General features: G+C 72.7%; 53 protein-coding genes and 2 rRNA genes (1 of these 55 only partly in view). 14 read left to right on the top strand and 41 right to left on the bottom strand.

Annotated elements, in window-relative coordinates; genetic code table 11:
- Positions 1-421: the end of a cytochrome c oxidase subunit I gene (gene ctaD / locus AB0F56_RS05240; protein ID WP_362005086.1), read on the top strand. 1,283 nt of this gene lie to the left of the window's left edge; 421 of the gene's 1,704 nt are visible here — the last part of the coding sequence; the start codon falls outside the window, past its left edge; its stop codon occupies positions 419-421.
- On the opposite strand, the gene AB0F56_RS05235 is transcribed toward ctaD, so the two are convergent.
- The 4 genes from AB0F56_RS05235 to AB0F56_RS05220 form a co-directional block, all read right to left on the bottom strand.
- Positions 369-1,346 (bottom strand): YafY family protein, encoded by a 978-nt coding sequence (locus AB0F56_RS05235; protein WP_362004156.1) that lies wholly within the window; start codon positions 1,344-1,346, stop codon positions 369-371. The genes ctaD and AB0F56_RS05235 overlap by 53 nt on opposite strands.
- A 73-nt stretch (positions 1,347-1,419) precedes the next feature.
- The gene (locus AB0F56_RS05230; protein ID WP_362004154.1) at positions 1,420-2,691 is read right to left on the bottom strand and encodes a glycosyltransferase family 4 protein; all 1,272 of its coding nucleotides are present in this window, start codon (positions 2,689-2,691) and stop codon (positions 1,420-1,422) included.
- Positions 2,692-2,742: 51 nt separating this feature from the next.
- Complete coding sequence (locus AB0F56_RS05225; protein WP_362004153.1) at positions 2,743-4,032, bottom strand: ABC transporter substrate-binding protein; 1,290 nt, start codon at positions 4,030-4,032, stop codon at positions 2,743-2,745.
- On the bottom strand, positions 4,010-4,525 hold the full coding sequence (locus AB0F56_RS05220; RefSeq protein WP_362004150.1) for a hypothetical protein: 516 nt from the start codon (positions 4,523-4,525) through the stop codon (positions 4,010-4,012). Before AB0F56_RS05220 ends, AB0F56_RS05225 begins: the two co-directional genes overlap by 23 nt.
- Positions 4,526-4,657: 132 nt before the next feature.
- On the opposite strand from AB0F56_RS05220, the gene AB0F56_RS05215 reads away from it, so the two are divergent.
- From AB0F56_RS05215 to AB0F56_RS05205, 3 genes are read left to right on the top strand one after another with little or no spacing between them, the layout of a single operon-like run.
- Positions 4,658-5,083, top strand: a complete 426-nt coding sequence (locus AB0F56_RS05215) for a hypothetical protein (protein ID WP_362004147.1) — start codon at positions 4,658-4,660, stop codon at positions 5,081-5,083.
- Positions 5,071-7,629 (top strand): ATP-binding cassette domain-containing protein, encoded by a 2,559-nt coding sequence (locus AB0F56_RS05210; RefSeq protein ID WP_362004145.1) that lies wholly within the window; start codon positions 5,071-5,073, stop codon positions 7,627-7,629. The genes AB0F56_RS05215 and AB0F56_RS05210 overlap by 13 nt, the downstream gene beginning before the upstream one ends.
- A complete protein-coding gene (locus tag AB0F56_RS05205; RefSeq protein WP_362004142.1) occupies positions 7,626-8,285 on the top strand; it encodes an ATP-binding cassette domain-containing protein in 660 nt (219 codons plus the stop codon). The genes AB0F56_RS05210 and AB0F56_RS05205 overlap by 4 nt, the downstream gene beginning before the upstream one ends.
- 16 nt (positions 8,286-8,301) lie before the next feature.
- Here AB0F56_RS05205 and AB0F56_RS05200 read toward each other — a convergent pair whose 3' ends face one another.
- Positions 8,302-8,880 (bottom strand): transglycosylase family protein, encoded by a 579-nt coding sequence (locus AB0F56_RS05200; protein ID WP_362004139.1) that lies wholly within the window; start codon positions 8,878-8,880, stop codon positions 8,302-8,304.
- A 194-nt stretch (positions 8,881-9,074) separates the two neighbouring features.
- Between AB0F56_RS05200 and AB0F56_RS05195 the strand changes: the two genes are divergently transcribed.
- Both AB0F56_RS05195 and AB0F56_RS05190 read left to right on the top strand, forming a co-directional pair.
- Positions 9,075-9,857 (top strand): hypothetical protein, encoded by a 783-nt coding sequence (locus AB0F56_RS05195; protein ID WP_362004138.1) that lies wholly within the window; start codon positions 9,075-9,077, stop codon positions 9,855-9,857.
- A 188-nt stretch (positions 9,858-10,045) separates the two neighbouring features.
- Complete coding sequence (locus AB0F56_RS05190; protein WP_362004136.1) at positions 10,046-10,324, top strand: hypothetical protein; 279 nt, start codon at positions 10,046-10,048, stop codon at positions 10,322-10,324.
- 91 nt (positions 10,325-10,415) lie between these two features.
- Here the strand turns inward: AB0F56_RS05190 and der are convergent, their stop codons facing one another.
- From der to AB0F56_RS05160, 6 genes are all read right to left on the bottom strand, one after another.
- Positions 10,416-11,864, bottom strand: coding sequence for a ribosome biogenesis GTPase Der (gene der, locus AB0F56_RS05185; protein ID WP_362004133.1), 1,449 nt, complete (start codon positions 11,862-11,864; stop codon positions 10,416-10,418).
- Between the two features lie 79 nt (positions 11,865-11,943).
- Positions 11,944-12,588 carry a lysophospholipid acyltransferase family protein gene (locus AB0F56_RS05180; protein WP_362004132.1) on the bottom strand — a complete coding sequence of 215 codons (645 nt, stop codon included), beginning with the start codon at positions 12,586-12,588 and terminating at the stop codon, positions 11,944-11,946.
- Positions 12,585-13,271: a (d)CMP kinase gene (gene cmk / locus AB0F56_RS05175; RefSeq protein WP_362004130.1), complete on the bottom strand. Its 687-nt coding sequence runs from the start codon at positions 13,269-13,271 to the stop codon at positions 12,585-12,587. Before cmk ends, AB0F56_RS05180 begins: the two co-directional genes overlap by 4 nt.
- 103 nt (positions 13,272-13,374) lie before the next feature.
- Complete coding sequence (locus AB0F56_RS05170; protein WP_362004128.1) at positions 13,375-14,463, bottom strand: prephenate dehydrogenase; 1,089 nt, start codon at positions 14,461-14,463, stop codon at positions 13,375-13,377.
- The gene (gene aroH / locus AB0F56_RS05165) at positions 14,460-14,822 is read right to left on the bottom strand and encodes a chorismate mutase (protein ID WP_362004126.1); all 363 of its coding nucleotides are present in this window, start codon (positions 14,820-14,822) and stop codon (positions 14,460-14,462) included. Before aroH ends, AB0F56_RS05170 begins: the two co-directional genes overlap by 4 nt.
- A 129-nt stretch (positions 14,823-14,951) precedes the next feature.
- Positions 14,952-15,377, bottom strand: coding sequence for a YidB family protein (locus tag AB0F56_RS05160; RefSeq protein ID WP_362004123.1), 426 nt, complete (start codon positions 15,375-15,377; stop codon positions 14,952-14,954).
- 108 nt (positions 15,378-15,485) lie between these two features.
- On the opposite strand from AB0F56_RS05160, the gene AB0F56_RS05155 reads away from it, so the two are divergent.
- Genes AB0F56_RS05155 through AB0F56_RS05145 form a run of 3 tightly spaced genes read left to right on the top strand, consistent with a single transcriptional unit; the run spans position 15,486 to position 17,082 of the window.
- A complete protein-coding gene (locus tag AB0F56_RS05155; protein ID WP_362004121.1) occupies positions 15,486-15,821 on the top strand; it encodes a DUF952 domain-containing protein in 336 nt (111 codons plus the stop codon).
- 45 nt (positions 15,822-15,866) lie between these two features.
- The gene (locus tag AB0F56_RS05150) at positions 15,867-16,358 is read left to right on the top strand and encodes a Rieske 2Fe-2S domain-containing protein (protein ID WP_362004120.1); all 492 of its coding nucleotides are present in this window, start codon (positions 15,867-15,869) and stop codon (positions 16,356-16,358) included.
- 10 nt (positions 16,359-16,368) lie between these two features.
- Positions 16,369-17,082: a nucleotidyltransferase domain-containing protein gene (locus tag AB0F56_RS05145; protein WP_362004117.1), complete on the top strand. Its 714-nt coding sequence runs from the start codon at positions 16,369-16,371 to the stop codon at positions 17,080-17,082.
- On the opposite strand, the gene AB0F56_RS05140 is transcribed toward AB0F56_RS05145, so the two are convergent.
- The 14 genes from AB0F56_RS05140 to AB0F56_RS05075 all read right to left on the bottom strand — a co-directional run bounded on the left by AB0F56_RS05140 (position 17,038) and on the right by AB0F56_RS05075 (position 32,380).
- On the bottom strand, positions 17,038-17,841 hold the full coding sequence (locus tag AB0F56_RS05140; RefSeq protein WP_362004114.1) for a nucleotidyltransferase domain-containing protein: 804 nt from the start codon (positions 17,839-17,841) through the stop codon (positions 17,038-17,040). The two genes, AB0F56_RS05145 and AB0F56_RS05140, sit on opposite strands and share 45 nt — an antisense overlap.
- Before the next feature lie 23 nt (positions 17,842-17,864).
- Positions 17,865-18,890, bottom strand: a complete 1,026-nt coding sequence (locus tag AB0F56_RS05135) for an ADP-ribosylglycohydrolase family protein (protein WP_362005083.1) — start codon at positions 18,888-18,890, stop codon at positions 17,865-17,867.
- 8 nt (positions 18,891-18,898) lie between these two features.
- Positions 18,899-19,654 (bottom strand): NUDIX domain-containing protein, encoded by a 756-nt coding sequence (locus AB0F56_RS05130; protein WP_362004111.1) that lies wholly within the window; start codon positions 19,652-19,654, stop codon positions 18,899-18,901.
- On the bottom strand, positions 19,651-20,730 hold the full coding sequence (locus tag AB0F56_RS05125) for an AAA family ATPase (RefSeq protein WP_362004109.1): 1,080 nt from the start codon (positions 20,728-20,730) through the stop codon (positions 19,651-19,653). The genes AB0F56_RS05130 and AB0F56_RS05125 overlap by 4 nt, the downstream gene beginning before the upstream one ends.
- Positions 20,727-21,377 carry a nicotinamide riboside transporter PnuC gene (pnuC, locus tag AB0F56_RS05120; protein WP_362004107.1) on the bottom strand — a complete coding sequence of 217 codons (651 nt, stop codon included), beginning with the start codon at positions 21,375-21,377 and terminating at the stop codon, positions 20,727-20,729. The genes AB0F56_RS05125 and pnuC overlap by 4 nt, the downstream gene beginning before the upstream one ends.
- Positions 21,378-21,490: 113 nt before the next feature.
- Positions 21,491-22,675 (bottom strand): pseudouridine synthase, encoded by a 1,185-nt coding sequence (locus tag AB0F56_RS05115; RefSeq protein WP_362004105.1) that lies wholly within the window; start codon positions 22,673-22,675, stop codon positions 21,491-21,493.
- Positions 22,675-23,295, bottom strand: coding sequence for an SMC-Scp complex subunit ScpB (gene scpB / locus AB0F56_RS05110; protein ID WP_362004102.1), 621 nt, complete (start codon positions 23,293-23,295; stop codon positions 22,675-22,677). Before scpB ends, AB0F56_RS05115 begins: the two co-directional genes overlap by 1 nt.
- The gene (locus tag AB0F56_RS05105) at positions 23,292-24,518 is read right to left on the bottom strand and encodes a segregation/condensation protein A (protein ID WP_362004100.1); all 1,227 of its coding nucleotides are present in this window, start codon (positions 24,516-24,518) and stop codon (positions 23,292-23,294) included. The genes scpB and AB0F56_RS05105 overlap by 4 nt, the downstream gene beginning before the upstream one ends.
- Before the next feature lie 46 nt (positions 24,519-24,564).
- Positions 24,565-25,113 carry a hypothetical protein gene (locus AB0F56_RS05100; protein ID WP_362005081.1) on the bottom strand — a complete coding sequence of 183 codons (549 nt, stop codon included), beginning with the start codon at positions 25,111-25,113 and terminating at the stop codon, positions 24,565-24,567.
- A complete protein-coding gene (locus AB0F56_RS05095; RefSeq protein WP_329125763.1) occupies positions 25,110-26,135 on the bottom strand; it encodes a ParA family protein in 1,026 nt (341 codons plus the stop codon). The genes AB0F56_RS05100 and AB0F56_RS05095 overlap by 4 nt, the downstream gene beginning before the upstream one ends.
- Positions 26,136-26,570: 435 nt before the next feature.
- Positions 26,571-27,686 (bottom strand): alanine dehydrogenase, encoded by a 1,116-nt coding sequence (gene ald, locus AB0F56_RS05090; RefSeq protein ID WP_362004097.1) that lies wholly within the window; start codon positions 27,684-27,686, stop codon positions 26,571-26,573.
- A 147-nt stretch (positions 27,687-27,833) separates the two neighbouring features.
- Entirely contained in the window at positions 27,834-29,822 is a 1,989-nt protein-coding gene (locus AB0F56_RS05085) for a tetratricopeptide repeat protein (RefSeq protein WP_362004094.1), read from the bottom strand.
- A gap of 194 nt (positions 29,823-30,016) precedes the next feature.
- Positions 30,017-30,643 carry an NUDIX hydrolase gene (locus AB0F56_RS05080; protein WP_362004092.1) on the bottom strand — a complete coding sequence of 209 codons (627 nt, stop codon included), beginning with the start codon at positions 30,641-30,643 and terminating at the stop codon, positions 30,017-30,019.
- Positions 30,644-30,730: 87 nt separating this feature from the next.
- Complete coding sequence (locus AB0F56_RS05075; RefSeq protein ID WP_361769618.1) at positions 30,731-32,380, bottom strand: CTP synthase; 1,650 nt, start codon at positions 32,378-32,380, stop codon at positions 30,731-30,733.
- Between the two features lie 415 nt (positions 32,381-32,795).
- On the opposite strand from AB0F56_RS05075, the gene AB0F56_RS05070 reads away from it, so the two are divergent.
- Positions 32,796-34,598: a glycoside hydrolase family 15 protein gene (locus tag AB0F56_RS05070; protein WP_362004089.1), complete on the top strand. Its 1,803-nt coding sequence runs from the start codon at positions 32,796-32,798 to the stop codon at positions 34,596-34,598.
- A 72-nt stretch (positions 34,599-34,670) separates the two neighbouring features.
- Positions 34,671-36,059, top strand: coding sequence for an FAD-binding oxidoreductase (locus AB0F56_RS05065; RefSeq protein WP_362004086.1), 1,389 nt, complete (start codon positions 34,671-34,673; stop codon positions 36,057-36,059).
- 1 nt (position 36,060) lies between these two features.
- Here the strand turns inward: AB0F56_RS05065 and AB0F56_RS05060 are convergent, their stop codons facing one another.
- Entirely contained in the window at positions 36,061-37,686 is a 1,626-nt protein-coding gene (locus AB0F56_RS05060; RefSeq protein WP_362004083.1) for an NAD(P)/FAD-dependent oxidoreductase, read from the bottom strand.
- A 33-nt stretch (positions 37,687-37,719) separates the two neighbouring features.
- The gene (locus tag AB0F56_RS05055; protein ID WP_362004080.1) at positions 37,720-39,237 is read right to left on the bottom strand and encodes an APC family permease; all 1,518 of its coding nucleotides are present in this window, start codon (positions 39,235-39,237) and stop codon (positions 37,720-37,722) included.
- Positions 39,238-39,396: 159 nt separating this feature from the next.
- Here AB0F56_RS05055 and AB0F56_RS05050 point away from each other — a divergent pair, with 159 nt between their 5' ends.
- Positions 39,397-41,019, top strand: a complete 1,623-nt coding sequence (locus tag AB0F56_RS05050; protein WP_362004077.1) for a PucR family transcriptional regulator — start codon at positions 39,397-39,399, stop codon at positions 41,017-41,019.
- Between the two features lie 276 nt (positions 41,020-41,295).
- Here AB0F56_RS05050 and AB0F56_RS05045 read toward each other — a convergent pair whose 3' ends face one another.
- The 6 genes from AB0F56_RS05045 to AB0F56_RS05020 form a co-directional block, all read right to left on the bottom strand.
- Complete coding sequence (locus AB0F56_RS05045) at positions 41,296-42,387, bottom strand: glycosyltransferase family 4 protein (protein ID WP_362004075.1); 1,092 nt, start codon at positions 42,385-42,387, stop codon at positions 41,296-41,298.
- A 101-nt stretch (positions 42,388-42,488) separates the two neighbouring features.
- Positions 42,489-43,223, bottom strand: a complete 735-nt coding sequence (locus AB0F56_RS05040; protein WP_362004072.1) for a hypothetical protein — start codon at positions 43,221-43,223, stop codon at positions 42,489-42,491.
- 60 nt (positions 43,224-43,283) lie between these two features.
- On the bottom strand, positions 43,284-45,002 hold the full coding sequence (recN, locus tag AB0F56_RS05035) for a DNA repair protein RecN (RefSeq protein ID WP_362005078.1): 1,719 nt from the start codon (positions 45,000-45,002) through the stop codon (positions 43,284-43,286).
- A 204-nt stretch (positions 45,003-45,206) separates the two neighbouring features.
- On the bottom strand, positions 45,207-46,136 hold the full coding sequence (locus AB0F56_RS05030) for an NAD kinase (protein WP_362004070.1): 930 nt from the start codon (positions 46,134-46,136) through the stop codon (positions 45,207-45,209).
- The gene (locus AB0F56_RS05025) at positions 46,133-46,948 is read right to left on the bottom strand and encodes a TlyA family RNA methyltransferase (RefSeq protein ID WP_362004066.1); all 816 of its coding nucleotides are present in this window, start codon (positions 46,946-46,948) and stop codon (positions 46,133-46,135) included. Before AB0F56_RS05025 ends, AB0F56_RS05030 begins: the two co-directional genes overlap by 4 nt.
- A 37-nt stretch (positions 46,949-46,985) precedes the next feature.
- Positions 46,986-47,306: a hypothetical protein gene (locus AB0F56_RS05020; RefSeq protein ID WP_362004064.1), complete on the bottom strand. Its 321-nt coding sequence runs from the start codon at positions 47,304-47,306 to the stop codon at positions 46,986-46,988.
- A gap of 43 nt (positions 47,307-47,349) precedes the next feature.
- Between AB0F56_RS05020 and AB0F56_RS05015 the strand changes: the two genes are divergently transcribed.
- Entirely contained in the window at positions 47,350-47,697 is a 348-nt protein-coding gene (locus AB0F56_RS05015) for an SCP2 sterol-binding domain-containing protein (protein WP_362004061.1), read from the top strand.
- Here AB0F56_RS05015 and AB0F56_RS05010 read toward each other — a convergent pair.
- The 4 genes from AB0F56_RS05010 to AB0F56_RS04995 form a co-directional block, all read right to left on the bottom strand.
- Positions 47,686-48,522 (bottom strand): ABC transporter ATP-binding protein, encoded by an 837-nt coding sequence (locus AB0F56_RS05010; RefSeq protein ID WP_362004059.1) that lies wholly within the window; start codon positions 48,520-48,522, stop codon positions 47,686-47,688. The genes AB0F56_RS05015 and AB0F56_RS05010 overlap by 12 nt on opposite strands.
- 62 nt (positions 48,523-48,584) lie before the next feature.
- Positions 48,585-49,613, bottom strand: a complete 1,029-nt coding sequence (locus AB0F56_RS05005) for an iron chelate uptake ABC transporter family permease subunit (RefSeq protein ID WP_362004056.1) — start codon at positions 49,611-49,613, stop codon at positions 48,585-48,587.
- A complete protein-coding gene (locus tag AB0F56_RS05000; protein WP_362005075.1) occupies positions 49,610-50,569 on the bottom strand; it encodes an iron chelate uptake ABC transporter family permease subunit in 960 nt (319 codons plus the stop codon). The genes AB0F56_RS05005 and AB0F56_RS05000 overlap by 4 nt, the downstream gene beginning before the upstream one ends.
- A gap of 213 nt (positions 50,570-50,782) precedes the next feature.
- Entirely contained in the window at positions 50,783-51,859 is a 1,077-nt protein-coding gene (locus AB0F56_RS04995; protein WP_362005072.1) for an HAD hydrolase-like protein, read from the bottom strand.
- An 82-nt stretch (positions 51,860-51,941) separates the two neighbouring features.
- Here AB0F56_RS04995 and AB0F56_RS04990 point away from each other — a divergent pair, with 82 nt between their 5' ends.
- Positions 51,942-53,216: a DUF1015 domain-containing protein gene (locus AB0F56_RS04990; RefSeq protein WP_362004054.1), complete on the top strand. Its 1,275-nt coding sequence runs from the start codon at positions 51,942-51,944 to the stop codon at positions 53,214-53,216.
- A gap of 52 nt (positions 53,217-53,268) precedes the next feature.
- Here AB0F56_RS04990 and AB0F56_RS04985 read toward each other — a convergent pair whose 3' ends face one another.
- The 4 genes from AB0F56_RS04985 to AB0F56_RS04970 all read right to left on the bottom strand — a co-directional run.
- Positions 53,269-54,066: a hypothetical protein gene (locus AB0F56_RS04985; protein WP_362005070.1), complete on the bottom strand. Its 798-nt coding sequence runs from the start codon at positions 54,064-54,066 to the stop codon at positions 53,269-53,271.
- Complete coding sequence (locus tag AB0F56_RS04980) at positions 54,003-55,004, bottom strand: hypothetical protein (protein WP_362005122.1); 1,002 nt, start codon at positions 55,002-55,004, stop codon at positions 54,003-54,005. The genes AB0F56_RS04985 and AB0F56_RS04980 overlap by 64 nt, the downstream gene beginning before the upstream one ends.
- A gap of 394 nt (positions 55,005-55,398) precedes the next feature.
- Positions 55,399-55,515 (bottom strand): 5S ribosomal RNA (rrf, locus tag AB0F56_RS04975).
- 110 nt (positions 55,516-55,625) lie between these two features.
- Positions 55,626-55,719, bottom strand: a 23S ribosomal RNA gene (locus tag AB0F56_RS04970); the annotation flags it as partial.

Genomic DNA, 55,719 nt, shown 5'->3' with positions numbered 1-55,719 from the left:
CTGGACCCTCTTCGTCGGCTTCCACCTCACGTTCCTGGTGCAGCACTGGCTCGGCGCAGAGGGCATGCCCCGGCGGTACGCCGACTATCTGGACGCCGACGGGTTCACCGCGCTCAACACGGTCTCGTCCATCGGCGCGTTCCTGCTCGGCGCCTCCACGCTGCCGTTCCTCTACAACGTCTGGCGCACCGCCCGCTACGCGCCGCTGGTCGAGGTGGACGACCCGTGGGGGTTCGGCCGCTCGCTGGAGTGGGCGACGTCCTGCCCGCCGCCCCGCCACAACTTCGACGCGGTCCCGCGGATCCGCTCCGAGGCACCGGCCTTCGACCTGCACCACCCGGAGTTCGCGACCTACGAACGGATGCGGATCACCGCTCCGAGCGCTCCGACCGGTCCACGGCCCGAGAAAGCCGGTCCCTGAGCAACCGGACCCGGTCGTCGAGCTCGCGCGGCGCGACCACCTCGAACTCGACGCCCAGCATCAGCACATGGACGACCATGCCCGCCAGGCTGCCCGCGCCCGCGCGCAGCAGACAGGCGCCGTCCCCGTCCGGCTCCAGGACGCCGTCCATCGGGCCGACGGCCGCGGCCGCCTCGGCGAGCGGGACGTGCAGCCTGATGATCGCCTCGGCCGCGTAGGCCGCCCCCGAGATGCCCTTCGCGACATAGCCCGCCAGGTCCTCGGCGGGCGGTTCGCGGGGCGGGAAGCGGGGGCCGTGCGGCGGCTTCGGCTCGATCCGGTCGGCCCGGAACGTACGCCAGTCGGCCCGGTCCACGTCCCAGGCGACCAGGTACCAGCGGCGTTCGGTGCAGACCAGGCGGTGCGGCTCGACCGTGCGGCGGGTGGTCGAGCCGCCGTGGTCGCGGTACGCGAAGCGGAGCCGCTCGCTGTCCCGGCAGGCGTTCGCGAGCTCGGTCAGGACGGCCGGGTCGACCTGGCTCACCGGAGTGCGCAGCATCGGCACGGTGAAGGCGTTGAGGGTGCTCACCCGGCGCCGCAGCCGGCCCGGCAGCACCTGCTCCAGCTTGGCCAGGGCGCGTACGGAGGCCTCGCCGATGCCCTCGACGCCCTGCCCGGCGGCCGTCCGCAGCCCGACCGCGACGGCGACGGCCTCGTCGTCGTCGAGCAGCAGCGGCGGCAGTTCCGCACCGGCGCCCAGCTGGTAACCGCCGCCCGTGCCGGGGCTGGCGTTGACCGGGTAGCCGAGTTCGCGCAGCCGGTCGACGTCCCGGCGCACGGTACGGGTGGTCACCCCGAGCCGGTCGGCGAGATCGGCGCCGGACCACTCGCGGTGGGCCTGCAGCAGCGAGAGCAGGCGGAGCAGCCGTGCGGAGGTCTCCAACATGGGGCCGAGTCTGCCAGCCGTCGCGGACGGATCCGGTCCTCAATGGCTCCCCGGATTCCGGGCGAACGACTCCTCAGCGGAAGCGGCGGACGAGCACCCCGACCCGGCGCTTCAGCTCGTACACGGCGTCGACCAGGGAGCCGACCGCGCGGTGCCGGGTCTCGCTCAGCCGGCCGTGGGCGCGGCCGCTCGTGCCCCGGGCGACGAGTTCGGTCCAGATCTCCTCGTGGCGGGCCGCGATCCGGACCGGGTCGAACCGTTCCGAGGCGGTGAGGGCCGCCTTCGCGGTCCTGGCGCGCAGTTCGTCGTCCTCGATGAGTTCGAGCAGGGCCCCGGCCACGGCGGAGACGTCGTCCACGGGCACGAGACGGCCGTCGACGCCGTCCTCGATGATCTCGCGGGGGCCGTACGGGCAGTCGGTGGAGACGACCGGAAGCCCGCACCGCATCGCCTCGACGAGGGTCATGCCGAAGGACTCGCGCCGCGAGGTGACGGCCGCGAGGGAGCCCTTGGCCCACTCCGGCTCCATCGGGTTGGCCGTGCCCATGAGGAAGACGTTCTCCCCGAGGCCGAGCTTCTCGATCTGCCGGGTCAGCGCGGGCCTCGTGTTGCCGCCCTGGTCGCCCTCGCCGTAGATGCGGAGCTTCCAGTCCGGGCGGGCCGCGGCCACCTCGGCGAAGGCCTCGACCAGCACGTCGTACCGCTTGACCGGGGTCAGCCGGCCCGCCGCGACGACGACCTTCGAGGCGGGGTCGGCGGGCGGAAGGCCGGGCGCGGGCACGCTGTTGGGCACCGCGTCGATCCGTACGCCCGGCAGCCGCAGCCGGGTCCGGTACGAGCGGGCGTCGGCCTCGGTGACCGTGGTGACGGCGTCAAGGACCGCGTACCGGTGGGCGATCTCGCGCCGCAGCCGGTAGGTGTGGCCGTCCAGGATCAGGTGCTCCTGGCCGACCAGGACCGGGCCGCGCCGGGTCTGCCGGGCGAGGTGGACGTTGAGGCCGGGCCGGGTGGAGACGACCACGTCGGCCTCGACGGACGCCAGGTGCGCGCCGATCCGGGCGTCGGTGAGCGCGCTGTACTGCTTCCAGCGGCCGTCGCCGCGCGGGAAGATCCGGGCGGGCCGGGAGAGGTCCGGGTGCTTCTGGTCGGCGCTGTCCTTGCGCAGGTCCACGAGGTGACGCAGGGTCACACCGGAGGGGAGGCCGAGGACGGGCTCGTCGCGGTGCCGGAAGACCGAGACGATCTCGACCTCGTGCCGTGCGGCGAGCACCTCGGCGAGGGTGAACGTCGTCCGGATGGTGCCGCCGATGTGGTAGGCGTTGTGGAGCAGGAACGAGATGCGCATCGGGTCGCCGATTCCCCCGTCGGTGTGGTCGGTAGGGGGCGACTTTACTCTTCACGGCCGGTAGCCGATCTGGGGGACGGTGGCGCAGTCGCTGTTCATGTCGCCCTGCGAGACCCAGCCGCGTCCGTCCTGCCAGCGGGCCACGGAGAGACAGGTCTCCCGGGTCTTCGGCGGCTCGGGGAGCTTCTCGAAGCGGACGGGCAGCAGGAGCCCGCGCGCGGTGTACGGCTCGGCCCGGTTGACGTACTCCTCGACACAGGCGCGGGTGAGCCGGTCGCCGCAGGAGAGCGCCGCGTCCGTGAACCACATGGCGGCCGCCCAGCCCTCCAACTGCCACTGCGACAGCGGCCGGTCGCCCATCGCCGCCCGGAACTCGCGGACCGCCGGGTGCCCGGTGTCCGCGTAGTTGCGACTGGATCCGGTGACGAAGAGTGAGGCCCGGCAGGAGGGGGAGTCGGCGTAGTCGCGCGGCACGGTCGAGGACCAGTTCTGCACGTTGGTCACCTTGGCGGTGACCTTGACGCCCAGCGCCTCCATCGCCTCGCAGAGCTGGGCGTTGCCGTGCGTGTCCAGGGCGTCGAAGACGAGGTCGGCGCCCTGCGCCCGCAGATCGGCCGCGACCGCGCGGAAGTTGGGCAGGGCGAAGTCGACCTGCTCGTCGACGACCCGGTACCCCTCGGCGCGCAGCCCGTCGGAGATCAGCCGGGCGTACGCTGTCGACGCGGCCTGGTTGTAGGCGACGACGGCCGCGGTACGGGCGGAGTGCTCGCGCTTGAACCAGCGGTAGACCTCGGTCCCGCCGTAGAGGACGCCGTTCCAGCCGGGCGCCTCTCCGGTGCGCGGGGCGAGGCTGCCGTAGATCCCGTACAGATGCGGATAGGTCTCGTACGCGGCGGTGAGCGGCTGGCCCCCGATGTCGGGGACACCGGCCTTGGAGACGAGCGGGGCGCCGGCGTAGTCGAGCGCGGTGGTGGCGACGAGGGCGAACACCTTGCGTTCGTCGACGAGCCGGTGCACGCACTCGTTGTTGCCGACGCCGCTGCCGCCGTCGTCGCAGGCGACGACCTCGACCCGGCGTCCGTTCAGGCCGCCCCTGGCGTTGAGCGCGTCGAACCAGGCGCGGGCGCCGTCGCGCGGTCCGGTGAAGGCGTCGCCGCCGACGGGGCTGGTGGCGCTGGTGATGATGCCGACGCGGAGCGGCTCACCGCCGGAGGGGGAAGTGGCGGTGGGCCGCGTCTCGAACGCGTCCTCCGGGAGCCGGCTGCCGCACGCCGTGGTCAGGGCGAGCAGCGCGGCGAGGAGCAGCGCCCCGCCGGCCTCAACAACCCGGAACGCTCGCACCGCTGAGCTGCGCCAGGCCGCAGAGGGTCTTCGCGGACACCTTCCAGGTGTCGTCCTGGAGGACCGACGTGCCCTTCGCGTTCGGCACGGCCGTGGACCCGGCGACCAGCAGGTCGTACGTCACGTTCGCGTCGTTCGGCGAGGTGAACTCGACGCCCTTGACCTTGGCCGTGGCCTGCGACGCGGCGTCGTTGGTGAGCAGGGCCTCCAGGGCGGGCCCCAGCTGGTCGCCGTTCTCGAGCAGCTTCGCCCGCTCCGCGGCCGGGGTGTTCGGGTCGAAGAAGGCCGTCCAGTTCTTGGTGATCTCGGCCTTGGCGGCGACGGGGTCGGACGGACGGTCGCTCGCGACCGAGCGCGTTCCCGTGGCGATCGGGTCGCCGGCGACGTCGTCGTCACCGCAGCCCGCGAGGACGGGGGCCAGCACGAGGGCCGAGGCGGCGGCCAGAGCCGCGAAGGACGTACGCGAGTGTCGACCGCGTCGCTTGAGAACCATCTGGCTCACCACCGGGTGTCCGTCGGGGCCGGGCGGCCTGATGATTCCAGGGTGGGCCGATTCCCGACATAGCGCAAGGAAGAGAATATTCAGCATGAAATGGGTGAAGGGGCCCGAGCCGAGGGAGGTCCCGTGCCGACATCCCGCGTTCTGCTGTGGGGCGGCGTCGCGGCGGTCGCCGGGGGCGCGGTGCTCTGCGTCCTGGGCTGGTACGGGATCTCCGGCGAGCGCTTCGCGGAGCGCCAGCTGCCCTACCTCGCCTCGTGCACGGTGCCGGGGGCGGCCCTGATCGTGGCGGGCGCGGTGTGGGTGGCCGGGGCGCTTCTCGTGGCGGGTTCGGCGGGCGGCGACCGGGCTCCGACGCCGGCGACACTTCTGGGCGAGCCCGAGGCCGAGACCGATCCCCCGCCCTCCTCCACCGCACCCCCGGTCCGGGTGCCGGGCGGAACCCTCGCACACCGCCCCGACTGCCCGTTGGTGGCGGGCCGGGCGGACGCCGAACCGGCCGGGGAGGCGGAGCTCGACCCCTGTCCGGTGTGTGAGCCGTGGCCTCGCTGACGTACGACCTCACCCTCGCCGGACTCGCGGTCGGCAGCGCCGCCGCGCTCACCGGCATCGGTCTGATCGTCACCTACCGGGCGACCGGGGTGCTCAACCTGGCGCACGGCGCGATCGCCATGGTCTGCGCGTACGTCCTGCGGCAGTTGGTGGTCGAGTGGGGCTGGCCGCTCCCGCCGGCCGCGCTGGTGACACTCCTTGTGGTCGCGCCCGGGATCGGCCTTGTCCTGGACCGGGCGGTGTTCCGCCCGCTCGCGCTGCTCGGCTCGAACCCGGCGCAGACCCTGGTCGCCTCCATCGGGGTCTTCGTGCTGCTGGTGGGCGGCGCGGCGCTGTTGTGGGGCACGGGAGCGCGGGCGGACGCGCCGGTGCTCCTCGGCGACGACCCGTGGACACAGCTCGCGGCGGTGGTGCTGCTTGCGGTGGCGGTGGGCGCGGTGACCCGGTGGACCCGGTTCGGGCGGGAGCTGCGGGCGGTCGTGGACAACCGGCCGCTGGCGATGCTCGGCGGGATCGACGCGGACCGGGTCGCGGCGGGCGGCTGGGCGTTCGGCGCGTTCACGGCGGGGCTCACGGGGGTGCTGCTGGCCCCGTACGTACGGCTCGACCCGTACGGGATGCCGCTCCTGGTCGTCGAGGTGATCGCGGTCGCGGTGGTGGCCCGGATGCGCAGCCTGCCGGTCGCCATCGTGACGGCCCTCGCGCTGGGCGTGGCCCAGGCGCAGATGACCCGCCTCCACCCGGAGGGCTGGGCGGGACCGCTGGTCCAGGCGGTGGGGACGAACCTGTTCGTGGTGGCGCTGCTCGTGGCCGCCCTGGTCGTACCGGGGGTGGGCGGGCGGGGCAGGGACGCGCTACCGCCGCCCTCGGTCGCGCCCAGGACCCCTACGGGTGTGGGGGTCACGGTCGGGGTGCTCTTCCTGCTCCCGCTGGGCTTCGCCGGGACGGACCTGCACACGGCGATCCAGGTGCCCGCGCTCGCGATCGTGCTGCTCTCGCTGGTGGTGGTGACGGGCCGGGGCGGGCAGATCGCGCTGGGCCAGGCGGCGTACGCGGGCCTGGGCGCCCTGTTCACGGCGCTGCTCGCGGCCGGCGGCCTGCCGGAGCTCCTGGCCCTGGCGCTCGCGGTGCTCCTGGTCGCCCCGCTGGGCCTGGTGACGGGGTGGCCGGCGATCCGGCGGCACGGGCTCGCCCTGGCGCTCGTGACGCTGGCGGTCGGGGTGGCGGTGAGCCGGTTCGTGTTCGTCCAGCCGTACGCGACGGCGGGCCTGGACCTCGGCCGTCCGGCGGGCTTCGCGGACGACCGCCGCTACTACGCCCTGGAGCTCGTGGTCCTGGCCGGCTGCCTGGTCCTGGTCGCGGCCCTGCGCCGGGGCCGCACGGGCCGCGCGCTCGCCGCCCTCCGCGACCACGAGGCGGGCGCGGAGGCGTCCGGGGTACGGGTGAGCCGGCTCAAGCTCCTGGCCTTCGTCCTGGGCGCCGCCCTCGCGGCCCTGGGCGGCGGCCTCCTGGGCATGGGCCTGCGCGCCTTCGACCCGGAGGCCTACGACCCGGTCCGCGGCCTCCTCTGGTTCGCCGCGATCGTCGTCCTGGGCGCCGACAGCCTCCTCTCCCCCCTGGCGGCCGCGGCCCTCCTGGTGGGCCTGGACGCAGGCACGAGAGGCGGCGTGGCGGCGGCCACGATCGGCATCCTGGCAGCCCTGACAGGCAGAATCCCCCCACTGACGTCCTGGCTCCCGAAATCGGGGCGACCCCCCGCACCCGCCGACGGCGAACGACCACCCACAGGAAGACCTGCAGACGAATCCCCTCCTCGCACGGGTGGTGCGGGTGGGAACCCCAGCCCGGCCGAAGGCCGGGCGCACCCCCACCGGCGCGCCCCCGCACCCGCACCCGCCCCCGCGAGGCTCACGGCGCACGACCTCACCCTCACCCACCCCGGCGGCCTCACCGCCCTCTCCCACGTCACCCTCGCCCTCACCCCCGGCCGCGTCACCGCCCTCGTCGGCCCCAACGGCGCCGGCAAGAGCACCCTCTTCGACTGCCTCGCCGGCACCCTCCGCCCCACCGCCGGCCACGTCACCCTCGACGGCGCCGACATCACCGCCCGCCCCGCCCACGTCCGCACCCGCCTCGGCGTCGCCCGCTCCTTCCAGCAGCTCGCCGTCTTCCCCTCCCTCACCGTCGAGGACAACGTCCGCCTCGGCGCCGAGCAGGGCCACCACCGCTCCCCCGCCCACACCGAACAGGCCCTCCGTCTTCTCGGCCTCGCCGGCCCCGTCCGCCACCACCCGGCCGCCGACCTCCCCACCGGCACCCTGCGCCGGGTCGAGCTGGCCCGGGCCCTCGCCGGCCGCCCGCACACGCTCCTCCTGGACGAGCCGTCCGCCGGTCTGGACGCCGCCGAGACCGAGGCCCTCGCCCGGATCCTGGCCGCCCTCGCCGCCGACGGCCTCACCGTGCTCGTCGTCGAGCACGACCCGGACCTGGTCGCCGGCCTCGCCCATACCGTGCACACCATGGAAGGGGGCCGGATCGTGTCATGAGCGTCGAGATCGCCCTGCGGGCCGCCCACGTCCGCTACGGCCCCCTGGAGGCCCTGCACGGCCTCGACCTGCCCGTCCCGGCGGCGACCGTCACCGTCCTCGTCGGCCGCAACGGCTCCGGCCGCACGACCGCTCTGCGCGCCCTCGCGGGCACGGTGCCCCTCTCCTCCGGCCGGGTCCTGTGGCGCGGCGCGGACGTGACCCGCCTCCACGCCCACGCCCGGGCGCGCCGCGGACTCTGCTTCGTACCGGACCTCCGAGCGGTGTACGCGACGCTCACGGTGGCCGAGAACCTGGACCTGGCCCCCGGGGACCGGGATCAGGCCCTCGCCGCGTACCCCGAACTCACCGCCCTCCTCCCCCGCACCGCCGGCACCCTCTCCGGCGGCGAGCGCCGGATGCTCGCGCTCTCCCGGGCCCTGCTGACCCCCGCCCGCGTGGTCCTGGTCGACGAGCCGTCCCTCGGCCTGTCGCCCGAGGTCTCCTCCCGTACGTACGGCCTGCTCACCGCCCTCGCCCGGCCGGGCGGCGCCGCCGTCGTCCTCGCCGAGCAGCGCCCTCCCCCCGGTCTCCCACCCGGCACGCTCCTCCACGAACTCCGCCGCGGCTCCCTCGCCTTCAGCGGCGAGGCGGCGGAGTTCACCTCAGCAGGGTGAGCTCAGCCCCGCGAGCTCACCCCAGCACGGTGAGCGGCGAGATCCGCAGCATCGTCCCGACCATCAGCCGGTTCGGATCCGCCCCCACCACGCTCCGGTTCGCCTTGTACAGCGCCTGCCAGCCGCCCGCGATCCCGAACCGCTTCGCGACCTTGCTGAGCGTGTCGCCCTGCTGCACCACATGGGCCCGCCCACTGAGCCCGTACCGCTTCGAGCAGACCGGCCAGGCTCCCCAGCCCTGGGTGCGCAGCACCTCCTCCGCGATGGTGATCTGCTGCTGACGGGTCGCCAGGTCGGCGCGCCTGGCGTACTTCAGGCCGCCGTGCTCCTCCCAGGTCGGCTGCCAGAACTGGAGTCCGCCGTAGAAGCCGTTGCCGGTGTTGATGTGCCAGCGGCCGCTGCTCTCGCACTCGGCGACGCAGCCCCACGGCCATTGGTCCTTGGCGCAGGCGTACGCGGGCGCCGCCTTCACCGACACCGCACCCGCGGCCCGCGCCGACGCCGGCGTCGGTGCGAGGGCCGACGAAGGGGCCGGAACGAGCGCCATGAGCGAAACCGCCGACGCGCCCACTGCCCACAATCTGATCTTCGACATCGCGGCAGGCTAGGCAGCACACCCCCGTGCCGGCGCCGTGCCGCGCGGGAGGACGCGCGTCCCCCACCCGGTCGGAGTCACACAAGTTGCCGCACCCGGACGCGTGACCCCGGCCGATCCTTCCCCGTTGAACTCGTCATGAGACGAGCCGGGATCCGCCCGGCGTCGCACGTACCGAGTCCAGGGAGCCCCCCGTGCCGCGCATGCTCGACGTCAGCGAGGACGTACGCGCCGAGATCGGCGACGAAGAAGCGGACCGGCTGCTCGCCGGCGACAACGCCCCGGGCAGCTACGACTGCACCTCCTGTCGCACGCCGGGCGACTCCGACCAGGAGCGCACGAGCACGGTGCTGTTCGTCGGCGAGGAGACCGCCGTCCTGGCGTTCGCCCACGCCAGCTGCATTCCGTCCCAGGTCGTCAAGGTAGCCGAGGAGCAGCTCCAGGGCGCCGTCCGCTCCATCGCCGCCACCGACGCGGCGGACGAGCTCAGCGCCGCCCACCCCGAGCAGGCGGTCCTGGGTGTCACCAGCGGTCTCGTCCTGATCGAGGGCGAGCTGCACCCGGCGCTCGTGGTCGAACCGACCGCGCCGGTCGCCCGCCCGGGCACGGACGGGCTGAGCGACGAGTTCCTGCCGCTCCTGGTCGAGCAGGGCTTCCAGCCGATCGCGGACGTGAACCAGAAGCCGGGCACGCTCCCCGGCTGGTCCGTGCTCGTCGCCATGGGCCAGCTGCACTCGGTGCTCCAGCCGGGTACGGGCGGCACCGGCCAGGCCGCCTGGTGGCAGGCGCACCAGCCGCTCCAGGTCACCGAGGGCTGGCGCGCGGCGGCCAACAAGTCGCACACGGTCCTGGTCTTCGCGGCGCCGGTGGGCTCGATCGGCCAGCAGCCGCGCGAGGACCTGCTCCGCGACGCCCTGGAGAAGGCCGCGGCCAACGGCCGTCTGGTGGCCGCCGCGATGCCGCTGGCCGGCACGTGACGGAGCACGGGCGCCCCGCCATAGGACGGCCGTACGTCCCTGGTGGTCATGGGGTTCCGACCGTGCCCCGGCAGCGGCAGCCTCCTCTTTCCGAGAGCCGCCCGCATCCGACGGAGGGCGGGGTCGTTGGCACATACGTGCACACATACGACCCACTCCGCCAGCCCGTTCCCGGTTCGATCCCCTCCATGCGCCCTGCGCAGGACCTCGTGGGAGGCCAGTCGACGACGCCGATCTACGACGCGCTGTACTCGGAGTACCGCAGGTCCTTTCGCACGCTGCCGGGTGATCGCAGCGGCGAGGAGGACCTCGGCTTCCGGGCCTTCGGGACGCAGGTGAGCACGGGTCTGTACGGAGTCCAGGTCCAGGGACACGGACACCACCGGTACACGGCGCAACCGGCGGCGTGGTCGGCGCAGCACCACGTCCCGGCGGCACTCCCGCCGGGGCCCCGCAGGGGGCTGTAGGCCCGAGCGGTACGGACGGGAAGCGAAACGGCGGAGGGCCGGGGCAGATCGCCCCGGCCCTCCGCCGTATGCGTGCTCGTCGCCGCGCTGCCTACTTCTTACGGCTGCGCTTCTCGCGGACCCGCACCGAGATGTGGATCGGCGTGCCCTCGAAGCCGAACTCCTCGCGCAGCCGGCGCTCGACGAAGCGGCGGTAGCCGGCCTCCAGGAAGCCGGAGGCGAAGAGGACGAACCGGGGCGGCTTGGTGCCCGCCTGCGTACCGAAGAGGATGCGGGGCTGCTTGCCGCCGCGGACCGGGTGCGGGTGGGCGGCGACCAGCTCGCCGAGGAAGGCGTTGAGACGGCCGGTGGGGACGCGGGTCTCCCAGCCGGCGAGCGCGGTCTCGATCGCCGGGACGAGCTTGTCCATGTGGCGGCCGGTCTTGGCGGAGACGTTGACCCGGGGCGCCCAGGCGACCTGCTGCATCTCGGTCTCGATCTCGCGCTCCAGGTAGTAGCGCCGCTCCTCGTCCAGCTCGTCCCACTTGTTGTACGCGATGACGAGCGCGCGGCCCGACTCCACGGCCATCGTGATGATGCGCTGGTCCTGGACCGAGATGTTGTCGGTGGTGTCGATCAGGACGACGGCGACCTCGGCCTTCTCGACCGCGGCGGCGGTGCGCAGGGAGGCGTAGTAGTCCGCGCCCTCCTGGAGGTGGACCTTCTTGCGGATGCCGGCGGTGTCGACGAACTTCCAGACCTTGCCGCCGAGCTCGATCAGCTCGTCGACCGGGTCGCGGGTGGTGCCGGCCAGCTCGTTGACGACGACGCGGTCCTCGTTGGCGACCTTGTTCAGGAGCGAGGACTTGCCGACGTTCGGGCGGCCGATGAGCGCGACGCGGCGGGGGCCGCCGATCGCGTTGCCGAAGGTCTGCGCGGGGGCCTCGGGCAGGGCCTCCAGGACGGCGTCGAGCATGTCGCCCGTACCGCGGCCGTGCAGCGAGGAGACCGGGTACGGCTCGCCGAGGCCCAGCGACCACAGGGCGGTGGCGTCGGCCTCGCCGGAGGGGCCGTCGACCTTGTTGGCGCAGAGGACGACGGGCTTGCCGGCGCGGCGCAGCAGCTTGACGACGGCCTCGTCGGTGTCGGTGGCGCCGACGGTGGCGTCCACGACGAAGACACAGGCGTCGGCGGCCTCGATGGCGTACTCCGCCTGGGCGGCGACGGAGGCGTCGATGCCGAGGACGTCCTGCTCCCAGCCGCCGGTGTCGACGACCTTGAAGCGGCGGCCGGCCCATTCGGCCTCGTAGGTGACGCGGTCGCGGGTGACGCCGGGCTTGTCCTCGACGACGGCCTCGCGGCGGCCGATGATCCGGTTCACCAGGGTCGACTTGCCGACATTGGGACGGCCGACGACGGCGAGGACGGGGAGCGGGCCGTGCCCGGCCTCCTCGATCGCGCCTTCGACCTCCTCGACGTCGAAGCCCTCTCCCGCGGCGAGCTCCATGAACTCCGCGTACTCGGCGTCGCCAAGTGCCCCGTGGTCGTGCTGGTCGTTCATGAAGTCCGTTCCTTGATCATTCGTGGTCGGTGGGTACTCGACGGGTCTGAGCCCGGGAGCCCACTACTGAGAGTGTCGCTCAGCGCCCGGTGAGGCGCCTGGCGTTTTTCAGGTGGGCGGTCAGCCGCTCCTGAATACGTACGGTGGCCTCGTCCAGGGCCTTGCGGGTGCGGCGGCCGGTGCCGTCACCGGCCTCGAAGGCCTCGCCGAAGACGACGTCGACGCGGCTGCGCAGCGGAGGCAGTGCCTTGACCAACCGTCCGCGGCGCTCGGAACTTCCCAGGACGGCGACGGGGACGATCGGCGCGCCGCTGCGGACGGCGAAGTACGCGAGGCCGGCGCGCAGGGAGGCGAAGTCGCCCTCGCCGCGGGTGCCCTCGGGGAAGATCCCGAGGACTCCGCCGTGCTCCAGGACCGCGAGGGCGTTGCCTATCGCGTTCCGGTCGGTGCTGTCCCGGTCGACCTTGAGCTGCCCGATGCCCTCCAGGAAGGGCCCGAGGGGCCCGACGAAGGCTTCCTTCTTGATCAGGAAGTGCACCGGCCGCGGGGCCGTGCCCATGAGCATGGGGCCGTCGATGTTGTGCGCGTGGTTGACGGCGAGGATGACGGGGCCGGCGGCCGGCACCCGCCAGGCGCCGAGGACGCGCGGCTTCCACAGGCCGTACATCAGCCCGATGCCGATGCCACGCCCGACGGCGGCGCCCTTCTCGGAGGGCTGGCTCACTTCGCGGCCGCCCTCTTCTCCTCGACGAGGGTCACGACACACTCGATGACCTGGTCCAGGGTGAGGTCGGTGGTGTCGACCTCGACGGCGTCGTCGGCCTTGGCGAGCGGGGAGGTCTTGCGGCTGGAGTCCGCCGCGTCCCGCTTGATCAGGGCCTGCTGGGTGGCGGCCACGTCGGCGCCCTTGAGCTCGCCGGAGCGGCGGGCGGCACGGGCCTCGGGGGACGCGGTGAGGAAGATCTTGAGGTCGGCGTCCGGCAGGACGGTGGTGCCGATGTCCCGGCCCTCGACGACGATGCCGCCCTCGGCGTTCCGGGCGATGGTCCGCTGCAGCTCGGTGATCAGGGCCCGCACCTCGGGGACGGCGCTGACCGCGCTGACCTTGGAGGTGACCTCTTCGGTACGGATGGGCCCGGCGGCGTCGGCGCCGTCGACGGTGATCGTCGGCCGGGACGGGTCCGTGCCGGAGACGATCACGGGCTTCGAGGAGGCGTTGGCGACGGCGTCGGTGTCGTGCACGTCGACGCCGTTGCTGATCATCCACCAGGTAATCGCCCGGTACTGCGCGCCGGTGTCGAGGTAGCTCAGCCCCAGCTTGGCGGCAACCGCCTTCGAGGTGCTCGACTTGCCCGTGCCGGAGGGCCCGTCGATGGCGACGATCACGGTTTCCACGGTGGGGAACACCTTCCTGGGGTGAGCGGAGAGGCCGCGCGGAACGCGGGGGGCCACCCCAAGGTTACCGAGTCCCGGCCACCCGTCTGGCCGAGCACCCTCCGCGGGCCCCCGGTCACCCCGCCCGCAGGGCCCAGCCCCGTTCCCGCAGCGCCGCGCCGAGCGTCGGCGCGGCCGACGGCTCGACCATCAGCTGGACCAGACCCGCCTGCTGCCCCGTCGCGTGCTCGATGCGGACGTCCTCGATGTTGACGCCCGCGCGGCCCGCGTCCGCGAAGATCCGGGCCAGCTCGCCCGGCTGGTCGCTGATGAGGACGGCGACGGTCTCGTACTGCGTCGGCGCCGCGCCGTGCTTGCCCGGGACCCGGGCGCGCCCCGCGTTGCCCCGGCGCAGGACGTCCTCGACGCCGTCGGTGCCCTCGCGGCGCTTGTCCTCGTCGGAGGACTGCAGGGAGCGGAGCGCCCGGACCGTCTCGTCCAGGTCGGCCGCGACGCCGGAGAGGACGTCGGCGACGGGACCGGGGTTCGCCGACAGGATCTCGACCCACATGCGCGGGTCGGAGGCGGCGATCCGGGTGACGTCGCGGATGCCCTGCCCACAGAGCCGTACCGCCGTCTCGTCGGCCTCCTGCAGGCGGGCGGCGACCATCGAGGAGACCAGCTGCGGGGTGTGCGAGACGAGCGCGACCGCGCGGTCGTGGGCGTCGGCGTCCATGACGACCGGGACGGCGCGGCAGAGGGCGACCAGCTCCAGGGCCAGGTTCAGGACCTCGGTGTCGGTGTCGCGGGTCGGGGTGAGGACCCAGGGGCGGCCCTCGAAGAGGTCGGCGGTGCCGGCCAGCGGTCCCGAGCGCTCCTTGCCGGACATCGGGTGCGTGCCGATGTAGGCGGTGAGGTCGAGCCCCAGCGCCTCCAGCTCGCGCTTCGGGCCGCCCTTGACGCTCGCGACGTCCAGGTAGCCGCGCGCGACGCCCTCGCGCATGGCGGTGGCGAGCGTGGTGGCCACGTGCGCCGGGGGTACGGCGACGATCGCGAGGTCGACGGGCCCCTCGGGCGCCTCGTCGGTGCCGGCGCCGAGCGCCGCGGCCGTGCGGGCGCGGGCGGGGTCGTGGTCGCGGAGGTGGACGGCGATGCCGCGTCCGGCGAGCGCGAGCGCCGCCGAGGTGCCGATCAGGCCGGTTCCGATGACGAGCGCGGTTCTCACTGGGCGATGTCCTTGCGCAGGGCGGCCGCGGCACCGAGGTACACGTGCGCGATCGCGGACTTGGGCAGCTCCGACTCGATGTGCGCGAGGAGTCGTACGACCCTCGGCATGGCGCCCTCGATGTCCAGTTCCTGCGCGCAGATCAGCGGCACGTCGACGATGCCGATCCGGCGCGCGGCGGCGGCCGGGAAGTCGCTGTGCAGATCCGGGGTGGCGGTGAACCAGATGCTGATCAGGTCGTCGGGGGTGAGGCCGTTGCGTTCCAGGACGGCGGTGAGCAGCTCCTCGACCTGCTCACTCATGTGTCCGGCCTCGTCCCGTTCCAGCTGGACGGCGCCTCGGACCGCTCGTACCGCCACGTCGTGCTCCTTACCTGACCTGGGTCTTTCGAGAATGCTCCGATCAGCCTAGTCAGCCGCGCGGACACACCGTCGCGGCGACCGCCCTCCGAGACGAGGGGGCCGCCGCCGGGTGGGTCGGGGCTCAGGTCAGAGCTGCTGCTGCCTGATGAGGTCCTCCAGGGAGCCCGACGGCACCTGGCCCTGGGGGGTCAGCTTGTCGACGGCCTGGGGCAGGACCTGGGCGATCTCGTCGGCGGCCTGCTGGGGGCTGACTCCGGCGTCCTGGGCGACCTTCTGGAGCGTCTCGTCGGGGAGTGCCTCGGCGACCTGCTGACCGGTCACCGGCTTGTTCTCGCCGCTGCCGACCCAGGACTGGGCCTGGTCCGCGAGGCCCGACGTGGTCAGCATCTCCATGAGCCCGCCCAGCGGGTTGGAGCCGGCCGCCCCGCCCTTCCCGCCGCTCATCAGCGCGCCGAGCAGGGAGCCGAGGATGTTGCCCCCGCCGCCCGCGCCCTGCTGACCGCTGCCGCCCAGGAGTCCGCCGAGCAGACTGCCGAGATCGTTTCCAGCCATGGTCCTGCCTTTCACTCCGGTACGGAACACGGTCAATGTCACCCAGACCGGATCATTCCGCCACTCGGGGTATCCGGCGGTCGCGGGGCGCGCGGTACAACTGTCGGCATGCTGCTGCACGTCGTACCGCTGGACGAATGGTCCGCCGATCCCGAACTCCCCTACGCCCCGCCCTCGCTGGCCTCGGAGGGGTTCGTGCACTGCTCGCCGGACGAGAGCGCGGCGCTGACGGTCGCGGACGCGCACTACCGGGACGTGGCCGGTCCGCTGCTCGTCCTGGTCGTCGACGAGGCGAGGTTGGGTGCCGAGGTGCGCTGGGGGGGCTCGGAGGACGCGCTCTTCCCGCACGTCTACGGGCCGATCGAGCGGGCGGCCGTCACGGGCGTCCTGGAGGTGCGCCGTGACTCCGACGGCCGTGCGAGGGAGCTGACGCCCTGGATCTAGGCGTGTTGCCCCCAGGGGGCCGGGCGCGCGGGCAGGCTGTACGGCATGAATCCTGAAGCCACGAACCGCCGTACCGTGCTGATGGCCGGTGCGGGTTCCGTCGCCGTGCTCGCCACCGGTTGCGGCTCCGACGGCGACAACGGCGGTACGACCGACAGCCCGACGCCGACGGGCCCGGCCACGACGGCCGAGCCGACCACGTCGGCGCCGGGCACCTCCTCGCCGGAGGCCTCGCCCTCGGCGCCGGCCGGGGACGCCCTGACCACGAAGGGAGACGTCCCGGTCGGCGGCGGCACGATCTTCAAGGAGGAGAAGGTCGTCGTCACCCAGCCCACCGCCGGTGACTTCAAGGCGTTCTCGGCGATCTGCACGCACCAGGGCTGCATCGTCGCCAAGGTCGAGAACGGCACGATCGACTGCGCCTGCCACGGCTCCAAGTTCCGTATCACGGACGGCTCGGTGGTCACCGGACCGGCCACGCGCCCGCTCCCGGCCGAGGAGATCACCGTGTCCGGGGACTCCATCACCCTCGCGTAGCCTGACCCGCATGACTTCGGCAGCCCTGGTGCGCGACCACACGATCTACTCCTGCGTCATGGGGTCGCGTGCCTTCGGTCTGGACACCGAGGACAGCGACACCGACCGCCGGGGTGTGTTCCTCGCCCCGACGCCGCTGTTCTGGCGCTTCGACAAGCCGCCGGCGCATGTGGAGGGGCCCGCGGAGGAGCAGTTCAGCTGGGAGCTGGAACGGTTCTGCGAGCTGGCGCTCCGGGCCAACCCGAACGTCCTGGAGTGCCTGCACTCCCCCGTCGTCGAGCACATCGACGACACCGGCCGCGAACTGATCGCGCTCCGCGAGGCGTTCCTCTCCCGCCAGGCGCACCAGACCTTCGTCCGGTACGCGGGCGGGCAGCGCAGGAAGCTCGACGCGGACGTCCGCCAGTACGGTCACCCGCGCTGGAAGCACGCGATGCATCTGCTGCGCCTCCTGATGAGCTGCCGCGACCTGCTGCGCACCGGCGAACTGACCATCCACGTCGGCACCGACCGCGACCGCCTCCTCGCGGTGAAGCGCGGCGAGGTCCCGTGGACGGAGGTCGAGTCCTGGATGACCCGCCTGACGGAGGAGGCCGACGCGGCGGCGACCACCTCCCCCCTCCCGGCATCCCCGGACCACGCCCGCGTCGAGGACTTCCTGATCCGCGCCCGCCGCGTGTCAGCCCTGCACGCGCTGAACGCCTCGGCCGCCTCGAACGTCTAGGACGCCCTCCAGCCGCACCCGCACGACGAAGTCGTGCAGCGCGTCGAGGGCCTTCGGCGCCTCCCCGAGCGCCGTCGCCGCGTGCGCGGCGTCCAGCACCCCGTGCAGCGCCTCCACGTCCTCGCGGACCCGCGCCAGGTCCACCTCGGCCGCCCCGTGCTCGGCCTCGGCCTTCGCCGCGATCAGATCCGCCCCGTACGCGGGCGCCTCGGCGACCTCCCCGAGCAGCGTGGGCAGGTGCGCCTGGACCTCACCGGAGCGCATCAGGTGGATGCCGGTGAGCAGCGCCCGGAGGGTGTAGAGGAGCGGCTTCAGCTCCTCCGTCTTCTCGAAGAGGCGCCACTGTGTCGCGGCGAAGCCACGGTAGTGATGCGCGTGGTAGTGGGTGAGCACATGAGGTGCGAGCGAGACGAGTTCGGCGTGCGCCTCCGAAGTGTGGGCCACCAACGGGGAGAGCAGCTGCTCCAGTACGTATCCGTTGCGGCGCAGCATGAGCCGGACGAACTTCCGCAGGTCGTGCGTGACGAGGTCCATCTCCACGCCGTCCCGGTCCCACATGCGACTGCGGGTCTCCTCGGGCTCGCGCAGCCCGATCAGCCCCTCCACCGGCAGCAGGTGCACACCGCGCAGGTCCACGTCCGAGTCCCGGGACGGGAATCCGTACAGGTGCGCCCCCGAGACGGTGGCGAAGACGAGCGGATCGGGCTGTTCCGCGACCACGGCGGAGAGGTCGACTTCCGGTATGAGAGCTACGGTCATGGCCCCAGCTTCCCAGCCCGCGCTCACGCGTCCCAGAGGGCGCCCAGGGTGAGGAGTTCGGAGCGGTGCTCGATCGGGTTCGTCCATGCCTCGGGCCAGGCCGCCGCGCCCAGGTGGGCGCCGGCGAAGGCTCCCGCGAGGCAGGCGATCGAGTCCGAGTCGCCTCGGGTGCAGGCGGCGCGGCGGAGGGCGGTGAGGGGCTCCTCGGGGAAGAGCAGGAAGCAGAGGAGGCCGGTCGCGAAGGCCTCCTCGGCGATCCAGCCGTCGCCCGTGTACGTGCAGGGGTCGAGCTCCGGGTCCGCCGTGCGCTGCACGGCGTCCAGGCGCTCCAGGACCGCCAGGCACTCGTCCCAGCCGCGCTCGACGAAGTGCCGGGCCGACGGGTCCTGGGAGCGGGTCCACAGGTCGCCGAGCCAGGCCTCGCGGTAGACGGAGCGGTTCTCGTACGCGTACGAGCGCAGGTGACCGACGAGGCCCGTCGGGTCGACGCCCTGGGCGAGCAGGTACACCGCGCGGGCGGTCAGGTCGGAGGCGGCGAGCGCGGTGGGGTGGCCGTGGGTGAGGGCCGCCTGGAACTGGGCCGCGCCGGCCCGCTGCTCCTCGCTCAGACCGGGCACGAGCCCGAGCGGCGCCACGCGCATATTGGCGCCGCACCCCTTGGAGTGGATCTGGCTGGCGTCCTGCCACACACGGTCGCTGTCGAGGAGGTCACAGGCGCTCAGGCAGGTGTTGCCGGGCGCCCTGTTGTTCTCCGGGGAGTGGTACCAGGCCACGAACTCCTCGCGGACCGGCGGCTCCATCGACTGCGGGGTGAGCACGCCCCGGTCCATGGTGGCCCGGATGCCGCGCGCCAGGGCGAGTGTCATCTGCGTGTCGTCCGTGATGTACGCCGTGCCCCGCTGCACCGGCAGCTCCATGGCCCGCCAGGGGCCGCACTTCGCCAGGATCGCCGGCACGTCGTTGAACTCGGTCGGGAAGCCGAGGGCGTCCCCGAGCGCGAGGCCGATCAACGCGCCCGTGGCGCCCTGCTTCGTCGCGTGACGCGTCATGGGGTGGGTCATGTCGATCGTCCTTCCGGTCGCAGCAACGGCGGGTGGAGGGCCGTGGCCTCCCCCGCCCGGTAGAGAGCGGCCGGTTTCCCCCGTCCGCCGGTGAGGCGCGGCGGCCCCTCCACGGCCCGGACGAAGCCGGGCGTGGTGAGGACCTTGCGCCGAAAGTTGGGGCGGTCGAGTTCGACGCCCCAGACCGTCTCGTACACCTGCCGCAGCTCGCCGATGGTGAACTCGGGCGGGCAGAAGGCGGTGGCGAGACACGTGTACTCGAGCTTGGCGCCGACCCGGTCGTGCGCGTCGGCGAGGATCCGGTCGTGGTCGAAGGCGAGCCCGCCGTGCTCGCCGTACGGCATCCACCGGGCCCGCACCGCGTCGCCGCCGCCGCGCGGCTCCGGGGCGTCCGGGACGAGCGCGGCGAAGGCGACGGAGACGACCCGCATCCTGGGGTCCCGGTCCGGTTCGCTGTACGTCCGCAGCTGTTCCAGGTGCAGTCCGGAGACGGTGCCCTCCGACAGGCCGGTCTCCTCGGCCAGTTCGCGGCGGGCGGCGGCCTCGGCGGACTCGCGGGGCAGGACGAAGCCGCCGGGGAGCGCCCACGTCCCTTCGTACGGCCGCTGTCCCCGCTCGACGAGCAGGACGTTCAGCCGGTCGGCGCGGATCGTGAAGACGGCGAGGTCGACGGTGACGGCGAAGGGCTCGAAGGAGCCGGCGTCGTAGCCGTCGACGGCCGAGGACGGAAACGGAGGCGGGGACGGGTTCATCGGCGCTCCGGAAGGGGGTCGGCGAGGTTCCAGCCCTCGGCGAGCAGCGCGTCCACGGCGGCGACCGCCGCCGCGAGGCGTTCCTCGTGCGGTCCGGTCAGCAGGGCCGCTCGGCGCCCGGTGTGGGCCAGCTGGGTGTGGAAGCGGGCGGTCATCCAGGGCCGCAGGTGCTCCCCGTCGCGCAGCCCGTCGTCCTCGAAGGCGACGCCCCGGTGGTCGGTGAGGAGCCACAGGTGCTGCCGGCCACGCGCGGCGATCTCGCCGGTCGCGGGGCTCGTGGTGCCCATGTACCGCTCGTGCCAGATGGTGGTGGCGAAGGCGTCGGTGTCGCAGAAGAGCACCGGCGAACCGTCCCGCGCCGCCTCCTCCTCCGACTCGGCCTGGCGCAGCGCGATGAGCGGGAAGTCCTCGGAGTGGAAGGCCACGTCCTCCCAGGTCGCCTCGGGGCGCAGGGCGCGCAGCTCGGCGAGCTTGAGTTCGCTGAACTCCCGCCCGAACTCCGGCACCCAGCGCGTACGGGCCCAGACCCCGCCCCGGGCCCGGTAGTGCTCGGCGAGGGCGCGGGCCATCGTGGTCGTCCCGGTGGACTCCGCGCCGAGGACGACCACACGGCGGGTGAGCGCGGCGCGCACCGGCGCTTCGAGGAAGTCCCAGGAGCCGACGGGGTCCTTGCGGACGGCGGTGCCGGAGACGGGGAAGAGCGTACGGTCCGGGTCGACGCAGACGGCGTCGGCGCCGAAGCGGCGGCCCAGCTCCTCCCCGTACGGCTCCGAGGTGAAGACGGCGTCGACCGGCTCGCGCACCGCGCCCCGGAAGACGGCCATGTGGGCGGACCACACATCGGGGTCGTGGAGGTCGACGGGGATGTCGTCGACGGCCCCCACGACCAGCGCGTCGGGATGGACCTCCCGCATCCAGGCGACCCGCTCGTCCAGGGTCAGGGTCTCCACGGAGGAGGCGCAGACCAGCACGGTGAGGCGCTCGCAGCGCTCGCGGGCGGTGCGGACGAGATGGTGGTGGCCGGCGTGCGGCGGATAGAACTTGCCGAGGACCAGGCCGTGTCCGTAGCGCTTCATGCGACCGCCTCCCTCTCGACCGTACGGCTCCGGGCGTCGAGGTCGCGGCTCCAGCCGCGCAGGCCGAGGACGCAGAGCGTCATGAAGCCGACGTACAGCAGGGCGGTCAGGTACAGCTCCTTGTACGCGTACAGGGGCACGTACACGATGTCGGCGGCGATCCAGAGCCACCAGGACTCGAGGCGCTTGCGGCACTGGCCGTAGGTCGCCATGAGGGAGAGCGCGGTCGTCAGGGCGTCCCAGAACGGGACGGTCGAATCGGTGGCGCGGTCGAGCAGCAGCGTGAGGCCGAGGGTCCCCACCACCCCCGCCGTGAGCAGCCAGGTCCACTCCGTGCGCGTGGTGCGGCGCACCGGGAGGGAGCCTGGTCCACCCCCGTGGGTCCAGGTCCACCAGCCGTACACGGCGAGGGTGATGAAGACGATCTGGAGGCCGGCGTCGGCGTAGAGCCCCGCCTGCGTGAAGAGCAGGACGAAGAAGAGGTTGTTGGCGATGCCGATGGGCCAGTTGGCGAGGTGCTGGCGGGCGACGAGCCAGACGCAGAGCGCCCCGCTGCCGAAGCCGAGGACCTCGGTCCAGCTGACCGGGGTGTCGAGCAGGGTGAAGAGCGGCTGTTGCAGGGGGTCGAGTACGTCCGCGAGGCTCACGCCCACCTCCTTAAGAGTCATATTGACTATAAAGGGCCGCGGGCTTCGCCCACAAGTACGAAAAAGCCCGCGACCGCAGGGCGGTCACGGGCTTCTCGTCGTAGAGGTACGGCTTACATGCCGACTTCCTTCATCAGCATGCCGACCTCGGTGTTGGTCAGGCGGCGCAGCCAGCCGGACTTCTGGTCGCCCAGGCCGATCGGGCCGAAGGAGGTGCGGACCAGCTTCTCCACCGGGAAGCCCGCCTCGGCGAGCATCCGGCGCACGATGTGCTTGCGGCCCTCGTGCAGCGTGACCTCGACCAGGTAGTTCTTGCCGACCTGCTCCACGACGCGGAAGTGGTCGGCGCGGGCGTAGCCGTCCTCCAGCTGGATGCCGTCCTTGAGCATCCGGCCGACCTCGCGGGGCAGCGGACCGGTGATGGCCGCCAGGTAGGTCTTCTTCACGCCGTACTTGGGGTGCGTGAGGCGGTGGGCCAGCTCACCGTGGTTGGTGAGGAGGATGATGCCCTCGGTCTCGGTGTCGAGCCGGCCGACGTGGAAGAGCCGGGTCTCGCGGTTGGTGACGTAGTCGCCGAGGCACTGGCGGCCGTCGGGGTCCTCCATCGTGGAGACGACACCGGCCGGCTTGTTCAGCGCGAAGAAGATGTACGACTGGGTCGCGACGGTCAGACCGTCGACCTTGATCTCGTCCTTCTCCGGGTCCACGCGCATGCCCTGCTCGAGCACGATCTCGCCGTTGACCTCGACCCTGGCCTGCTCGATCAGCTCCTCGCAGGCGCGTCGCGAGCCCATGCCGGCGCGGGCGAGCACCTTCTGCAGCCGCTCGCCCTCCTGCTCGGCGCCGGGGAACGTCTTCGGGGTCTTGATCTCGGGCCGGTTCTCGTACCGCTCGCGGTTGCGCTGCTCGATCCTGGCGTCGAGCTCGCGCGAGCGAGCCGGGGACTGCCGCTGCCCGTGGGGGCCACGACGAGGCGGGGTGCCGCCCTGGGGCGACTTCGGGCCGCCCTTGGCGCCACCGCGGGCTGCGGCCCCGCGGCCCTTCTTCGGGGCCTCGGACGCGCTGCCCACGTCGTAGCGGCGCTCCTCGGGGCGCGGGTTGCGCGGCCGGTCGCCGCCCTGCCTGTCGTCGCGGCCACCGCCGCCACCGGCGCCCCGGTAACCGCCACCGCCTCCGCTGCCGCCCGCGCGGCCACCGCCGCCGCCCGCGCGGCCACCGCCGCTGCCGCCGCGGCCACCGCTGTTGCCACCACGGCTCCCGCCGTTGTTTCCGCTGTTCCTGCCGCTGCTGCTTCGCATCAAATGTCCGTCGTCTTGTCGTCTGCGTCTTCGCGATCCGGGAGATCCGGATCGAACGACGGGACCCCTTCCAGCGTGTCCGCCTCGATCGCGTCCGCCTCGGGGAGGAAGGGCGCGAGCTCCGGGAGCTCCTCCAGGCCGCGCAGGCCCATCCGCTCCAGGAAGTAGTTCGTCGTCCTGTACAGGATCGCACCTGTTTCGGGTTCCGCGCCCGCCTCCTCCACAAGACCGCGCTGGAGGAGGGTCCGCATGACCCCGTCACAGTTCACTCCGCGTACGGCGGAGACCCGGGAACGGCTGACCGGCTGGCGGTACGCGACGACGGCGAGGGTCTCCAGGGCCGCCTGGGTGAGGCGCGCCTGCTGCCCGTCGAGGACGAAGGCCTCGACGGCGGCGGCATGCTCCGGGCGGGAGTAGAAGCGCCAGCCGCCGGCGACGAGGCGCAGCTCGAAACCGCGGCGCTGCACGGTGTACTCGTCGGCGAGCTCGCGCAGGGCGTCGGCGACCTCGCGCGGGGTCCGCTCCAGGACCTTGGCGAGGTGGACCTCGGTGGCCGGCTCGTCGACGACCATGAGGACGGCTTCGAGGGCGGGCTTGAGGTCGTGTCCGAGGTCGCTCATGCCTTCTCCTCCACTACTTGATCGAACTCGTCGGTCACCTGCGTCTCCTGCTCCCCGCCGACCCAGGTGACGGTCAGCTCGCCGAGGGCGTCCTCCTGGTCGAGGGAGACCGCCTTCTCGCGGTAGAGCTCCAGGAGGGCGAGGAAGCGGGCGACGACGGTGAGGGTGTCGGCGGCCCCCTCGGCGAGCTCCCGGAAGCTGACGCTCCCGCGCTCGCGCAGCAGGGCGACGACGAGACCGGCCTGCTCGCGGACGCTGACGAGCGGGGCGTGGATGTGGTCGACGTACACCTGCGGCTTGGCCTTGGGCTGCATCGCCTTCACGGCGAGCTTGGCGAAGCCCTCGGCGCCGATGGAGATGACGACCTCGGGCAGCAGCTCGGCGTGGTGGGCCTCCAGGCCGACGGTACGGGGGTGGCGCCGCCCCTCGGTCTCCCAGCGGTCCTCGAAGATCGAGGCGATCTGCTTGTACGCGCGGTACTGGAGCAGCCGCGCGAAGAGCAGGTCCCGCGCCTCCAGGAGCGCGAGGTCGGCCTCGTCCTCCACCTCGGCGGCGGGCAGCAGCCGGGCGGCCTTGAGGTCGAGCAGGGTCGCGGCGACGACGAGGAACTCGGTGGTCTGGTCGAGGTCCCAGTCGGGGCCCATGGCGCGGATGTGCACCATGAACTCGTCGGTGACCTTGGAGAGGGCGACCTCGGTGACGTCGAGCTTGTGCTTGGAGATGAGCTGGAGGAGCAGATCGAACGGCCCCTCGAAGTTCGCCAGCCGAACGGTGAACCGCCCGTCGTCGCCGGGAGGCGCGTCCGCGCCGACCGGCGGGGCGACCTCGGGCGCCCCGGGAGGCCCGTCCACGGGGCCGGAGGCCGACGGCTCCGCCCCGGCTGCGGCCGAGCCGTCGGACGTCACGCATTCCGGTTCCGGGGCTCCCTCGGGCACGCCTCCGTCGGCGCTCGCGACCGCAAGCGCCTCGCCTTCTGCAGGCAGGGTTTCGGGGGCCGCCGGCATCGCCGGCTCGTCCGCCCGCGGCGCCTCCGGCGCCGGCCGGGCAGCCGGGTCGGGGTCCAGGGGCTCCGTGGAGTCCACGGCGTCCCGGGCCTCCGTCGGCTCCTCCGGAGCCGGGCCGGGGGCCTCAGGCCCCCTGGACGGGGGCGTGCCCGTGCCTGGGCCCTGGCCCAGGGCGCGGCGGCGCGGTGGGCGGGACGTTTCGGCAGGGGGTGGGGGCATCGGGGTCCAGAGAGGGGCAGAGGGCTTCGCAGCCCGCAGGCTACCCTCAGCGACCGCGCAGGCGGCGCACGAGGATGCTCGCGTCGCCCCGGGACTCCAGGTCTGCCAGGACCACCGCGACCGCCTCACGGACGATCCGGCCCCGGTCCACGGCCAGGCCGTGCTCGCCCCGGAGCACCAGGCGGGCGTGCTCCAGGTCCATCAGCTCCTCGGCGGAGACGTAGACCGTGATCTTCTCGTCGTGCCGCTCGCGCCCGCTCGGCCGCCGGTTCGGAGACCGGCCGCGCCTGCGCGCCTGGGCGGCGGGCGCCGGGACCGGCGCGGGACCCTGGGACTCCGCACCACGCGACCTCGGCTCCGACTGCTCCGCGGGCTGCGCCGCCGAGTGCTCGGCCGAACCGGAGCCCGGGCCGGATCCGGGACCTGAGCCCGTACCGCTACCCGCACCCGATCCGGGCCCGGACGCGGAGCCGCCCTCCGCCGCCTCCGTGTCGCTCTCGCCGGCCGGAGCCGGTACCCGGCCACGGGGCGAGGAGGACTGGAGCGCCATCCCCCCGGTCGTACGGAACAGTTCGTCGGCGCCGGGCAGACTCACTCGGCGTGACACCGGGCGAGCACCTCCCTGGCGAGCTGACGATAGGCGGCGGCACCCACCGAGTTCGACGCGTACGTCGTGATCGGCTCACCGGCGACCGTGGTCTCCGGGAAGCGCACGGTACGGCCGATGACGGTGTGGTAGACGTGGTCGTCGAAGGCCTCGACCACGCGCGCGAGCACCTCACGGCTGTGCACCGTACGGGAGTCGTACATCGTGGCGAGGATGCCGTCGAGCTCCAGCTCCGGGTTGAGCCGCTCCTGGACCTTCTCGATCGTCTCGGTCAGCAGCGCCACACCGCGGAGCGCGAAGAACTCGCATTCCAGCGGCACGATGACCTTGTGAGCCGCCGTCAGGGCGTTCACGGTCAGCAGGCCGAGCGAGGGCTGACAGTCGATCACGATGTAGTCGTAGTCGTTCATCAGCGGCTTCAGGGCGCGCTGCAGCGTCGACTCGCGCGCGACCTCGCTGACCAACTGCACCTCGGCCGCCGAGAGGTCGATGTTGCTCGGCAGCAGGTCCATGTTGGGCACGGCGGTCTTGAGGAGTACCTCGTCCGCCGACATGCCCCGCTCCATGAGCAGGTTGTAGACGGTGAGGTCGAGCTCCATCGGGTTCACACCGAGACCGACCGACAGGGCTCCCTGCGGGTCGAAGTCGACGAGCAGCACCCGCCGTCCGTACTCCGCGAGCGCGGCACCCAGGTTGATGGTCGACGTGGTCTTGCCGACGCCGCCCTTCTGGTTGCACATCGCGATGATCTTCGCGGGGCCGTGGTCGGTCAGCGGACCCGGGATCGGGAAGTACGGCAGGGGCCGTCCGGTGGGGCCGATCCGCTCGCGGCGCTGACGGGCAGCGTCGGGTGCGAGGGTGGCCGCGTACTCCGGGTCGGGCTCGTACTCGGCGTCAGGGTCGTAGAAGTGCCCCTCGGGCACCTCGTCGTAGGCGGCGAAGTGGGTGGACTCTCGGCCACTCTCGTTGCCGGCCGTGGCGTTCACGTGTAGGCCGTCCATCATCTTCATCGTGTGGGCTGTCGTCACGGGCTGATGCGTCGCGTGGGTCGCGTGGTTCGCGGCGGTCGCGAACGTCCGGACGGCGACGGAGCCGACAGGGATTCCTGGCTGTCCGCCCCCGGGAGTAAATGTCGACTCATTCACAAGTCGTCTTACCTCCTTGGATGTGACCAGGAACATTTATCGATAGGTCAGCGTGGCACCATGCCGACGGTTGGCGACTCTATGGCGTGTCACCGCTCCGCAGCAACACAATCCGCCGGACCCGGCCCGATGTGTCGGCAACCGAACACCCCTCTGTCAAGGGTGCGCGGCCACGCATCCACACGTTTCGGGGGTGCGCGAAACGGTTAAAGGGTTACGTTCGAGGCGAGTTGCACGGCGCCCCGGACGTGGCCGGATGCGTGAGGTTGACGGCGCGCCTTGACGCGACGCCGGGGAAGGTCAGCCCAGGAGGGTGTTCAGCTCGACGTGCTCGAGGCCGTGCGCCTCGGCGACCTCCTTGTAAACCACCTTGCCGTCATGGGTGTTGAGGCCCAGGGCCAGCGCGGCGTCGCGGCGCAGCGCCTCGACCCAGCCGTTGTTCGCCAGCGACACGATGTAGGGCAGCGTGGCGTTGGTGAGGGCGTACGTGGAGGTGTTCGGCACCGCGCCCGGCATGTTGGCGACGCAGTAGAAGACCGAGTTGTGGACCTGGAAGGTCGGCTCGGCGTGGGTGGTCGCGTGCGAGTCCTCGAAGCAGCCGCCCTGGTCGATCGCGATGTCGACAAGGACACTTCCGGGCTTCATCTTGGCGACGAGCTCGTTGGTGACCAGCTTCGGGGCCTTGGCGCCCGGGATGAGGACGGCGCCGATGACGAGGTCGGCCTCGATGACGGCCTTCTCCAGCTCGTAGGCGTTGGAGACGATCGTCTTCACCTTGGTGCCGAAGATCTTGTCGGCCTCGCGGAGCTTGTTGATGTCGCGGTCGAGCAGGGTCACGTGGAAGCCCATGCCGACGGCGATCTGGGTGGCGTTCCAGCCGGAGACGCCGCCGCCGATGACGACGCACTCGCCGGCGTGGGTGCCGGGGACGCCGCCGGGGAGCACGCCGCGGCCGCCGACCGAGCGCATCAGGTGGTAGGCGCCGACCTGCGGGGCCAGGCGGCCCGCGACCTCGGACATCGGGGCGAGCAGCGGCAGGGCGCGGTTCGCGGTCTCGACGGTCTCGTAGGCGATGGCGGTGGTGCCGGACTCGAGGAGCGCGTCCGTGCACTCGCGCGAGGCGGCGAGGTGCAGGTACGTGAAGAGGGTCTGGTCCTTGCGGAGGCGGTGGTACTCCTCCGCGATGGGCTCCTTGACCTTGAGGAGCAGGTCGGCGGTGGCCCAGACCTCGTCGGCGGTGGGCAGGATCTGCGCACCGGCGGAGACGTACTCCTCGTCCGTGATCGAGGAGCCCACACCGGCGTTCTGCTCGATGAAGACCTGGTGGCCGTTGCGGACGAGCTCGTGGACACCGGCGGGGGTGATGGCCACGCGGAACTCGTTGTTCTTGACCTCGCGGGGGATGCCGACCTTCATCGTCGATCACGGTCCTTGAATCAGGGGAAACGGGGGGTGCACTGCGATACATACCCGGATGCAAGGGGGCGCACCGGGGCAGACCGCGGTCGATCGCGGCGCACCCAGTCTAATGAAGGAGTTCCCCGTGTCTAGCCTTGCAAAGCATTATTCTTCGACGGAAGCACTACGGATTTCGTAGGCGGAAGGCTCGCCTCCGAGGAGTCTTTCGGCCGCGGACCGGTGCAAACGGGCCGCCGCGGGGTCGCCGAGCCGGTCGAGGGTGTCCGCGAGCCGCAGCTGGAGCGCGGCCTGAAGCCGCACGTCCTGGGCCCGCCGGGCCCACTCCACCGCCTCCTCGCAGGTCCGCAGCGACTCCTCGGGCCGTCCGGCGTACTCCTGGACCCGGGCCGCCTCGCTCAACGCCCGCGCGTGGCCGGGGAGATCGGCCAGGCGCCGGTAGCCCGCGGCGGCGGCGCGCCAGTTCCGCAGGGCCTCGCCGTAGCGGCCGGCGTAGGTCTGCACCGCGCCCAGCCGGGCGTACAGCCGGGCCTGGTCGGCGCGCTCGTCCCGGGCGAGGCGCTGGGCGAGGGCCCGCCCGTACCAGTCGGCGGCCCGCTGCCAGTCCCCCAGCTCCTGGTGGGAACCGCCTACGGATTCCATCGCGCGGCCGATCGCGTACGGGTCGTTCGCGGCCCGTCCGGCGTCCAGAGCGGCCCGGTAGCGGGCCAGGGCGTCCTGGGTGCGGCCGGTCCTCGCGTCGAGATCGGCGAGATTGAGCAGCGCGGCGGCCCGCTCCCGGTGCAGTCCGCGCCGCTCGGCCACGTCCAGGACCAGCTGGTGCAGGCCGTAGAGCTCGGGCGCCGCCGCCTCCGCGCCCCGGTGCGCGGTCTCGGCCCTGACCAGGGCGGCGACCAGCCGGCGGGCCAGGGTGTCGAGCTCGCCGTCCGCGACGGCGAGACGGGCGGAGGCGAGCAGCACGGACCGGCGGCTCTCCAGCCAGTCGGCGGCGGCCGGCACGCTGGGGAAGCGCAGGGCGCGGGGCAGTCCGGCGAGCTTCTTGTGGGCCGTGGACCCCTCGGGCTCGGTGACCGCGCGGCAGGACTGGAGGAGCCGTACGGTCCGCTCCAGCATCCGGGCACGGGCGAGCTGCACCTCGGCGGGCCGGTCGCGCTCCTCCATCCGCTCGCGGAGCGCCGGGACGAGATGGCCCGGCAGCTCGTACTGGCCGTCCTCGCCCTCGGTGACGAGACCGAGGCCGACGAAGTCGGCCAGGGTCGTCGCCGCCGCCGAGACGGAGCAGCCGGCCAGGGCGGAGGCGGTGTGGGCGTCGGCCCGGCCGAGCGGGGCGAGGGTGAGGTAGCGCAGTATCCGCGCGGCCGGCTGCGCCAGGGACTCGTGGACCAGCTGGAACGCGCGGGAGAGCGGGTCGCCGGAGAGGGCCCGCAGCCGCTTGGCGAGGTCGGCGACGGAGGCCTTGGGTCGGGCGGCGAGCCAGCCGCCGGCCAGGACGACGGCGGCGGGCTGCCCGCCGCACTCCTCCGCGAGGCTCTCGGCGGCCTGCGGGTCGACCGTGACGCGTACGGAGCCGGTGTAGCCGGTGAGCATCTCGATCGCCGACTTGGGGTCGAGGCCGCCGAGGGTGCAGGGCCGGACGTCGGGGATGCCGGTGAGCGGCCCCTTGGCGACGGCGACGACGAGGGCGTCGGGGTTGTCCGGGATCAGCGGGTCGACCTGTTCGGCGTCGACGGAGTCGTCGAGGACGAGAACCGCCCGGCGCTCGGCGAGGGCGTCGCGGACGAGTTCGGTCAGCTCGTCCTCGCCCGCGCCGGGCGGCTCCTCGACGCCGAGGTCCTTCAGCAGGGCCTGGGCGGCCCGCGCGGTGGGGACCGGGTCGCCGCCGGGTTCGGTGAGCCGGGCGCGGAACACCCCGTCGGGGTAGGCGGTGGCGAGTCCGGCGACGAGCTCCGCGGCGAGCGCGGTCCGCCCGGAGCCGGGGCGTCCGGCGATCAGGAGGACGCGCGCGCGGGGTGCCTTGTGGCCGGCGAGGGTGTCGAGTCCGGTCCGTTCGATGTCGGCGCGCAGGGCCTTCAACTCGCGCTGTCGGCCGTAGAAGTTCCGCACCCCGCCCGCCGCTGCCACCGCCTGATCCGTCACGGGCCACGCTCCCGTCCACCTGCGCACGAGCCGATCCCGCGGGGTCTCCGCACGGGTGATCCCGAGCGTAGTTCAGGCGGTGCACCGGTCCCGGCAGAGCGCGGCGGGACTATCCCCCGATCGGATCAGCAGATCGTCAGACCAGCACTCCGGTCGGCGGATACGGGGCGGCTACGACTCGAACGGCCGGGCGGTCACGCCTCGAACGGCCGGGCAGGCCACTCCGCGTCGGCCGGGCGCAGCGCGTCGATGCCGTCGCCCGCGCGCGCGGCGAACAGCGAAAGGACGCCCAGGACGAGGCAGTTGTTGTGCAGCTCGCCCGCGAGCGCGCCGCGCACGACCTCGGCGAGCGGGACCCGGGCCAGCTCCATGTCGGCCTCCTCGTCGGAGACCTCGTACCGTTCGCCCTGCGCCTCGGACAGGTCCCGCGCCAGGAAGATCCGTACCGCCTCGTCGCTGCCGCCGGGCGAGGTGTAGACGTCGGTCAGGACCCGCCAGTCCTCGGCCTTGACGTGCGCCTCCTCGTACAGCTCGCGCTGCGCGGCGTGCAGCGGGTTCTCCCCGGGTACGTCGAGGAGGCCGGCCGGGATCTCCCAGAGCTTCTGCCGCACGGGGTGCCGGTACTGCTTCAGGAGCAGCACCCGGTCCTCGTCGTCGAGGGCGACGACCGCCACCGAGCCGGGGTGGACCTGGTAGTCGCGGTGCGCGACGGAACCGTCGGGCATGACCACCTCGTCCGTGCGGACGCTCGTCTTCTTTCCCTGGAACGGGGTCGTCGTGCCGACGACCCGCCACTCCTCCGGGGTGTCCTGCAACTCCATCTGCGTCCTTCCACCCTCACCACACACGAAAGCCGGGGTACCGGCCCCGTCAAGGCCTGCGTACCCCGGCAACGTTAACTCCTGGTCCTACTTGCCCGTCTTCCGCTCGACGGCCGCCTTGACCAGGCCGGCGAAGAGCGGGTGCGGACGCGTCGGACGCGAGCGCAGCTCCGGGTGGGCCTGGGTCGCGACCAGGTAGGGGTGCACCTCGCGCGGGTACTCGACGTACTCGACGAGCTTGTTGTCCGGAGAGGTGCCGGAGAAGACCAGACCGGCCTTCTTCTCCAGCTCGGCGCGGTAGGCGTTGTTCACCTCGTAGCGGTGGCGGTGGCGCTCGTCCACGTACGGCTGGTCGTCGTAGACCTCGCGCACGATGGAGCCCTCGGCGAGCTTCGCCGGGTACAGGCCCAGGCGCATCGTTCCGCCGAGGTCGCCGGCGCCCTCGACGTACGCGAGCTGCTCCTCCATGGTCGAGATGACCGGGTGGGCGGTGCCCGCGTCGAACTCGGTGGAGTTGGCGTCCGGGATGTCGGCCAGGTTGCGGGCGGCCTCGATGACGATGCACTGCAGGCCCAGGCAGATGCCGAGCAGCGGCACCTTGTTCTCGCGGGCGTACTGGATCGCGCCGATCTTGCCGTTGACACCGCGGTCGCCGAAGCCACCGGGGATCAGGATCGCGTCGACGTCGCCGAGCTGCTTCTTCGCGCCGGCCGCCGTCTTGCAGTCGTCGGAGGTGACCCACTTGACCTTGACCCGCGCCTTGTTGGCGAAGCCGCCGGCCCGCATGGCCTCGGTGATCGAGAGGTACGCGTCGGGCAGGTCGATGTACTTGCCGACGAGCGCGACGGTGACCTCGTGCTCCGGGTTGTGGACGCGGTCGAGCAGGTCGTCCCAGGTCGTCCAGTCCACGTCACGGAACGGCAGGTCGAGCTTGCGGACGACGTAGGCGTCCAGGCCCTCGGTGTGCAGCACCTTGGGGATGTCGTAGATCGACTTGGCGTCGATGGCGGCGACGACGGCGGCCTCGTCCACGTCGCACATCAGCGAGATCTTGCGCTTGATGGCGGTGGGGACGTCACGGTCGGCGCGCAGCACGATGGCGTCCGGCTGGATACCGATGTTGCGCAGCGCGGCGACGGAGTGCTGGGTCGGCTTGGTCTTCAGCTCGCCGGACGGGCCGATGTAGGGCAGCAGCGAGATGTGCACGACGAAGACGTTGTCGCGGCCGACCTCGTGGCGGACCTGACGGACGGTCTCCAGGAACGGCAGCGACTCGATGTCGCCGACGGTGCCGCCGACCTCGGTGATGACCACGTCGACGTCGTCGGTCGCCATACGGCGGATCCGCGACTTGATCTCGTTGGTGATGTGCGGGATGACCTGGACGGTGTCGCCGAGGTACTCGCCGCGCCGCTCCTTGGCGATGACCTGCGAGTAGACCTGGCCGGTGGTGACGTTGGCCGAGCCGTCGAGGTCGACGTCGAGGAAGCGCTCGTAGTGGCCGATGTCCAGGTCGGTCTCGGCACCGTCGTTGGTGACGAAGACCTCGCCGTGCTGGAACGGGTTCATCGTGCCGGGGTCGACGTTCAGGTACGGGTCGAGCTTCTGCATCGTGACCCGCAGGCCCCGCGCCTTGAGGAGCGCACCCAGGCTGGAGGCGGTCAGGCCCTTCCCGAGGGAGGAGGCGACACCCCCGGTGACGAAGATGTGCTTGGTCGTCGTGGTTTTGGGCGGCATCGCCAAGAGGGGGCTCCCGTGGTCGCGTTCTGGAGGTGCGTTCCGGCGTGCCCTCCGGAAGAATCGGGGGGTGCCGTCGCTGCGGTTGCGGGGGCTCGGCTGTCGCCGTTTCCCACCGGTCCACGGGGTACCAGGGTATCAGCGACATCGGGAGACCGCTTCCGGCCACACGGGGCAGTCGGGCGCGCACGGACGGCTACGCGCCCTCCGGGTGCGCGGGCCGCGCCGGGTGGGAGCGGCGTCAAGAGGTGCGTCGGGAATGCTCACCCGATCGGCGCAACGGCGTTACGAGAGCGTGCCGAAACGCGTCGTATCCTGCTCGGACACTTGCCGCCGATCGTCAACATCTGTTGACCGCTGATCTGTAGTAACCGTCCTTCGGGGCGGACGTGGCCGTTCGATCTGGAGAGAGCACGTGGCCGGGCGCATCGAGGATTACGCACTCATCGGAGACATGCAGACCGCCGCCCTGGTCTGCCGGGACGGCAGTGTCGACTGGCTCTGCCTGCCCCGCTTCGATTCGCACGCCGTCTTCGCGGGACTCCTCGGGACCGAGGAACACGGTTTCTGGCGGGTCGGCCCCGCCGTCCCCAACGGCGCGACCCCGCCGCCCGCCGACCGCCGCCGCTACCGGGGCGACTCGCTCGTCCTGGAGTCCGAGTGGGACACTCCGCGCGGCACGGTCCGGGTGATCGACTTCATGCCCCCGCGCGACGGGGCGCCGCAGCTGATCCGGATCGTGGAGGGCGTCTCCGGCCGGGTGCCGATGCACTCCGCGCTGCGGATGCGGTTCAGTTACGGACGCGTGGTGCCGTGGGTCCACAAGGTCGGTGACCGCACGGTCGCCGTCGCCGGCCCCGACTCGGTGTGGCTGGACATGGACGCCGAGACGCACGGCAAGGACCTCACGACGTACTCTGACTTCACCGTCACCCCCGGCGACCGGGTCACCTTCACCATCAGCTGGCAGCCCTCGCACAAGGAGGCGCCCGCCCTGCCGGACCCGGAGGGTTCGCTGGAGGCGACCGAGGACTTCTGGCGGGAGTGGGTGGAGCACTGCACGTACCACGGCCCGTACCGCGAGGCGGTCGTCCGCTCGCTGATCACCCTGAAGGCCCTGACGTACGCCCCGACCGGCGGCATCGTCGCCGCGCCGACCACGTCCCTGCCCGAGGAGATCGGCGGCGTACGGAACTGGGACTACCGCTACACCTGGCTGCGCGACGCGGCGATCACCCTCTCCTCGATGCTCCGCACCGGCTACCGCGAGGAGGCCCGCGCCTGGCGGGACTGGCTGCTCCGCGCGGTCGCGGGCGACCCGGAGAACCTGCAGATCATGTACGGGATCGCGGGCGAGCGCGAGCTCGGCGAGGCGGAGCTCGACTGGCTGCCGGGGTACGAGAACTCCGGCCCGGTCCGGGTCGGCAACGGCGCCGCCAACCAGCTCCAGCTGGACGTCTACGGCGAGGTCACCGAGGCACTGCACCTGGCGCACATGACGGGCCTGTCCCGCAACGACTACGCCTCTCTCCTCCAGCTCAAGCTGATCCGCTACCTGGAGACCCACTGGGACCAGCCCGACGAGGGCATCTGGGAGGTGCGCGGCCCGCGCCGCCACTTCGTGCACTCGAAGGTCATGGCCTGGGTGGCGGTCGACCGCACGATCAAGCTGATCGAGTCCGGGGACGCCGACGGCCCGCTGGAGCGCTGGCGCACGCTGCGCGACGACATCCACCGGGACGTCTGCGAGAAGGGCTACGACAAGGAGCGGAACACCTTCACGCAGTCGTACGGCTCCAAGGAGCTGGACGCCTCGCTGCTGCTGATCCCGCAGATGGGCTTCCTGCCGCCGGACGACAAGCGGGTCATCGGCACGATCGAGGCGATCCAGCGCGAGCTGTCGACCGAGGACGGCTTCGTCCTGCGCTACCCCACGGCGGGCGAGGAGGCCGGCGTGGACGGCCTGGAGGGCGACGAGGGCGCGTTCCTCGCCTGCTCGTTCTGGCTCGCCGACGACCTGGCGATGATCGGCCGCGTCGACGAGGCCCGCCAGCTCTTCGAACGCCTCCTGGCCCTCCGCAACGACCTGGGCCTCCTGGCGGAGGAGTGGGACCCCCGCCTCCAACGCCAGGTGGGCAACTTCCCCCAGGCCTTCAGCCACGTCCCCCTGATCGACACGGCCCTCCGCCTGACGGCGAGCGGGGCGTACGGGGGTTGAGGCGCGTATTCCGGTCGCCCGGAATACGCTGAAAGGGTCCTGTCCCCCCCCCTCAGGAAGGGGGGCTCACCCATGGCTCCCCAGATCGACGTTCCGGCGACGGCGTTGGCCGGGCTCCGTGAGGATCTGGCCGGGGAGGTGTTCGTGGCCGGCGATCCGGGTTACGACGAGGCCCGGAAGATCCACAACGGCATGATCGACCGGCGGCCCGCCGTCATCGCCCAGTGCGCGACCTCCGAGGACGTGGCCAACGCGGTCCTCTTCGGCCGGGAGACCGGGCTGCCCCTCGCCGTGCGCGGCGGCGGGCACAGCGTCGCCGGCACGTGCGTCGTCGACGACGGTCTCGTCGTCGACCTGCGCCGGATGCACGCGGTCGTCGCCGACCCCGAGCACCTGACGGCCCGGGTCGAGGGCGGTGCGACCATGAGCCACCTCGACCACGCGACCCAGCCCTTCCACCTGGCCACCACCGGCGGCCGGGTCTCCACCACCGGCGTCGGCGGCTTCACGCTCGGCGGCGGTTCGGGCTGGCTGGAGCGGAAGTTCGGGCTCGCCTGCGACAACCTCCTCGCCGCCGAGCTCATCACCGCCGAGGGCAAGCACGTCCACACCGACGCCGAGACCCACCCGGAGCTGTTCTGGGCGCTGCACGGCGGCGGCGGGAACTTCGGGGTGGCGACCTCCCTCACGCTGCGGCTCCACGAGCTGCCCCGGATGAGCTTCGCGATGCTCTTCTTCCTTCCGGAGTCCGCCCCCGAGGTGGTCCGCACCTTCCGCGACCTGGCGGCCGACGCCCCCGACGCTGCGGGCGGCGGGATCATCTACCTGCCCGCTCCCCCGGAGCCGTTCGTCCCCGAACACCTCGTCGGCAAGCTGCTCTGCGGCACCCTCCTCACGTACGCGGGACCGGTCGCCGAGGTCCGCGAGCTGGCGGCGCCGCTGATCGCCCTGAAGCCGGCGATCGAGATGGTCACGGACATCCCGTACGCCGACCTCCAGTGCATGCTCGACGACCCGCCGGGCCTGCGGAACTACTGGTCGGCGGAGTACCTGAACGCGCTCCCGGACGAGGCCGTGGACGCCTTCTGCGCGCGGGGCGCCCTGATCCCGCTCCCGACCGCCACCCAGCACGTGCTCTTCATGCTGGGCGGCGCGGTGGCCTCCGGTCCGGCCGACTACCCCATTCCGTGGCGCTCGGCGCCCTGGGTCGTCCACCCCTTCGCGACCTGGGAGAACCCGGCCGACGACGAGCGGGCGCGGCAGTGGGTACGGGACGTGCGGGCCGACGCCCGGCCGTGGTCCACCGGAGCCGTGTACCTCAACTTCATCGGCTCCGAGGGCGACGAGCGGGTCGTCGCGGGCTTCGGCGAGGAGAACTACCGCAGGCTCGCCGCCGTGAAGGCGACGTACGACCCCGACAACGTCTTCCGCTTCAACCACAACATCACCCCGGCGGCCTGACTCACCTCAGCGCGTCGATCACCTCCCGCGCGGCCCGCTCGCCCTCGGTGGCGCCGCCTTCCATGAAGCCCTGGAAGTCGTAGCTGCAGTGCTCGCCGCCGATGTGGACGTTGCCCTGGGCGGTGCCCTCGTACCCCGCGTACCGGTGCAGATAGCCGACGGGCCAGCAGGAGTACGCGCCCAGGGTGTACGGGTCGCGGTGCCAGGCGGAGAGCTGGGCTCGGCCGGTGTACGCCGTGGAGGTGCCCGGGAAGAAGGCGTCGACGCCGCCCAGATACCGGGTGACCAGGCTCCGTACGTACGGGTCGGACTGGGTGGAGAACGGCCCCGCGGGCGTCAGGGACCGGGCCAGGTTTCCGCCGCCGTACTGGATGAGGATGCCTCCCGTGCCGCCCTGGATCTTGGTGGTGTCCCAGGTCTGCTGGACCTCGGTGTCGGTGAAGCAGTCACCGGCCGAGACGCCGGGCCAGGCGCCCGTGCCGCGCCACGGGCGGGTGCCGAACTGCATGTTGAGCTTGGTGCAGTACCCCATCCGGGCGTCCCTGAGCAGGTTCCTCATCAGGGGGTCGAACCCCGCCAGGCTCAGGTCGAGCTGCTTGAGGATCGGCAGGGGCAGGCACAGGACGGTGTGGTCGGCGGTGATCGTCCGGGTGGCGCCCGCCTCGGTGAACGTGAGCGTCTGGGTGCCGTCGGCGTTGGCCCGTACGGCGGTCAGGGACCAGCCCTGGCGCAGGGTGCCGGGCGCGAGGGCGCCCGCGATGGCGTTCGGGAGCTGATCGTTGCCGCCGGTGATGTGGTACCGCTCGTTGGAGAGGCCCCAGATGTTGAAGTGGCCCGGATTGGTCTGGTAGCCCATGAGCAGGACGAGGGCGAGCGAGGACTGTTCGGTGGTGTCGGCGCCGTACTCGACGTTGTAGGCGACGTCGATGAACCGGCCCAGTGGCGAGGAGTGGCCGCCGGGGACACGGGACTCGATCCATTCGTATACCGACATGTTGTCGAGCGCGGTGCCGGTGGGCGTGGTCTGGTTCCACAGCACCTCGCCCGCCTCGGACAGGTCGCGGCGCAGCGCCTGGTAGACCGCCTTGAAGTCCTCGTCGGCCTGGTGGCGCGGGTAGTAGGAGCCGTTGAACCAGAGGACTTCCTCGGCGCCGGTGGGGCCGCCGCCGAGGAAGTCCTCCACGGGGAGGTCGAATCGGCGGCAGAGCTCCAGGATCTTCTTGTGGCTGGTGTCGATCAGCTCTCCGCCGATCTCGGAGGTCTGCCCGTACGCCCAGTGGTTCCGCTGGGTCCACATGCGTCCGCCGACGCGCGCGGGGTTGGCCTCGTACAGCGTCGGCTTCACGCCCGCGTCCTGGAGGGTGAGGGCGGCGGTGAGGCCGGAGATGCCGGCACCGACGACGGCGACGCGGGCGGGGGTGACCGCTCGGGCCGCAGCGGGGGCGGAGACGGCCGCCCCCGTGCCGACGGCGACTCCCGCGGCGGCGGCGTACTTCAGCAGGGAACGCCGTCCGAGGGCGTCGGACCGCATCCCTCTCAGCTCGTCCACGGGCAGGTTCAGCCGTCGGGCATCGGCGTGCTCGGCGGCGAGGCGGTTCAGGAGGTGCATCGGGTTGGTGCGTGCCATGGGGCGCTCCTGGGTCCTTGGAGGGGTGGGGGTTCAGCTCTGCGATACCGGGGCGGGGGCCTTAGGCCGCTCGTCGTCGTCGCGCTCGGTCGCGTCCTCCAGGACGATCCGGCCGATGATCGCGTACCGCTCGGGCTGCCGGGCCTTGAGGTAGAGGCCGAGGCCCAGGCCGCCGAAGAAGACCGCTCCGACGATCCACGGGATCGCCTTGAAGAGGAGGGAGTCGGCGGCGAGCCCCGCCGCGGTCTCCATGTTCATGACGAGCAGGACGACAACGGCGGTCATCCCGATCCCGCCGAGCAGCGGCGCGGTGAACGTCCTGAACCAGTGCCGGTCCTCGGGGTGGTTGGTGCGGAAGTAGCCGATGACGGCGAAGGAGCAGAGGGTCTGCACGATGAGGATCGCCATCGTGCCGAGGATCGCGAGCAGCGTGTAGAGGTGGATGTACGGGTCCTGTCCGGTGACCCAGAAGGCGCCGACGAGGAGGACCGCGATGGCGCTCTGGACGTAGGAGGCGATGTACGGGGAGCCGTGCCGGGCGTGGGTCCGGCCGAGGGCCGGGTGGAGGAAGCCCTCGCGGCCGATGGCGTACAGGTAGCGGGAAGCGCACTGGTGGAAGGCCATGCCACAGGCGAAGGAGCCGGTGAGCAGCAGCCACTGGAAGGCGTCGACCGCCCAGGCGCCGATGAAGGACTGGGTGGGCGCGAAGAACAGGTCGAGGGGCGAGGCGGAGGAGGACAGCTTCACGGAACCGGAGAGCCCGTTGCCGGCGATCGTCATCCAGGAGACGTAGATGTAGAAGAGTCCGACTCCCACGACGGAGACGAGGGTCGCCCGGGGGATGACGCGCTTGGGATCGCGGGATTCCTCTCCGTACATCGCCGTCGACTCGAAGCCGACCCATGACCAGAAGGCGAAGAAGAGACCGAGCCCGGCGGAGGCGCCGGTGAAGGCGTTCTTGGGGTTGATCGGCTCGACGGGGATGCCGTCGGGGCCGCCGCCGGCGATCAGGACGGCGGTGGCGACGGCGAACAGGACCGCGATCTCGGCGACCAGCATCACGCCGAGCGCCTTGGCGGTGAGGTTGATGTCGAAGTACGCGAGGACGGCGGTGACGGCGAGCATCGCCGCCGCGTAGACGATCCACGGCAGGTCCCAGCCGAGCTGGTCGGCGACCGTCGTCTTGGTGAAGTAGGCGAACACGCCGACGATGGAGGCCTCGAAGACGATGTACGCGAGCACGGCGAGCATCCCGGAGGCCATGCCGGCGATCCGGCCGAGGCCGTGCGAGATGTAGCCGTAGAAGGCGCCGGCGGCGGTGATCCGCCTGGCCATGGCGACGTAGCCGACCGAGAAGACGGTCAGGACGAGCGTCGCGAAGAGGTAGCCGGCGGGGGCGCCGGTGCCGTTGCCGAAGCCGACGGCGATGGGGAGGTTGCCGGTCATCGCCGTGATCGGGGCGGCGGTGGCGACGGCCATGAAGACGACGCCGACGACACCGACCGAGTTCGCCTTGAGGCGCTGCACCTCGCGGGTGGGGTTGTTTGCCATGGCCGGAGAGGATCCTCCGGGGTGACGTACGCCACAATCGACATGGGGTCGCACAATTGGCCTATGGGAGCGACGAGTTGTCGACGGAATGGACGATCTGTCGGCCCGTGTGACCGTGGTGTGATGTCGCCGCAACATGGACACGGGTAGCGTCCGGCCATGGACAATCAGGGCGGGATCACCGTGCAGCGGGCGCTGGAGCTGCCCGGGCTCCGCAGCGGCCTCCCGGAGGTGGTCGCGGGCGCGGACCGGCTGAACCGGACCGTGCGCTGGGTGCACGCGGGCGAGGTCCCGAACATCGCGTCGCTGCTCAAGGGTGGCGAGCTGCTGCTCACGACGGGCCTCGGCCTGGGGACGCGCCCTGCGGAGCAGCGCGCGTTCGTACGCCGACTGGCGGACCGCGGCATCGCGGCCCTGGTCGTGGAACTCGGCCCCCGCTTCTCCCGCCTGCCGGCCACGATCGTGGAGACGGCACGCGCGGCGGGCCTCCCCCTGGTGCAGCTGCACCGCGAGGTCCCCTTCGTGGCGGTGACCGAGGAGATCCACACCGAGATCGTGAACGGCCACTACGCGCTGCTGCGGCAGGCGGAGGAGGTCCACCGTCAGTGCACGGAGGCACTGCTCGGCGGGGGCGGGGTGCCTCAGGTCCTGCGGATCCTGGCCGACTTCACGGCGAACCCGGTCTTCCTGGAGACGGCGGACGGCCAGCTGCTCTACGCGGCGGGTACGGAGTCGGGACCTGCGGACCCGCTCCAGGTCTGGGACGGGCTGCGCGGCCAGCGCGCGGCGCGCGAGTCGGGCCCGCCGACGGGCGCGGTGCTGGTGGACGTACCCGGAGGCGGACCGGGCACGGGCTCGGTCCGCGCCCGCCTGGTCCTCCTGGCGGTCGACGGCCCGCTGTCCCAGCTCCACCGCATGGCGGCGGAACGGGCGGCGGGCATCCTGGCGGTCGTCCTGATGCAGGCGCGGCAGGAGGAGGAGCTTGCGGCGCGGGGCCGCGGCGACTTCCTGACGGACCTGGCGGAGGGCAGGATCACGCCGGAGGACGCCCCGGCACAGGCCAGGGTCCTGGGCTTCCGCCCGGGCGAAGGCCCCCTCCTCCCCGTGGTGATGCGCCTGGCTTCGGACCTGTCCCCCTCGGGCAACTGGTCCCTGCTGGCGAGGGCGGTCCTGGAGGAGCTGTCCTCGGTGGGCGTCCCGGTCCTGCTGGGCGTACGCCCGGTGGAGGGCCGGGTGCCGCTCCTGCTCGGCCTGCGCTCGGAGTCGGAGCGTACGGCGGTGGCGGACCGGGTCGCGGCGGCGCTGCGGGCGGGTGTGGAGCGGGCCGGCCTGGAACGCGGGGGCGGCCTCCCGCCGGTGGTCGTGGTGGGCGTCGCGGGCGGCTGGGCGGCGGCGTCGGCGTCCCTGCGGCACGCGGGCGAGACGGCGACGGCGGCGCAGGGCCTCTCGGACCGCCCCTGGTACGACGCCCGCCGCCTGGACATCGACCTCCTCCTGTGGCGCCTGCGCGAACACCCGGACCTCGCGGCCTTCGTGGACCGCGCGATCGGCCCCCTGCGGGACCACGACCGCACGTCCCGCCCGCCACTGCTCCCCACCCTCGAGACCTACCTGGCCCACGCGGGCCGCAAGGCGGAAACGGCCCGCGAACTCCACCTCAACCGCCAGACCCTCTACAACCGCCTGGCCCGAATCTCCGAACTCCTGGGCACGGACCTGGACGACCCCCAGACAGTCCTGGCCCTCTCCCTGGCCCTCCGAGCCAGACGCCACACCCCGTAACCGACCAAGCCCACCCCCGGGACCCGAACGCCCACCCGCGGCGCGAAGCCGCCGCTCCCGGGGCAGGGGCGAAGCCCCGTCCCCAAACCCGCCCCACCGGGGCACAGGGCCACGCGCCCACCTCCGCGGCGCGAAGCCGCCGCGTCCGGGGGCAAGCCCCACCCCGACCCACCCACGGCGCGAAGCCGCCGCGCCGGGGGAAAGGGGGCGGAGCCCCCCGGTCTCGTCAGGGTTTCGGGGAGGGGTGGGGGATTCCGCCCCGCCCCCGTCACACCGTCAGCGCCGGCCCGACAGCTCGTCGTACACGCTCAACACATGCGCGATCGTCTCGTCCTCCGTCGGCCACGTCCGCGCCTGCACCCGCCCCGCCGCCGCCAGGTCCATCCGGCGGTCCGTGTCCTCCAAGAGGCCCCGCACCGCCGCCGCCAGCGCCGCCGCGTCGCCCCACGGGACCAACTCCGCCGCATCACCGACCAGTTCCGGCACCCCGCCCACCGCCGTCGCGACCAGCGGCACGCCCAGCCGCAGGGCCTCCTGCGCCAGCAGGGAACGGGCCTCCCAGCGCGACGGGAGCACCGCCACGTCCGCCGCCGCCAGCAGCTCCGCCACGTCGTCCCGACGGCCGATCAGCCGGACCGCCAGCCCCTCCGCCTCGACCCGCCGCTGCAACGCCGCCCGCTCGCGCCCCTCCCCCGCGATCACCAGCAACGGCTGCGGGTCGAGATCCCGCCACTCCCGCGCCGCGTCGAGCAGCAGCCCGTACCCCCGCTCCGGCACCAGCGCCCCGACCGCCATCAACAACGGCCGGTCCACCGCCCCCAGTTCCGCCCGCGCCTTGCCGTCGTGCAGGCAGACCGGCGCGCGCGACGCGGGCACCGTCACCGGAGCGAGCCGCGCGTCCCGCGCCCCGCGCCGCCGCGCCCGGTCGACCAGCTCCGACGAGGTCCCGAGGACGACGGCCGCCGCCCGCGCCGTACGTCGTTCGAGCAGCCGCAACAGCCCGCCCCGCGCCCCGTCCACATGGTTGCGGGTGTGCCAGGTCGTCACGAGCGCCGGCCCCCGCACCCCTCCCGACCCCGACAGCGCGAGCGTCGCCCGTACCGAGGCGTGCAGCCCGTGCGCGTGCACCACGTCCGCGCCGATGCAGGCGTTGCGGAGCTGCGCGACCGTCGCGGGGTCGTTGCGGCGCGGGACGGGCACGAAGTGCGCGCCGGCGCCGATGAAGTCGTAGGCGCGGTCGAGCTCGGCCGGGGCGCACACGGTCACCCGCACGCCCCTCGCCACCAGCCCCGAGGCAAGTGATCGGACGTGAGCGCTACTGCCCGCGCTGCCGCCGCCCAGCACTTGGACCGTACGGAGCTGTGTCACGGCCCCAAGGATGCCAGCCCGTACGCACGTTCCGGCACCGAAGCCCCCTCATGGCCGTGTCGTGGCCGTCGCCAAGGCCTCAACGCGCCGCGCGCTTTCACTCACACGGGTGAACGCGCGAGGTCGCTGACCTGGTCTCCGTACACCGCCGCCGCGACGAGCCCCGCCGCGTGGACCGCGAGTCCGAACCGACCGTTCCCGGCGGCGATCGCACTGCCGACCGCCGCTCCGAGCGCGTGCGCGCCCGTGTCACCGAGCATGGTCCGCTCACCGAGGTCGTCCACGAGGACGGCGGCCGCGGCGCCCATCGGCGCGGCGGCGAGCGCTCCACGCAGCAGTCCGGGGGCCCCGAGCCCGAGAACCGTCAACGCGGCGCGCCCCGGGGCGACATCCACGAGGTTGACGAAATGCGCGGTGCCGGCGATCACCACACCCGCGAGGACCTTGTCGACGGGACGTTCCTTCAGGAGCGCCCCGGCAACGAGCCCGGCCGCGCCGATCCCGAAGAGCTTCACGGCTCCGCTGGTGACCTCGCCGTCACGCAGGGCCTCCAGGTGCGCCCGGAAGCCCCGGCGGTGGTCGCCCTTCCAGTCGTCGTACGCCCCGCACGCCCCGGCGGTGAGCACGGCGAAGGCGGCCGGCCCGCTCCCGGCCACGACGGCGGCACCGGCGGCTCCTACGGCGGTGGCGGGCCCGGCCCACAGGTCGACGCTCCGCCCGGCGTGGTTCTCCCGCCGCCACCGCGCGTCCCCGCGCCCCCGCAACGCCACGTACGCGGCCCGACCGACCCCGGCCGCCACGACGAACGCCCCGACCCTGCCCCAATTCCCACTCATACGGCCCAGCGTAGGCAACCCCCGCACGAGCCCCACGAGCCCCCTGCAAGGGCCGGGCCCTCAGCCGTCCGCCCGCGCCGTGGCCAGCAGCTCCTCCGCGTGCGCCCGCGCCGTCTCCGAGTCCTCCTGGCCCGCCAGCATCCGCGACAGCTCGCGCACGCGGTCCTCGCCCTCCAGGACGGTGACGCCGGACCGGGTCACGGAGCCGTCGTTGGTCTTCTCCACCAGCAGCTGCCGGTCGGCGAACGCCGCCACCTGCGGAAGGTGGGTGACCACGACGACCTGCGCCGACTTGGCGAGCTTCGCGAGGCGACGGCCGATCTCCACGGCCGCCTTGCCGCCGACGCCCGCGTCGACCTCGTCGAAGAGGTACGTCGGCACCGGGTCCGTACCCGCGAAGACGACCTCGACCGCGAGCATCACCCGGGACAGCTCACCACCGGACGCGCCCTTCGCGATCGGCCGCGGCGGTGCCCCCGGGTGCGGGGCGAGCAGCAGTTCGACCTCGTCGGCGCCGGACGGCGAGTACGCGACCGGGCGGCCGCCGACCTCGACCCCGTCCGGGTCCTCGGTCTGGCTGATCGCGAACGACACGCGCGCGTGGGGCATGGCGAGGGAGGCCAGTTCGGCGGTCACGGCCTCGGCGAACCGGGCCGCCGCCTCCGTACGGGCGTCGGTGAGCGCCTGCGCCAGAACGGACAGCTCGGACCGCAGCGCGTCCCGCTCGGCCGTCAGCTCGCCGACCCGGTCGTCGTCGCCCTCCAGTTCGGTGAGCCGGGCCGCGCTCTCCTGCGCCCACGCAAGGACGGCCGCGATGTCCGCGCCGTACTTCCGGGTGAGCTGCGTCAGCGCCGCGCGCCGCTCCTCGACGACGGCGAGCCGTCGCGGGTCGGCGTCCAGGTTGTCGGCGTACCCGGCCAGTTCCCCGGCCACGTCGGCGAGCAGGATCGAGATCTCGCCCATCCGGTCCGCGAGCGCGGCGAGCGCCGGGTCGTGCGACCGTACGGCCTCCAGGGCGCGCCCGGCCCCCGCGACCAGGGTCGTCGCGTCGACGGCCTCCGGGTCCTCGGGCTGGCCCGCGAGGGCGGCGTGCGCGAGCGCGGCGGCGGAGGCGAGGGCCTCGGCGTGCCCGAGCCGCTCCGCTTCGGCCGCCAGCTCGACGTCCTCACCGGCCAGCGGCTCGACGGCCTCGATCTCGCCGAGCCCGAAGCGCAGCAGGTCGGCCTCCTGGGCCCGCTCGCGCGCCCGGGTGGTGATCTCGTCCAGCTCGGCGACGACGGCCCGCAGCCGCCGGTACGCCTCCGAATACGCGGCCAGCGGTACGGAGACGGCCTCCCCCGCGTACCGGTCGAGCGCGCCGCGCTGCCGGGCGGGCTTGAGCAGGCCCTGCTGGTCGGTCTGGCCGTGCACGGCGACGAGTTCGTCGGCGAGTTCGGCGAGCAGCCCGACCGGCACCGAACGCCCGCCGAGATGGGCCCGGGAACGGCCCTCGGCGGAGATCGTCCGGCTCACGAGCAGCGCGCCGTCGTCCAGCTCGGCGCCCGCCTCCGCGGCGCGCACGGCGACGCTCGCGCCCTCGGGCAGCGTGATCCGCCCCTCGACGACGGCCGAGCCGGCGCCGATCCGCACCAGGGCGGGGTCGGCGCGCCCGCCGAGCAGCAGCCCCAGGCTGGTCACGACCATGGTCTTGCCCGCACCGGTCTCGCCCGTCACCGCGGTGAAACCGGGCGACAGCTCGACAACCGCGTCGTCGATGACCCCGAGCGACCGTATCCGCATCTCCTCCAACACGGAGAAGACCTTACGAGGTCCGGCCCCACCTGTGCGACGGCCCCTGCCGGAACGGGGTGAACCCGCAGGTCGGACGCACCCCTGGTCACCCGTGGGGGTGGGCACCACGCCGACGGCACCAGGCCGAGGACGCCATGCCGACAGCGCCACCCCCCGGCGCCGGCGCCACGCCGACCGCGCCACCCCTGCCGCTCAGTGCGGCGCGCCCCGCCACCCCGACACGGGCAGCGCGAACTTCGCCACCAGCCGGTCCGTGAACGAGGCGTGGTGCAGCCGGGCGAGCCGTACCGGCACCTCGCCGCGCCGGACCTCGACCCGCGCGCCCGCCGGGAGTTCGACCGTCCGGCGGCCGTCGCACCACAGCACGCCGTTCGGCGTGTGCGGCTCGACCTCCACCGCGAGCACCGACTCCGGCGTCGTCACGAGCGGCTTGGCGAACAGCGCGTGCGCCCCGATCGGCACCATGAGCAGCGCCTCGACCTCGGGCCAGATCACCGGCCCGCCGGCCGAGAACGCGTACGCCGTCGAGCCCGTCGGGGTCGCGCAGATCACCCCGTCGCAGCCGAAGCCGGTGACCGGACGGCCGTCGATGGCGAGCACGACCTCCAGCATCCGTTCCGGGGAGACCTTCTGCACGGCCGCCTCGTTCAGCGCCCAGTCCCGGTGCAGCACGTCGCCGTTCTCGTACACGACGACGTCGAGGGTCATGCGCTCCTCGACCTCGTACGCCCGTGTCACGACCCGGTCGACGACCTTGTCGAGGTCGTCGCGCTCGGCCTCCGCGAGGAAGCCGACCCGGCCCAGGTTGACGCCGAGCATCGGCACGCCGGACGCCCGCGAGAACTCCGAGCCGCGCAGCAGCGTCCCGTCACCGCCGAGGACGACGAGCAGCTCGCAGCCCTCCAGCGCCTCGGCGCAGGCCTCCGGCACCGTCTCCACGGACGGCGGCAGCGGCAGATCGGCCGCCTCCGCCTCCAGGACACGGACGCCGATCCCGCTGCGCAGCAGCCCGAGGACGACGAGTTCGGCGCTGCGCACGGCGGCCGGACGGCCGGTGTGCGCGAGCAGGAAGACGGTACGCGTACCCGTACCGGTACCAGGTGGTGCGGTCGTTGAGCTCAACGAGGTCCCTCCGCCACGGCGCGGTCGACATCCGCCGGATCGAGCGCGGGCGCCCCTGCCCGCAGCCACAGAAAGTACTCGACGTTGCCGGAGGGGCCGGGCAGCGGGCTGGCCGTCACGCCCAGGACCCCGAGCCCGAGCTCGCCCGCCTGGCGCGCCACGTTCTTCACCGCGTCGCCGCGCAGCTGCGTGCTGCGCACCACACCGCCCGTACCGAGGCGTTCCTTGCCGACCTCGAACTGCGGCTTGACCATGAGCACGAGGTCCGCGTCGGGCGCGGTGCAGCGCACCAGGGCGGGGAGGACGAGGCCGAGCGGGATGAAGGAGAGGTCGCCGACGACGAGGTCGACGGGGGCGCCGTCGATGGCGTCGAGGGTCAGCTCGCGTACGTTCGTCCGGTCCTTGACGGTGACCCGGTCGTCGCTCTGCAGGGACCAGGCGAGCTGGCCGTAGCCGACGTCGACGGCGACGACGTGCGCGGCCCCCGCCCGCAGCAGGACGTCCGTGAACCCGCCGGTCGACGCGCCCGCGTCGAGCGCCCGCCGGCCCTCGACCGTCAGCCCTTGGGGTACGAAGGCGGCGAAGGCACCGGCGAGCTTGTGGCCGCCGCGCGAGACGTAGGACGGGTCACTGTCGTCCGCGGCGACGACGATGGCCGCGGCCGTCTCGACCTGGGTGGCGGGCTTGGTCGCGACCGTCTTGCCGACGGTCACCCGCCCCGCCGCGATCAGCTGGCTGGCGTGCTCGCGCGAGCGGGCGAGCTCACGGCGTACCAGCTCGGCGTCCAGACGGCGGCGTGCCACTCCTGCCACGTTCGGTTCAGCTCCTGAGGTCGTACGGCGGTGTCGGTCAGGGACCGGGGGTCGGTCCAGGGCCGGGCGTCGGCCCGGAACCGGGTGTCGGTCCGGGGCGGACGGCGTCGAGCGAGGTCAGCTCGTCGCGCAGTCCACGGTGTACATCCTCGTACACCTCCAGGTGTCCGTCCGCCGGAAGGCTGTCGGCGTCGGCAAGCCGCTCCAGGAGGGCGTCCACGACGGGCCGGCCGGTGGGGACGCGCACGACGCCGAGCGGCGCGGGCCCGACGGGCTCGAACCCCGCCTCCTCGACCGCACCTGGGTCTCGCCCGTCCCGGGCCTCGGCCTCCGGCGCTGCGTCCGTCACGTCACTCATGCGCCCGACGCTATCGCGAAGCCCTGGGGTACGGTCGACGGCGATGGCCACGATCGAGGAGTGCCGCAGCGCACTCGACAAACTTTCGGACAATCTCACGCGCGCCGACGGCGAGGTCCGCAGCGCCGCCGCGCTCGACCGCAGCCTGAGCTGCCACATCACGGACCTGGACACCACGTTCACCGGCCGCCTCATGGACGGCCGGATCCAGGTCCAGGACACGGTGCCGGGCCCGCCGCCCGCCAAGGCGCAGATCCGCCTGGCGATGACGGGCGACGACCTGGTGGCGATGGTGGACGGCGAGCTGAACTTCGCGAAGGCCTGGGCCTCCGGCCGGGTCAGGCTGGAGGCCGGCTTCCGCGATCTGCTGAAGCTGCGCTCACTTCTGTAGCGACCGGTCGGCGGGCCGCCCGGTCGCCCGTGCCTTGCGCCCCGCGGGCACGACCAGCGGCGTTCCCGTCTCCGGGTCCTCGATGACCTGACAGCGCACCCCGAAGACCCGCTCGACGAGCTCGGCCGTGACGACCTCGGCGGGCGGGCCCTCCGCGACGACCGCGCCGTCCCGGCAGGCGATCAGGTGGGTGGCGTACCGGGCCGCGTGGTTGAGGTCGTGGAGGACGGCGACGAGCGTCCGGCCCTGGGTCTCGTGCAGCTCGGCGCAGAGGTCGAGGACGTCGATCTGGTGCTGGATGTCGAGGAAGGTCGTGGGCTCGTCGAGGAGCAGCAGCGGGGTCTGCTGGGCGAGCGCCATCGCGATCCACACCCGCTGACGCTGGCCGCCGGACAGCTCGTCCACGTACCGCTCCGCGAGTTCCGCGACGCCGGTCGACTCCATCGACTCCTGGACGATCCGCTCGTCCTCGGGCGACCACTGGCGCAGCAGTCCCTGGTGCGGGTAGCGGCCGCGGGCCACCAGGTCGGCGACCGTGATGCCGTCGGGGGCGATCGAGGACTGCGGCAGCAGACCGAGGGTCCTGGCGACCTTCTTCGTCGGCATGCTGTGGATGCTCTGCCCGTCGAGGAGCACCCGGCCCTGGGAGGGCTTGAGCATCCGGGAGAGGGCGCGCAGGAGGGTCGACTTGCCGCACGCGTTGGGCCCGACGATGACCGTGAACGAGTTGTCGGGGATCGCGACGGACAGCTCGCGGGCGATGACCCGCTGGTCGTAGGCGAGGGTGACCGACTCGGCGCTGAGCCGCTGGGCCTGACGGTCCATGGAGGTGCTCCTGAGTTTCCTGTCGTGTGAAACGTTCGAATCCGTCGTGCGGGCCGTGGGCGTCATATGCGCCCCGCCTTCCGCTCCGTGACGAGCAGCCACAGCAGATAGCAGCCGCCGAGCACTCCGGTGACGACGCCCACCGGCAGCTGCCGGTCGCCGAAGGCATGGGTCGCGGTCCAGTCGGCGACGAGCAGCAGCGCGGAGCCCATGAGGGCGGAGGCGGCGAGGTTGGGTCCTGGTGCGCGGGTCAGCCGGCGGGCCAGCTGCGGGGCGCTCAGGGAGACGAACACGATGGGCCCGGCGGCGGCCGTGGCCACGGCGACGAGCACGACGGCGGAGGACATCAGCACGATCCGGGTCCGCTCGACCCGCACCCCGAGCGCGTACGCGGAGTCGTCGCCCATCTCCAGCATCCGCAGCGCCCGCCCGTGCCCGAGGACCAGCGGGACGAGGACGCAGCAGACGGCGAACAGCGGCCAGAACTGCGCCCAGTCCCGCCCTTCCAGCGAGCCGGTCATCCAGACCGTGGCGCGGGTCGCGTCGACCAGGTTGGCCTTGGTGATGAGGTAGTGGATGACGGCGGTGAGCATCGCGGCCGCGCCGATGCCGACGAGGACGAGCCGGTAGCCGTGGATCCCGCGCTTCCAGGCGAGGAGGTAGATCACGGCGCCCGTGATCAGGCCGCCGACGACCGCGCCCCCGGCGGCGGCCATGGCGCTGCCCTGGAAGAGCACGATGACGCCCAGCGCGCCGACGGTGGCGCCCTGACCGAAGCCGATGACGTCGGGGCTGCCGAGCGGGTTGCGGGAGATCGACTGGAAGACGGCGCCGCCGATGCCGAGCGCCGCGCCGACGAAGACGGCGACGAGGACGCGCGGCAGCCGCAGGTCCATCACGGCGAACTCCTGTACGGGAGTTCCGTCGCCGAGCAGCGTGGCGAGGACGTCGCCCGGGGCGATCGGGAAGTCGCCGCTGCCGATGAGGACGACCCCGGCCGCGAGGGTGGCCACGACCAGCAGGAGCGCGGAGAGCGCGGCGCGGGGCTCGTACCGTACGGAGAACCCGCCACCGGTCCGTATCGACTTCACAGCTGGGCCATCCTCTTGCGGCGGACGAGGTGGATGAAGACGGGCCCGCCGACGAGCGCGGTGACGATGCCGACCTGGAGCTCGGAGGGGCGGGCCACGAGCCGGCCGATCACGTCGGAGCCGAGCAGCAGGGCCGGCGCGAGGACGGCCGCGTACGGGAGGATCCAGCGCATGTCCGGGCCGGTGAGGGCGCGGACGAGGTACGGGACCATCAGCCCGAGGAACACGATGGGCCCGCAGGCGGCGGTCGCGGCGCCGCACAGCAGCGTGACGGCGACCATCGCGAGGACCCGGGTGCGGTTCAGGTTGGCGCCCAGCGCGCGGGCGGTGTCGTCGCCCATCTCCATGGCGTTGAGCGGCCGGGAGATCAGCAGGGCGACGACGACCCCGACGAGGATGAACGGCGCGACGCGCCGCACGGTGTCCATGTCGGCGGAGGCCAGCGAGCCGACGGTCCAGAAGCGGAGCCGGTCGAGTGCGGCCGAGTTCAGGAGCTGGACGGCGTTGACGTAGCCGTAGAGCGCGGCGGTCGCGGCGGTGCCGGCGAGCGCCAGGCGCACGGGCGTGGCGCTGCGGCTGCCGCCGAGGACGTACACGACGACGGAGACGGCGGCGGCCCCGAGGAACGCGAACCAGACGTAGGCGTCGACGTCGGTGATCCCGAGGAACGCGATCGCGGAGACGACTGCCGCGGCGGCCCCGGCGTTCACGCCGAGCAGCCCGGGCTCGGCGAGCGGGTTACGGGTGAGGCCCTGCATGACAGCCCCGGAGAGCCCGAGGGCGACGCCGACGAGCAGCCCGAGGACGGTCCGGGGGACGCGGACGTCACGGATGATGACGCCGTTGCCGGTACCGGTGTTGTGGAACAGCCCGTGCCACACATCGCCGAGCGGCACGGGTTTGGCACCGATCATGATGCTCAGGACACAGACCAGCAGCAGCACCACGACGCCCACGACAAGCCCGAACGCCCGCACGGAATGCCTGCGGCCCGTCGCCTGGGGGGATTTCGTAGCCTCCGCGCTCGCTCGGGAGGAACTCTCGACCAACACGAGGTTAGGCTAACCTACCCTACCTTTCCCCCACCCCAACGGCCCCAAGGCTCCCAGTGGTCACAGGGGCCACAGGGGCCACGTAGGTCACAAGCACCCGAGCGGCCCCACCGACCGTCACATCCCCAACCGCTCCAACGCCTTCCCCGCGTCCAGCCCACAGGCCCCGGCCCCCGCCTCCGACCACGCCGCCCCGCACAGCGCCCGCACCCCGTCCATGACGTCGAGCGCTCCGGGCTCCCCGACCGCCCCCGCGCCCTCAAGCAGCAGCGCGCCCCCGCTCACGGACGCCCGCCACCCCCCGCACACGAACGCCCCACCCGTCTCCACGACCTCCGGCTGCCCCACCAGGAGCCCCCGCAGGTCCGCCGAGACGTACGTCGGCCGGTGCTCCGGCACCGCCGCGAGCAGCTGCGCCACGTCCGTCACCCCGGTGAACACCAACAACGAGTCCACGCCCCCGTTGAACGCGCCCTCGATGTCCGTGTCCAGCCGGTCCCCGACCACCAACGGCCGCCGCGCCCCCGTCCGCAGTACGGTCTCCCGGTGCATCGGCGGCAGCGGCTTCCCCGCCACCGTCGGCTCCACGACACCGCCCGTGGCGATCCGTACGACCTCCACCGCGGCCCCGTTCCCCGGCCCGATCCCCCGCGCGCCGGGAATCGTCAGATCGGTGTTGGACGCGTACCACGGCACACCCCGCGCCACGGCGTACCCGGCCTCCGCGAACCGCGCCCACGGCATGTCCGGCCCGCCGTACCCCTGGACCACCGCCGCGAGGCCCGGCACGTCCGCCGACTCCACCGGCTCCAGGCCCCGCTCGCGCAGCGCCACGCGAAGCCCCTCCCCGCCGACGACGAGCACCGGCGAACCGGCGGGCACGTCGTCGGCGATGAGCCGCGCCACCGCCTGCGCCGAGGTGATGACGTCGCCCGCCTCCGCCGGCACCCCCAGCTCGGTGAGGTGCGCGGCCACCGCCTCCGGCGTCCGCAGCGCGTTGTTGGTGACGTACGCGAGGTGCATCCCGCCGGCCCGGGCGACCGTCAGCGCGTCGACGGCGTGCGCGATCGCCTCACCGCCCGCGTAGACGACACCGTCCAGATCGAGCAGCGCCGTGTCGTACGCCTCGCTCAGCGCGACCGCACTGCCGTCGAGCACCGTCCTGGGCCGCCCGCCCTGGCCACCGTCACCCATACCCACCACACACTCCTCGCCTGAAAGCCGTCCCCGCTCCCCCGATCATCGCTCATTGCCACCGCGCACTTACGATTGCTCAATGAACACCAGTGGTCCTGCGGCCGACGACGGTCTGCACCTGGTCCCGTTCCGGGGACTCCGCTACGTCCCCGAACGGGTCGGCAGCCTGGCCGCCGTGACCTCGCCCCCGTACGACGTCGTCGTCCGGCCCGACGGTCTCCACCATCTGGAGTCCGCCGACCCGCACAACATCGTCCGGCTGATCCTTCCGCAGGCCATCAGCCCGGGCACCCGCCACCGCAAGGCCGCCGTCACCCTCGACCGCTGGCTCGCGGACGGCGTCCTCGCGCCGGACCCCGAGCCCGCGCTCTACGTGTACGAGCAGAGCAGCGGCGACATCCTCCAGCGCGGCATCATCGGCGCCCTGGAGCTCACCACCCCGGCCGAGGGCATCGTCCTCCCCCACGAGGACGTCATGCCGCACGTCGTCGAGGACCGCGCCGACCTGATGCGCACCACGGCCGCCAACCTGGAGCCGCTCCTCCTCACCTACCGGGGCAACGGCGGCGGACCGGCCGACGTCATCGAACGCACCGTCCGGCGCACCCCGCTCCTCGCCACGACCACGGAGGACGGCTTCAGCCACCGCCTCTGGGCGATCACGGACCCGGCCGAACTCGCGGCGGTCTCCGCCGGCCTGGCCGAGCACCAGGCGCTGATCGCCGACGGCCACCACCGCTGGGCGACGTACCTCCGCCTCCGCGAGGAACACCCCCAGCCCGGCCCCTGGAACTACGGCCTCGTCCTCCTCATCGACACGGCCCGCTACCCCCTCCGCGTCCGCGCGATCCACCGCCTGCTCAACCGCCTCCCCGTGGCGGACGCCCTCGCGGCCCTCGGCGACGACTTCCGGATCCGCCGCCTCGACGCCACGCTCCCGGACGCCATGACGTCCCTCGCGGCCGCCGCGACGGACGGCAACGCCTTCCTCCTGGCCGGCGACGGTACGTTCCACCTCGTGGACCGCCCCGCCCCGGAGCTCCTCGCCCGCACGATCCCCGAGGACCGCCCGCAGGCCTGGCGCACCCTGGACGCGACGGTCCTGCACGCCACGCTCCTGGACCACCTCTGGCACATCCCGGACGCCCCGGAGGACATCAGCTACATCCACGACACGGAGGCGGCCGTGGAGCAGGCGGAGCGCCGGGGCGGTACGGCGGTACTGATGCACCCGGTACGGGAGGACGTCGTACGGGACCTGGCACAACAGGGCGTCACGATGCCCCGCAAGTCGACGTCCTTCGGCCCGAAGCCGGCCACGGGCCTGGTGCTGAGAAGCCTGGCGCTCGACTGAGGACATGCGAAAGGGCGGTACCCCCGAGGGGGTACCGCCCTTTCGTCACGCATCAGCCCCGGTCGTCGGGCTGGTCGTCATCCGCTACGTCGGTCTCGTCGGCGACATCGACGCTCCCGGACGGCTCCCCGTCCCGGCCCCCGTCCACGTCGTCGTTCTCGTCCTCGTCCTCGTCGATGGCGTCCACGAACTCGACACCGTCCAGCTCGGCGAGCCGGTCGGAGGCGTCCGTGGCCCCGTCCTTGTCCGCCTCGAGCGCCTTGGCGAACCACTCCCGCGCCTCGGTCTCCCGCTCGGCCGCGAGCAGCGCGTCGGCGTAGGCGTACCGCAGGCGCGCGGTCCACGGGTGAACGGCGCTGGACGCGAGCTCGGGGCTCTGCAGCGTCACGATGGCAGCCTCCAGCTGCCCCATGTCGCGACGGGCGCCGGCGGCGACGAGCCGCATCTCGACCTGCCCGGCCTTGTCCAGCTTCTGCACCTCGGGCTCACCGGCCATGGCGAGCGCCCGCTCGGGCCGGCCCATGCCGCGCTCGCAGTCGGCCATCACGGGCCACAGCTCGACGCCACCGGTCATCCGCCGCGCGGCCCGGAACTCGGCCAGCGCCTCGGAGTACTTCTGCGTGGCGTACGCGGCGAAACCGGCGGCCTCACGGACGGCGGCGACGCGCGAGGCGAGCCGCAGGGCGATGCGCGAGTACGCGTAGGCCTGCTCCGGGTCTTCGTCGATCAGGTCGGCGACCATGACGAGGTTACGAGCGACGTCCTCGGCGAGCCCCTTGGGCAGGCTCATGAGCTCCTGGCGCACATCGTCGTCGATCTCGTCGCCGGTGACCTCCGGCGGGATCGGCAGCCGCTTGATCGGCGCCCGGTCGGTCCGGTCACGGTCGTCACGCCGCCCGTAGCCACCGCCACGGTTGTCGTCACGCCCGCGGTACCCGCCGCCACGGCTGTCGTCGCGACGGTCGTCACGCGGCCGGTCGTCGCGACGGAAGCCACCGCCACGGTTGTCGTCCCGACGGGGCCCACGGGGCCGGTCGTCCCGCCCACGGAACCCGCCACCACGGTTGTCGTCCCGACGGTCGTCACGCGGCCGCTCGTCACGCCGGTCATCGCGACGGAACGAAGGACGCTCGTCACGGCGGTCGTCACGGGGCCGGTCGTCACGACGGAAGGAAGGACGGTCATCACGGCGGTCGTCACGAGGCCGGTCGTCGCGACGGAACCCGCCACCACGGTTGTCATCGCGACGGTCGTCCCGACGGAAGCCACCACCACGGTTGTCGTCACGGCGGTCGTCCCGACGGAAGCCACCACCACGGTTGTCGTCACGGCGGTCGTCCCGACGGAACGACGGACGGTCAGCATCACGGCGGTCGTCACGCGGACGGTCATCGCGACGGAACGAAGGACGGTCGTCGCGACGGTCGTCACGGGGCCGGTCATCACGACGGAAGGAAGGACGGTCATCACGGCGATCGTCACGAGGCCGGTCATCACGACGGAAACCGCCACCACGGTTGTCATCGCGGCGATCGTCGCGACGGAAGCCACCACCACGGTTGTCGTCACGGCGGAACGACGGACGCTCGTCACGCCGATCGTCACGCGGCCGGTCATCACGACGGAACGACGGACGGTCGTCACGGGGCCGGTCGTCACGACGGAAGGAGGGACGGTCGTCGCGACGGTCGTCACGCCGGAAACCGCCACCACGGTTGTCGTCACGACGGTCATCGCGGCGGAAGCCACCGCCGCGGTTGTCGCCGCGGCTGTCAGGGCGACGGTCATCACGGGGACGGTCGTCACGGCGGTCGTCACGCGGACGGTCGTCACGACGGAACGACGGACGGTCGTCGCGACGGTCGTCGCGCGGCCGGTCGTCACGGCGGAAACCGCCACCGCGGTTGTCGTCACGCCGGTCATCGCGGCGGAAGCCGCCGCCACCCCGGTTGTCATCACGACGCGGGCCACGGAAGCCGCCCCGCTCGCCACCGTCCCTGCGACGCGGCTCGCGCTCCGGACGGTCGTCGGGAGAGTTGGTGGACATCGACGTGACTCCTGTCTTCGGGTACTGCAGTCATTCTCGCGCAGCCGGCAGCCCGACGCGCTTCGGAAAAATCAAGAAAAACAAAAGGACCCTTGGTCCCAGCGTGAACGCTGGGACCAAGGGTCCTGAAAGATTGTTCGGCGGCGTCCTACTCTCCCACAGGGTCCCCCCTGCAGTACCATCGGCGCTGAAAGGCTTAGCTTCCGGGTTCGGAATGTAACCGGGCGTTTCCCTAACGCTATGACCACCGAAACCCTATCGGGTTCTAGCGAACAAGCACACTTTTCAATTAATTAAGTGAAACTGGTTCAACCGGTGCGACTGTTCGCAACCCGGGAACCACACAGTGGACGCGAGCAAATGAGGACAAGCCCTCGGCCTATTAGTACCGGTCAGCTCCACCCATTACTGGGCTTCCACATCCGGCCTATCAACCCAGTCGTCTACTGGGAGCCT

It is taken from the genome of Streptomyces sp. NPDC026092, assembly GCF_040638605.1.
Lineage (GTDB): Bacteria > Actinomycetota > Actinomycetes > Streptomycetales > Streptomycetaceae > Streptomyces.
The sequence above is the reverse complement of the archived record's forward strand: the minus strand, read 5'-3'. Positions and strand labels throughout refer to the sequence as shown.

What these genes read in the sequence shown, in the direction of transcription:
- AB0F56_RS05155 (WP_362004121.1), top strand. Translation starts at nt 15,486, where the DNA reads ATGCTGCTGCACGTCGTACCGCTGGACGAATGGTCCGCCGATCCCGAA.
- AB0F56_RS05055 (WP_362004080.1), bottom strand. Translation starts at nt 39,237, where the DNA reads ATGGCAAACAACCCCACCCGCGAGGTGCAGCGCCTCAAGGCGAACTCG.
- scpB (WP_362004102.1), bottom strand. Translation starts at nt 23,295, where the DNA reads ATGAGCGACCTCGGACACGACCTCAAGCCCGCCCTCGAAGCCGTCCTC.
- AB0F56_RS05135 (WP_362005083.1), bottom strand. Translation starts at nt 18,890, where the DNA reads ATGACGCGTCACGCGACGAAGCAGGGCGCCACGGGCGCGTTGATCGGC.
- AB0F56_RS05115 (WP_362004105.1), bottom strand. Translation starts at nt 22,675, where the DNA reads ATGCGAAGCAGCAGCGGCAGGAACAGCGGAAACAACGGCGGGAGCCGT.
- recN (WP_362005078.1), bottom strand. Translation starts at nt 45,002, where the DNA reads ATGCGGATACGGTCGCTCGGGGTCATCGACGACGCGGTTGTCGAGCTG.
- AB0F56_RS05095 (WP_329125763.1), bottom strand. Translation starts at nt 26,135, where the DNA reads ATGAAGATGATGGACGGCCTACACGTGAACGCCACGGCCGGCAACGAG.
- AB0F56_RS05080 (WP_362004092.1), bottom strand. Translation starts at nt 30,643, where the DNA reads ATGGAGTTGCAGGACACCCCGGAGGAGTGGCGGGTCGTCGGCACGACG.
- der (WP_362004133.1), bottom strand. Translation starts at nt 11,864, where the DNA reads ATGAACGACCAGCACGACCACGGGGCACTTGGCGACGCCGAGTACGCG.
- AB0F56_RS05065 (WP_362004086.1), top strand. Translation starts at nt 34,671, where the DNA reads ATGGCTCCCCAGATCGACGTTCCGGCGACGGCGTTGGCCGGGCTCCGT.
- ald (WP_362004097.1), bottom strand. Translation starts at nt 27,686, where the DNA reads ATGAAGGTCGGCATCCCCCGCGAGGTCAAGAACAACGAGTTCCGCGTG.
- AB0F56_RS05220 (WP_362004150.1), bottom strand. Translation starts at nt 4,525, where the DNA reads ATGGTTCTCAAGCGACGCGGTCGACACTCGCGTACGTCCTTCGCGGCT.
- AB0F56_RS05020 (WP_362004064.1), bottom strand. Translation starts at nt 47,306, where the DNA reads ATGAGTGACGTGACGGACGCAGCGCCGGAGGCCGAGGCCCGGGACGGG.
- AB0F56_RS05105 (WP_362004100.1), bottom strand. Translation starts at nt 24,518, where the DNA reads ATGCCCCCACCCCCTGCCGAAACGTCCCGCCCACCGCGCCGCCGCGCC.
- AB0F56_RS05190 (WP_362004136.1), top strand. Translation starts at nt 10,046, where the DNA reads ATGCGCCCTGCGCAGGACCTCGTGGGAGGCCAGTCGACGACGCCGATC.
- AB0F56_RS05015 (WP_362004061.1), top strand. Translation starts at nt 47,350, where the DNA reads ATGGCCACGATCGAGGAGTGCCGCAGCGCACTCGACAAACTTTCGGAC.
- AB0F56_RS05235 (WP_362004156.1), bottom strand. Translation starts at nt 1,346, where the DNA reads ATGTTGGAGACCTCCGCACGGCTGCTCCGCCTGCTCTCGCTGCTGCAG.
- AB0F56_RS04995 (WP_362005072.1), bottom strand. Translation starts at nt 51,859, where the DNA reads ATGGGTGACGGTGGCCAGGGCGGGCGGCCCAGGACGGTGCTCGACGGC.
- AB0F56_RS05040 (WP_362004072.1), bottom strand. Translation starts at nt 43,223, where the DNA reads ATGAGTGGGAATTGGGGCAGGGTCGGGGCGTTCGTCGTGGCGGCCGGG.
- AB0F56_RS04990 (WP_362004054.1), top strand. Translation starts at nt 51,942, where the DNA reads ATGAACACCAGTGGTCCTGCGGCCGACGACGGTCTGCACCTGGTCCCG.
- AB0F56_RS05130 (WP_362004111.1), bottom strand. Translation starts at nt 19,654, where the DNA reads ATGAACCCGTCCCCGCCTCCGTTTCCGTCCTCGGCCGTCGACGGCTAC.
- AB0F56_RS05200 (WP_362004139.1), bottom strand. Translation starts at nt 8,880, where the DNA reads ATGTCGAAGATCAGATTGTGGGCAGTGGGCGCGTCGGCGGTTTCGCTC.
- AB0F56_RS04980 (WP_362005122.1), bottom strand. Translation starts at nt 55,004, where the DNA reads ATGACCGTCGCCCTGACAGCCGCGGCGACAACCGCGGCGGTGGCTTCC.
- AB0F56_RS05075 (WP_361769618.1), bottom strand. Translation starts at nt 32,380, where the DNA reads ATGCCGCCCAAAACCACGACGACCAAGCACATCTTCGTCACCGGGGGT.
- AB0F56_RS05140 (WP_362004114.1), bottom strand. Translation starts at nt 17,841, where the DNA reads ATGACCGTAGCTCTCATACCGGAAGTCGACCTCTCCGCCGTGGTCGCG.
- AB0F56_RS05010 (WP_362004059.1), bottom strand. Translation starts at nt 48,522, where the DNA reads ATGGACCGTCAGGCCCAGCGGCTCAGCGCCGAGTCGGTCACCCTCGCC.
- AB0F56_RS05145 (WP_362004117.1), top strand. Translation starts at nt 16,369, where the DNA reads ATGACTTCGGCAGCCCTGGTGCGCGACCACACGATCTACTCCTGCGTC.
- AB0F56_RS05160 (WP_362004123.1), bottom strand. Translation starts at nt 15,377, where the DNA reads ATGGCTGGAAACGATCTCGGCAGTCTGCTCGGCGGACTCCTGGGCGGC.
- AB0F56_RS05230 (WP_362004154.1), bottom strand. Translation starts at nt 2,691, where the DNA reads ATGCGCATCTCGTTCCTGCTCCACAACGCCTACCACATCGGCGGCACC.
- AB0F56_RS05060 (WP_362004083.1), bottom strand. Translation starts at nt 37,686, where the DNA reads ATGGCACGCACCAACCCGATGCACCTCCTGAACCGCCTCGCCGCCGAG.
- AB0F56_RS05205 (WP_362004142.1), top strand. Translation starts at nt 7,626, where the DNA reads ATGAGCGTCGAGATCGCCCTGCGGGCCGCCCACGTCCGCTACGGCCCC.
- AB0F56_RS05050 (WP_362004077.1), top strand. Translation starts at nt 39,397, where the DNA reads ATGGACAATCAGGGCGGGATCACCGTGCAGCGGGCGCTGGAGCTGCCC.
- AB0F56_RS05125 (WP_362004109.1), bottom strand. Translation starts at nt 20,730, where the DNA reads ATGAAGCGCTACGGACACGGCCTGGTCCTCGGCAAGTTCTATCCGCCG.
- AB0F56_RS05150 (WP_362004120.1), top strand. Translation starts at nt 15,867, where the DNA reads ATGAATCCTGAAGCCACGAACCGCCGTACCGTGCTGATGGCCGGTGCG.